The sequence below is a fragment of the Pantoea sp. genome (assembly GCF_028283705.1).
Taxonomy (GTDB): domain Bacteria; phylum Pseudomonadota; class Gammaproteobacteria; order Enterobacterales; family Enterobacteriaceae; genus Pantoea.
This window is the reverse complement of the sequence record NZ_JAPWKD010000005.1, coordinates 1-57,033: the sequence shown is the minus strand read 5'-3', so window position 1 is coordinate 57,033 and position 57,033 is coordinate 1. Positions and strand designations below refer to the sequence as shown.

The window sequence follows — 57,033 nt, the reverse complement described above, 5'->3', positions numbered from 1 at the left end:
TACGCAGGCGTCGGCGATATCATCAAAGTTACCATCAAGGAAGCAATTCCGCGTGGTAAGGTGAAAAAAGGTGATGTCCTGAAGGCGGTAGTGGTGCGCACCAAGAAGGGTGTTCGTCGCCCGGACGGTTCTGTCATTCGCTTCGATGGCAACTCTTGCGTTATTTTAAACAATAACTCAGAGCAGCCTATCGGAACGCGTATTTTTGGGCCGGTAACTCGTGAACTTCGTACTGAAAAGTTCATGAAAATTATCTCTCTGGCACCAGAAGTACTCTAAGGAGCGAACAATGGCAGCGAAAATCCGTCGTAACGACGAAGTTATCGTGTTGACCGGTAAAGATAAAGGTAAACGCGGTAAAGTAAAGAATGTCCTGACTTCTGGTAAGGTCATCGTTGAAGGTATCAACCTGGTTAAGAAACACTCAAAGCCGGTTCCGGCTCTGAACCAACCGGGTGGCATCGTTGAAAAAGAAGCTGCTATTCAGGTTTCTAACGTTGCAATCTTCAATGCGGCAACCGGCAAGGCTGACCGTGTAGGCTTTAGATTCGAAGAAGGCAAAAAAGTCCGTTTCTTCAAGTCTAATAGCGAAACTATCAAGTAATTTGGAGTAGTACGATGGCGAAACTGCATGATTACTACAAAGACGAAGTAGTCCAGAAACTCATGACTGAGTTCGGCTACAATTCTGTCATGCAAGTCCCTCGGGTCGAGAAGATCACCCTGAACATGGGTGTTGGTGAAGCGATCGCTGACAAGAAACTGCTGGATAACGCAGCAGCTGACCTGGCAGCAATCTCCGGTCAAAAACCGCTGATCACCAAAGCACGCAAATCAGTTGCAGGCTTCAAAATCCGTCAGGGCTATCCGATCGGCTGTAAAGTAACTCTGCGCGGCGAGCGCATGTGGGAGTTCTTTGAGCGCCTGATCACTATTGCTGTACCGCGTATCCGTGACTTCCGTGGCTTGTCCGCGAAGTCTTTCGACGGTCGTGGTAACTACAGCATGGGCGTTCGTGAGCAGATCATCTTCCCAGAAATCGACTACGACAAAGTCGATCGCGTTCGTGGTTTGGATATTACCATTACCACTACTGCGAAATCTGATGATGAAGGCCGTGCTCTGCTGGCTGCCTTTGACTTCCCGTTCCGCAAGTAAGGTAGGGTTACTTCATGGCTAAGCAATCTATGAAAGCACGCGAAGTTAAGCGTGTGAAATTAGCAGACAAGTTCTTCGCAAAACGCGCTGAACTGAAAGCGATCATTTCTGATGTGAACGCTTCTGACGAAGATCGTTGGGATGCCGTTCTCAAGCTGCAGAGTCTGCCGCGTGATTCCAGCCCTTCACGTCAGCGTAACCGCTGCCGTCAAACAGGTCGTCCGCACGGTTTCCTGCGGAAGTTTGGGTTGAGCCGTATCAAGGTCCGTGAAGCCGCAATGCGCGGTGAAATCCCGGGTCTGAAAAAGGCAAGCTGGTAATTGTCACCATTTGAATCACGGGAGTAACACAGATGAGCATGCAAGATCCGATCGCGGATATGCTGACCCGTATCCGTAACGGTCAGGCCGCGAACAAAGTTGCGGTCTCTATGCCTTCCTCCAAGCTGAAAGTGGCGATTGCCAACGTGCTGAAGGAAGAAGGCTATATTCAAGATTTTAAAATCGAAGGCGACATCAAGCCGGAACTGGAACTGACTCTTAAGTATTTCCAGGGTAAAGCTGTTGTAGAAAACATTCAGCGTGTTAGCCGTCCAGGTCTGCGCATCTATAAGAAAAAAGATGAGCTGCCAAAAGTAATGGCTGGTCTGGGCATCGCTGTAATTTCTACATCTAAAGGTGTTATGACTGATCGTGCAGCGCGCCAGGCTGGTCTTGGTGGCGAAATTATCTGCTACGTAGCGTAATCGGAGGAAAACATGTCTCGTGTTGCAAAAGCACCTGTCGTTGTTCCTGCCGGCGTAGAGGTAAAACTCAACGGTCAGGAAGTTTCGATCAAAGGTAAAAACGGCGAGCTGACTCGTACTATCAACCAAGCTGTTGAAGTTAAACAAGCAGACAACACCCTGACTTTCGCTCCGCGCGAAGGTTATGCGGATGGTTGGGCACAGGCAGGTACTGCCCGTGCGCTGCTGAACGGCATGGTTATTGGTGTTACCGAAGGCTTCACCAAGAAGCTGCAATTGGTCGGTGTTGGTTATCGTGCAGCTGTAAAAGGCAACTCTGTGAGTCTGGCCCTGGGCTTCTCTCACCCTGTTGACCATGCACTGCCGGCTGGCATCACTGCCGAATGCCCAACTCAGACTGAAATCGTGCTGAAAGGCGCTGATAAGCAGCTGATTGGTCAGGTTGCAGCTGATCTGCGCGCCTACCGTCGTCCTGAGCCTTACAAAGGCAAGGGTGTTCGTTACGCCGACGAAGTCGTGCGTACCAAAGAGGCTAAGAAGAAGTAAGGTAACACTATGGATAAGAAATCTGCTCGTATCCGTCGTGCGACCCGTGCACGTCGCAAGCTCAAAGAGCTGGGTGCTACTCGCCTGGTGGTACATCGTACCCCGCGTCATATTTACGCACAGGTGATCGCCCCGAACGGTTCCGAAGTTCTGGTTGCTGCTTCTACTGTAGAAAAAGCTATCGCTGAACAACTGAAGTATACCGGTAACAAAGACGCCGCTGCAGCTGTAGGTAAAGCTCTGGCTGAGCGCGCAATCGAAAAAGGCATCAAAGATGTTTCTTTCGACCGTTCCGGTTTCCAATATCATGGTCGCGTCCAGGCACTAGCAGATGCTGCTCGTGAAGCTGGCCTTCAGTTCTAAGGTAGAGGTCTAAGATGGCACACATCGAGAAACAAGCTGGCGAACTGCAGGAAAAACTGATCGCGGTAAACCGTGTTTCTAAAACTGTTAAAGGTGGTCGTATTTTCTCCTTCACAGCTCTGACTGTGGTAGGTGATGGTAACGGTCGCGTCGGTTTTGGTTACGGTAAAGCGCGCGAAGTTCCAGCAGCGATCCAGAAAGCGATGGAAAAAGCCCGTCGCAATATGATTAACGTCGCGCTGACTCACGGCACCCTGCAGCACCCGGTTAAAGGTGCGCACACGGGTTCTCGTGTGTTCATGCAGCCGGCTTCTGAAGGTACCGGTATCATCGCCGGTGGTGCAATGCGCGCCGTTCTGGAAGTCGCTGGAGTTCATAACGTTCTGGCTAAAGCCTATGGTTCCACTAACCCGATCAACGTGGTTCGTGCAACTATCGACGGCCTGGGCAATATGAAGTCTCCGGAAATGGTCGCTGCCAAGCGTGGTAAATCCGTTGAAGAAATTCTGGGGTAATCACCATGGCGAAGACTATTAAAATTACACAAACCCGTAGCTCAATCGGCCGCCTGCCTAAGCACAAAGCCACTCTGGTTGGCCTGGGTCTGCGTCGTATTGGTCACACCGTAGAGCGTGAAGACACGCCGGCTGTACGCGGTATGATCAACGCGATTTCCTACATGCTGAAAGTGGAGGAGTAAGAGATGCGTTTAAACACTCTGTCTCCGGCCGAAGGGTCTAAACACGCTTCTAAGCGTTTGGGTCGTGGTATCGGTTCTGGCCTCGGTAAAACCGGTGGTCGTGGTCACAAAGGTCAGAAGTCTCGTTCTGGCGGTGGCGTACGTCGCGGTTTCGAGGGTGGTCAGATGCCTCTGTACCGTCGTCTGCCGAAATTCGGTTTCACCTCTCGCAAAGCAATGGTCACTGCAGAAGTTCGTCTGTCTGACCTGGCGAAAGTTGAAGGCGGTATCGTTGACCTGAACACGCTGAAAGCAGCAAACATTGTCGGTGTTCAGATTGAATTTGCGAAAGTGATTCTGTCTGGTGAAGTTTCTACACCGGTAACGGTTCGCGGTCTGCGTGTCACCAAAGGTGCTCGTGCTGCAATCGAAGCTGCTGGCGGTAAAATCGAGGAATAAGTAGCAGATGGCAAAGCAACCGGGATTAGATTTTCAAAGTGCCAAAGGTGGCTTTGGTGAACTGAAGCGCAGACTGTTGTTTGTTATCGGTGCACTGATTGTCTTCCGTATTGGCTCTTTTATTCCAATCCCCGGTATCGATGCCACTGTACTTGCCAAACTGCTTGAGCAACAGCGTGGCACCATCATTGAAATGTTCAACATGTTCTCTGGTGGTGCTCTCAGTCGTGCCTCAATCTTTGCACTGGGTATTATGCCGTATATTTCGGCCTCTATTATTATCCAGTTGCTGACGGTGGTTCATCCGGCGTTAGCGGAGATTAAGAAAGAAGGGGAGGCTGGCCGTCGTAAGATTAGCCAGTATACCCGTTATGGCACGCTGGTTTTGGCCGTATTCCAGTCGATCGGTATTGCTACCGGTCTGCCGAATATGCCTGGAATGCAGGGTCTGGTAATTAATCCAGGCTTTGCGTTCTACTTTACCGCTGTTGTAAGTCTGGTTACCGGAACAATGTTCCTGATGTGGCTGGGCGAACAGATTACTGAGCGTGGTATCGGTAACGGTATCTCGATCATTATCTTTGCTGGTATTGTTGCGGGTCTCCCGCCGGCCATTGGCCATACCATCGAGCAAGCGCGGCAAGGCGACCTGCACTTCCTTCTGTTGCTGTTGGTTGCAGTTCTCGTATTTGCAGTGACCTTCTTCGTTGTTTTCGTAGAACGTGGTCAACGCCGAATTGTGGTGAACTACGCTAAGCGTCAGCAAGGTCGTCGAGTTTATGCTGCACAGAGCACACATTTACCGTTGAAAGTGAATATGGCAGGGGTTATCCCGGCAATCTTCGCTTCCAGCATTATCCTGTTCCCGGCGACGATAGCATCCTGGTTCGGGGGCGGTACCGGTTGGAACTGGCTGACAACAATTTCGCTGTATTTGCAGCCAGGACAGCCGCTTTATGTGCTACTCTATGCGACTGCAATCATCTTCTTCTGTTTCTTCTACACGGCGTTGGTTTTCAACCCGCGTGAAACAGCAGATAACCTGAAGAAGTCTGGTGCATTCGTACCGGGAATTCGTCCGGGAGAGCAAACGGCGAAGTACATCGATAAAGTAATGACACGTCTGACCTTAATCGGCGCACTGTATATTACTTTTATCTGCCTGATCCCGGAGTTCATGCGTGATGCCATGAAGGTTCCCTTCTACTTTGGCGGTACTTCACTGCTCATCGTAGTGGTTGTCATCATGGACTTTATGGCTCAAGTGCAAACTCTGATGATGTCGAGTCAGTACGAGTCTGCATTGAAGAAAGCTAACCTGAAAGGCTATGGCCGTTAATTCAGGCGCTTGAGAAGTTACGGAGAGTAAAAATGAAAGTTCGTGCTTCCGTCAAGAAATTATGTCGTAACTGCAAAATCATCCGTCGCGACGGCGTCGTACGTGTGATTTGCAGCGCCGAGCCTAAGCATAAACAGCGCCAGGGCTGATTTTCTCACATATTTTTCTTGCAAAGTCGGGTTGAGCTGGCTAGATTAGCCAGCCAATCTTTTGTATGTCGATGCGTTTCCATTTGAGTATCCTGAAAACGGGCTTTTCAGCATGGTTCGCATTTATTTAATTATAGGAGTGCATAGTGGCCCGTATAGCAGGCATTAACATTCCTGATCAAAAACATACCGTTATCGCATTAACTTCGATTTTCGGTATCGGCAAAACCCGTTCTAAAGCCATTCTGTGCTGAAACGGGCATCGCTGAAAATGTTAAGATCAGTGAGCTGTCTGAAGAACAAATTGATCAGCTGCGTGATGCAGTTGCTAAATTCGTTGTAGAAGGTGATCTGCGCCGTGAAATCACCCTGAGCATCAAGCGTCTGATGGACCTTGGTTGCTACCGTGGTTTGCGCCATCGTCGTGGTCTGCCAGTACGCGGTCAGCGTACCAAGACCAACGCACGTACCCGTAAGGGTCCGCGTAAACCGATCAAGAAATAATCGGGGTGAGTAAATAATGGCAAAGGCACCAGTTCGTGCACGTAAACGTGTAAGAAAGCAAGTCTCAGATGGCGTGGCTCACGTCCATGCTTCTTTTAACAACACCATCGTTACCATTACTGATCGTCAGGGTAACGCACTGGGTTGGGCAACCGCCGGTGGTTCCGGTTTCCGCGGTTCACGTAAATCTACTCCGTTTGCTGCTCAGGTCGCTGCAGAGCGCTGTGCAGAAGCCGTGAAAGATTACGGTATTAAGAACCTGGAAGTTATGGTTAAGGGTCCGGGTCCGGGTCGCGAATCTACTATTCGTGCTCTGAACGCCGCTGGTTTCCGCATCACTAACATTACTGATGTGACTCCGATCCCTCACAACGGTTGTCGTCCGCCGAAAAAACGTCGCGTATAACGCCTCGTTTTTAGGATAGTTGGAGAAAGAAAATGGCAAGATATTTGGGTCCTAAGCTCAAGCTGAGCCGTCGTGAGGGCACTGACTTATTCCTTAAGTCTGGTGTTCGCGCGATCGATTCCAAGTGCAAAATTGAACAAGCCCCTGGTCAGCATGGTGCGCGTAAACCGCGTCTGTCTGATTACGGCGGTCAGTTACGTGAAAAGCAAAAAGTTCGTCGTATCTACGGCGTGCTGGAGCGTCAGTTCCGTAACTACTATAAAGAAGCAGCGCGTCTGAAAGGCAACACCGGTGAAAACCTGTTAGCTCTGCTGGAAGGTCGTCTGGATAACGTAGTTTACCGTATGGGTTTTGGTGCCACTCGTGCAGAAGCACGTCAGCTGGTGAGCCACAAATCTATCCTGGTGAACGGCCGCGTTGTTAACATCGCTTCTTATCAGGTATCTCCGAATGATGTCGTAAGCATCCGTGAGAAAGCCAAAAAGCAATCTCGCGTGAAGGCCGCTCTGGAGCTGGCTGAGCAGCGTGAAAAGCCAACCTGGCTGGAAGTTGATGCGACTAAGATGGAAGGTGTGTTCAAGCGTATTCCTGAGCGTACTGATCTGTCTGCGGACATTAACGAACACCTGATCGTCGAGCTTTACTCTAAGTAAAGCTTAGTACCAAAGAGAGGACACAATGCAGGGTTCTGTGACAGAGTTTCTAAAACCGCGCCTGGTAGATATCGAGCAAGTGAGTTCGACGCACGCCAAGGTGACCCTTGAGCCGTTAGAGCGTGGCTTTGGCCATACTCTTGGTAACGCACTGCGCCGTATTCTGCTTTCTTCCATGCCGGGTTGCGCGGTGACCGAGGTTGAGATTGATGGCGTGCTCCACGAGTACTCCACCAAAGAGGGCGTACAGGAAGATATCCTGGAAATCCTGCTTAACCTGAAAGGGCTGGCGGTAAGAGTTCAGGGTAAAGATGAAGTCATCCTGACCCTGAATAAATCTGGCATTGGCCCTGTGACTGCAGCCGACATTACCCACGACGGTGATGTCGAAATCGTCAAGCCGCAGCATGTGATCTGCCATCTGACCGATGAAAACGCATCTATTAGCATGCGTATCAAAGTTCAGCGTGGTCGTGGTTATGTGCCGGCTTCTGCCCGAATTCATTCGGAAGAAGATGAGCGCCCAATCGGCCGTCTGTTAGTTGACGCATGCTACAGCCCTGTAGACCGTATCGCCTACAATGTTGAAGCAGCGCGTGTTGAACAGCGTACCGACCTGGACAAGCTGGTCATCGAAATGGAAACCAACGGCACAATCGATCCTGAAGAGGCGATTCGTCGTGCGGCAACCATCCTGGCAGAACAACTGGAAGCTTTCGTTGACTTACGTGATGTACGTCAGCCGGAAGTGAAAGAAGAGAAACCAGAATTCGATCCGATCCTGCTGCGCCCTGTTGACGATCTGGAATTGACTGTCCGCTCTGCTAACTGCCTTAAGGCAGAAGCTATCCACTACATCGGTGATCTGGTACAGCGTACCGAGGTTGAGCTGCTTAAAACGCCTAACCTGGGTAAAAAATCTCTTACCGAGATTAAAGACGTGCTGGCCTCACGTGGTCTGTCTCTGGGCATGCGCCTGGAAAACTGGCCGCCGGCAAGCATTGCTGATGAATAACCGGATCACAGGTTAAGGTTTCACTGAGAAGGATAAGGTCATGCGCCATCGTAAGAGTGGTCGTCAACTGAACCGTAACAGCAGCCATCGTCAGGCTATGTTCCGCAACATGGCTGGTTCTCTGGTTCGTCATGAGATCATTAAGACGACTCTGCCGAAAGCCAAAGAGCTGCGTCGCGTAGTTGAGCCGCTGATTACTCTTGCCAAGACCGACAGCGTAGCTAATCGTCGTCTGGCATTCGCCCGCACTCGTGATAACGAGATCGTGGCAAAACTGTTTAACGAGCTGGGCCCGCGTTTTGCGAGCCGTGCCGGTGGTTACACTCGTATTCTGAAGTGTGGCTTCCGTGCTGGTGACAACGCTCCGATGGCATACATCGAGCTGGTTGATCGTCCAGAAGCTCAAGCAGAAGCTGCTGCAGAGTAATTTGCAGTAACGTAAAAGACCCGCTTCGGCGGGTTTTTTATTGCCTGTCGTTTCTTCCCATTTCGCCCCCTTCCGCTATGCTGATGGCTGTTATCCCGATCAGGAGCGACTCATGTGGTTAATTGACCAGCTTGCCGAGCAGCACATTCTAGCTGCTCAGGAAAAAGGTGAACTCAGCAATTTGCCTGGTGAGGGAGCGCCGTTGCAACTCGATGATGAAAGTGGTGTACCTGAAGAACTGCGTACCGGGTATCGGCTGTTAAAAAATGCCGGATTTTTACCGCCAGAATTGGAAATGCGACGTGAAGCCCTGCAAGTTCAGGATCTGCTTCGGGAATTGGATCCTGACGATCATCAGGCGCATGAACTATCGAAACGGTTGAGTTTACTGGAGCTCAAATTACGTCAGGCGGGAATGAGTACCACGTTCCTGCGCGGCGACTATAGCGATGCGATTAAACACCGACTGATGCAGGAGAAATAACATGTACCGTATCGGCCAACTCGCCAAAATGGCAGATGTCACACCTGACACCATTCGTTTTTATGAAAAGCAACACATGATGGATCATGAAGTCAGAACCGAAGGGGGTTTTCGCTTATATAGTGATGACGACCTGCAACGTCTGCGTTTCATCCGTTATGGACGTCAGCTGGGGTTTAGCCTCGATTCTATTCGTGGATTATTATCGATCCGCATCGATCCCGAACATCATACCTGTCAGGAATCTAAAGCTATTGTGGCGAAGCGTCTTGATGAGGTCAGCTCAATGATCGCTGAGTTGCAAACGATCCAGCGTTCGTTGCAACGATTGGCTGAAACCTGCTGCGGCGATTTGCATAGCAGCGCCTGTTGCTCAATCCTTGAAGCCCTGGAGAAGGGAGAAGAACCTCATCCGGAAAATTGCTGTAGTAGAGATTGAATTTGTGGTGCAAAGGCCTATAGTTGCGCAATCACTAACAGGAGGAAATATGAGCCGCTATCAGCACCAAAAAGGTCAGATCAAAGACAACGCTATTGAAGCTCTATTGCACGATCCGCTATTTCGTCAGCGTGTTGAGCAAAATCAGAAAGGGAAAGGTAGTTATCGTCGCAAAGACAAACATGCGAAACGAGGCAACTGGGAGGCCAGTGGTAAGCAAAGCGGTTTACCACTGGCCTTCTGGTTTTAATCATAAAAAAACCGCCTGGTCAGGCGGTTCCTTAGAATCAGATTTTGTTATTTTGTTGCTTGAGCAGGTCACGAATTTCCGTCAGTAACAATTCTTCGTTGGTAGGTTTCGGATCCGGTTTTTCCACTTCTTTCTTTTTATATAATTTATTCATGAGTTTGATGGCGATGAAAATGGCAAGTGCCACGATAACGAAATCAAAAATACTCTGAATAAAGACACCGTATTCCATCACCACGGGTGCTACTGCGCCTTCTGCGGGTTTGAGTACCCATTTGAATTGCTTAAAATCGACCCCGCCGATCAGCAAGCCTAAAGGCGGCATGATGATATTAGCCACCAGTGATGAAACAATCTTACCGAAAGCGGCACCGATAATCACACCAACTGCGAGGTCAACTACGTTGCCACGCATCGCAAAATCACGAAACTCTTTGAAAAAACTCATTGTTATCTCCTTGTCCTGGCCAATGCCTAAAGTTTAACAAACCTTTCTACATTTGCCATTACAACAAGGGATTAAGTTGGATTATCACGGCGGGCAACGGATTGCCCGCAGCGATTACAGGAAGAAGGGGCTTGGCTGGAAGAGCCGTTCGACATCGGGCACAAACTTCTTGTCGGTCAGGAACATAATCACATGATCCCCCTGTTCGACGCGAACGTTGTCATTGGCGATGATAACTTCATCACCACGCACTACGGCACCGATGATAGTACCGGGCGGCAATTTAATATCTTCAATCAGGCGTCCCACTACGCGTGAAGTTGTTTCTTCACCGTGCGCGATCGCTTCGATCGCTTCAGCGATACCACGGCGTAATGATGAGACACCTACAATGTCAGCTTTACGTACATGTCCCAGGAGCGCCGAAATGGTCGCCTGCTGCGGCGAAATGGCAATATCGATCACGCTGCCCTGAACCAGATCAACATAGGCGCGGCGCTGGATCAACACCATGACTTTTTTTGCCCCCATTTTCTTCGCCAGCATGGCGGACATGATGTTGGCTTCATCGTCATTGGTAACAGCAATAAACAGATCGATTTGATCGACATGTTCTTCAGCCAGCAACTCCTGATCGGAGGCATCACCGTAGAATACAATGGTATCCTGCAATTGCTCGGCCAGTTCTGCAGCACGTTGCGGATTTCGCTCGATCAACTTCACGCTGTACTGTTTTTCCAGACGCTGTGCCAGGCCAAAGCCAATATTCCCGCCGCCAACCAGCATGATGCGTTTGTAGGGTTTTTCCAGACGCTGCATCTCGCTCATCACCGCACGAATATGCTGGCTTGCTGCAATAAAGAAGACTTCATCACCTGCTTCAACGATGGTTGAACCCTGCGGACGAATCGGACGATCCTGGCGGAAGATGGCGGCAACACGGGTATCTATATGCGGCATGTGTTCGCGCAAAATGGAAAGCGGATTACCTACCAGTGGCCCACCATAATAGGCTTTGACCACAGCCAGACTCACTTTCCCTTCAGCAAAATTCACCACTTGCAGCGCGCCGGGATATTGGATCAGGCGATAAATATTGTCGATCACCAGCTGTTCTGGCGAAATCAAATGATCGATTGGCACCGCTTCGGGTACAAATAGCTTTTCGGCATCACGCAGATAATCGGCTGCACGAATACGGGCAATACGGTTTGGCGTATTGAAAAGCGAATAAGCGATCTGACAAGCGATCATATTGGTTTCGTCCGAGCTGGTCACCGCAACCAACATATCGGCATCCTCGGCCCCTGCTTCGCGCAGAATGCGTGGATGAGATCCATGACCATGCACCACGCGCAGATCAAATTTGTCCTGCAACTGACGCAAACGGGTGGGATCGCTATCCACCACGGTAATGTCGTTGTTTTCACCCACCAGGTTTTCTGCGAGGGTTCCGCCGACCTGTCCGGCACCGAGGATAATAATTTTCATCGCGATGAGCTCTTGTCAGAATGCGCCGTATTATTTTTTCATCAACTTAGCGTAGAAGAAACCATCTCCGCCATCTGTGCTGGGAAATACCTGCCAGCCATTTTCCTGGCCCTGAGGCAATGCCTCAGCTATTGCATCGGGATGGGCAGCCAGGAATGTGCTGATTTGCTGATGGTTTTCTTCCGGCAGGATCGAACAGGTGGCGTAAAGCAGTGTGCCCCCACTTTTCAGCCGTGACCATACCGCTGCGAGAATTTCACGTTGCAGGCTGGCCAGTTCGGCGATATCCCGATCGCGTCGCAGCCATTTAATATCGGGGTGGCGACGAATCACGCCGGTTGCCGAACAGGGGGCATCCAACAGAATACGGTCAAATTGCTTATCGCCACACCATTGTGCCGGAGTACGGCCGTCTCCCTGGCGCACATCCGCCTGCATGCCGAGGCGTTGCAGATTGTCCTTTACGCGTACCAGACGTTGTTCATCAATATCGACGGCTAACACCTGCGCCTGTGGTGCGATTTCAAGGATATGGGTGGTTTTTCCGCCTGGTGCCGCACAAAGGTCGAGAATGGTTTCGCCATTTTGCGGCTCAAGCAACAAGGCACAGCGTTGTGCGGATAAATCCTGAACCGTTACCCAGCCCTGATCGAAACCGGGCAACTGCCCGACTGGAGCTGGAGCTTCCAGACGTAGTGAATCAGGGGCATCCCCCGGGAAAGCATTCTTTTCTGCCTGCTCAAGCAATGCCAGCCATGCGTCACGAGAATGATGTTGACGGTTGACGCGCAGCCACATTGGCGGGCGCTGATTATTCGCTTCAACAATCTGCTCCCACTGCTCAGGCCATGCGGTTTGCAAACGTTTAAGCAACCAGCCGGGATGCAAATAGCGCTGCGTACCCTGATCCACTTCCGCTACCAGCGTTTCCTGCTGACGCTGGAACTGGCGCAATACACCATTGAGCAAACCTTTCAGGTTAGCGCGCTTCAGCACTTCAGCACCGGCCACGGTTTCCGCCAGTGCAGCATGGGGCGGTATGCGGGTATAAAGCAACTGATACAGTCCGACCATAATCAGATAATGGAGAACACGCTGCTTACCGGTTAAGGGGCGCTCCATTAGCTTGCCAATTAACGCTTCAAGCTGTGGCAAGGTACGCATCACCCCAAAGCAGAGCTCCTGCAATAACGCAGCGTCTTTATCGGACAGCGCTTTTTGCGCACCAGGCAGAATAGCGCTAAGCGACTCGCCTTTATCCACTACGCGTTCAATTAATTGCGCGGCCAGGCTACGCAGGTTTGTCGTTTTTTTCATGCGATTCATTCATCAAACAAAAAGCCCGGTGTTAACCGGGCTATGGGATCAGGCCAGAATACTGCCAGGAGTGAACCATTCACGGCGTGAGTTAAGCAAATCCTGTGCGGACATGGCTTTTTTACCGGCAGGCTGTAGCGAAAGCAAATTCAGAACACCATCAGCCGTCGCAATCTGAATGCCCTGCTTATCGGCATGAAGTATTTCACCGGGCTGTTTTGCCTGATGCGGTAACACACTGGCTTGCCAGACTTTCACGGGTTGATCATCTACTATGAAATAGCTCATTGGCCAAGGGTTGAATGCGCGAATACAGCGTTCAAGTTGTGCGGCAGAAAGCGTCCAGTCGAGGCGGGCTTCTTCTTTGCTCAGCTTCTCGGCGTAGCTGACCAGCGCTTCGTCCTGTTTTTCCGGTTGTAAGCTGCCGTTTGCCAGTTGCTCCAGCGTCTTCAGCATTCCTACAGGGCCGAGTTGCGCTAATTTGTCATACAGCGTGGCACTGGTGTCATGTTCGGTAATCGGGCAGGCGAGTTTATACAGCATGTCACCGGTATCCAGGCCCACATCCATCTGCATAATGGTTACGCCGGTTTCGGCATCGCCAGCCCAGAGCGAACGTTGAATTGGGGCGGCGCCACGCCAGCGCGGCAGCAGAGAACCGTGAACATTGATACAACCCAGACGCGGCATATCCAGCACGGCTTTTGGCAGAATCAGCCCATAGGCCACCACCACCATTACATCAGCTTGCAGGTCAGCGACCAGATGCTGGTTCTCTGCTGGTTTTAATGATTTCGGCTGAAAAACCGGAACGTCATGAGCCTGTGCCAGAACTTTTACCGGGCTGGGTGTGAGTTTGTTGCCACGGCCGGCAGGGCGATCGGGCTGCGTAAAGACGCCAACCACCTGATGCTCAGAAGCAAGCAACGCGTCAAGATGACGCGCTGCAAAGTCAGGTGTACCGGCAAAAATGATTTTTAGCGGTGCAGACACAGTTTAACCTTCTATTTGCACTCAGGATGCGCGTGCATTCTGGCGTGCCAGTTTTTCCAGTTTCTGTTTAATGCGCTGACGTTTCAGCGGGGACAGATAATCAATAAAGAGTTTGCCATCGAGATGGTCGATTTCGTGCTGAATGCAGATCGCCAGCAAGCCATCAGTTTCCAGCTCGAAAGTGTTACCGTCACGATCTTGCGCACGCACTTTTACCCACTCAGCGCGCGGCACAAAAGCACGTTGTTCCGGGATGGAGAGACAGCCTTCTTCGATGCCGGTTTCGCCACCTTTTTCCAGCAACTCTGGGTTAATCAACACCAGGCGATCTTCGCGGCTTTCCGACACATCAATCACGATAATGCGCTGATGAATATCAACCTGAGTCGCTGCAAGGCCAATGCCTTCTTCAGCGTACATCGTTTCAAACATGTCATCGACGATGCGTTGCACGCCAGCATCAACGGTTTTCACCGGTGCTGCGATTTTGCGAAGACGGTCATCAGGGTAATGTAATACCTGCAAAACTGACATAAATTTCCAGATCTGTATGCGTTAAAGAAAAGATTACTACCTCATATTGTAGACTTTTTGGGGCCTGATTGACAGCATTGCACCGCATGATGGCACCGGCTGAACAGGGAGTGAGGCGTGGACAAAATTGAGTGGAAGCTCAGGCTGGCAAATGTGAAAGGACTCAGTGGGCAGCAGATCCGCCATCTGGCGGAAAGGCTGCAAACTACCGGGCATATGGATGATGATTTGATGACGTCGCAGCGACTGAGTGAAACGCAGCGAAAACAATTTCATACGCTATGCTCACGGCAGCTTTTACGCACTCGCCAGTGGCTGGAGAATCCACAACATCAGCTGCTTTCGGTGCTGGACAGCGATTTTCCCCCTGCGCTGGCTGAGATCAGTCGTTTTCCTTCGCTATTGTATGTAATGGGGAATGTCGCAGCGTTACATACGCCACAACTCGCGGTGGTTGGGAGCCGTCATTGCTCTCATTATGGAAGCGAGTGGGGAAGCTATTTCGCACAGCAACTGGCGGCGAATGGATTGACCATCACCAGCGGTCTGGCGCGGGGGATTGATGGCATTGCTCATCGGGCGGCGCTGAATGCATCTGGTAAAACCATTGCAGTGCTGGGCTGCGGGCTGAAACATATCTATCCAAAAAGTCATCAACAGCTGGCACAGGATATCGTGAACAATGGCGGTGCTCTGGTTTCGGAGTTTCCTCTGGAAATGGCTCCGTATGCGGTAAATTTCCCGCGTCGCAATCGTATTATCAGCGGGCTAAGTCTCGGAGTGCTGGTAGTAGAAGCCTCATTCAAAAGCGGTTCACTGGTGACGGCGCGTTATGCACTGGAACAAAACCGTAATGTCTATGCCTTGCCCGGTGCATTAGGTAACGCAGGCAGTGAAGGGACGCACTGGTTAATCCAGCAGGGCGCGTTGCTGGTTGTGCATCCTGATAATATTCTCGAAGACCTGCGTTCCACGCTGCATTGGCTACCTGCAACAACCTCAGAAACAATATATTCACAAGACAGTGACGATGTTCCATTGCCATTTGCAGACGTGTTGGCTAACGTAGGTGATGAGGTTACACCTGTTGACGTCGTCGCTGAACGTGCCGGCCAACCTGTGCCAGTTATCTCAGCCCAGTTGCTGGAGCTGGAGTTAGCAGGATGGATCGCAGCTGTACCCGGCGGCTATGTCCGATTGAGGAGGGCATGCCATGTTCGACGTACTTATGTACTTGTTTGAGACCTATATCCACAACGAAGCCGAAATGCGCGTTGATCAGGATAAATTGACCGATGATTTAACGGATGCCGGTTTTCATCGTGAAGATATCTACAATGCGTTGAATTGGCTTGAGAGACTGGCGGATTATCAGGAAGGTTTAGTTGCGCCAGTGTTGCTGGCGAACGATCCGCTCTCAATGCGAATCTACACGGAGGAAGAGAGCCTGCGTCTGGATGCCGAATGTCGTGGTTTTATTCTGTTCCTGGAACAAATCCAGGTGCTGAATATGGAAACTCGCGAAATGGTTATCGAACGTGTGATGGCCCTTGATACCCTCGAATTCGATCTGGAAGATCTCAAATGGGTGGTGCTGATGGTGTTGTTTAACATCCCAGGATGCGAAAATGCTTATCAGCAAATGGAAGAACTGTTATTCGACGTCAATGAAGGTATGCTGCATTAATTTGCGCTTGATGCATCGGGTTATATGAGTAAATCAGCACTATTTACCGTGCGTAAACATGATCCCTGCCCCGCTTGCGGGGCAGATTTAGTGATACGTGCCGGCAAACATGGTCCATTTCTTGGCTGTGCCAACTTTCCTGCCTGCGAGTATATCCGCCCGCTGAAAAACCAGGGCGATGGCCATATCGTTAAAGTCCTGGAAGGCCATGCCTGTCCGCAATGCGGCGCTGATAAAGTGCTTCGTCAGGGACGCTTTGGCATGTTTGTTGGCTGCAGCCACTATCCAGAATGTGATTATACTGAAACGATTGATAAGCCTGACGAGACGGCTATCGCCTGTCCACAGTGCCAAAGCGGGAAGCTGGTTCAGCGCCGTTCGCGCTATGGTAAGACATTCCACTCCTGCGATCGTTATCCGGACTGCCAGTTTGCGCTGAATGCGACGCCTGTTGAGGGTGTCTGCCCGCACTGCCAGTTCCCTCTATTAATTGAAAAGAAAACCGCGCAGGGCAAGAAACGTTTCTGCGCCAGTAAGCGCTGCGGTAAACCCGTTGTGCAGGACAATGAATTACCATGACGCAAAATCACTCTTCAGCGGAAAATCTGGATTTCTGTATTCAACAGTTGCAGCAACATGCGGTGATCGCCTATCCCACAGAGGCGGTCTTTGGTCTGGGATGTGACCCGGACAGCGAAAGGGCTGTAATGTCATTACTGGCGCTGAAACAGCGGCCAGTCGAAAAAGGGTTGATCCTGATTGCGGCCGATTATGCTCAGCTGGAACCCTACGTTGCCGATCAGGAGCTTTCCGTGGTGCAGCGTGAACGTATGTTTGCCTGCTGGCCGGGGCCGGTCACGTTTGTCGTACCGGCATCACCGCATACGCCACGGTGGCTGAGTGGACGTTTTGACTCACTGGCGATTCGCGTTAGCGACCATCCTGATGTGCAGGCGCTGTGTCAGCGCTTCGGTAAACCGCTGGTTTCAACCAGTGCCAATCTTTCAGGCGAGACGCCATGTCGCACCGTTGCCGAAGTCGCTCAGCAATTTGGTGCTGAGTTTCCGGTATTAGCGGGTGAAACGGGCGGACGTCTTAATCCTTCTGAAATCCGCGACGTTATCAGCGGCGAACTTATCCGTCAGGGCTAATTTATGGAAAACTTTGCCGTTTTTGGTAACCCGATTGAACATAGTAAGTCACCTTTTATCCATCGTTTATTCGCAGAGCAAACGGGAATTGAACACCATTATGGTCGCGTATGCGCACCACTGGATGGTTTCCCGCAGGCGATCAGCGAGTTCTTTTCGGCGGGTGGGAAAGGGGCCAATGTGACGTTGCCCTTCAAAGAGCAGGCGTGGGAGTTTGCTGATGAACTCAGCGAGCGTGCTGCGCTCTCTGGGGCGGTCAATACGTTAAAGAAGGATGCGCAGGGGCAGATCCTGGGCGACAACACGGATGGCATCGGCTTACTGAGCGATCTTGAGCGGCTTAAAATGATCCGCCCCGGCGATCGGGTATTGCTGGTGGGAGCAGGGGGAGCCGCACGCGGCGTGATTTTGCCACTGCTCTCATTAGGGTGTGCGCTGACAGTGACGAATCGTACGGTTGAAAAGGCGGAGCTGCTTGCGGATATTTTCCAGCATAGTGGGGCCATTCATGCCTGCAGTTTTACTTCTCTGGCCGGCCAGTCGTTTGATCTGATAATCAATGCCACTTCCAGCGGTGTGAAAGGCGATGTGCCGCCACTGCCCATTTCATTGATTTCTCAACATACGCGCTGTTATGACATGTTTTACCAGCCGGGTCTGACGCCGTTTTTACTTTGGTGCCAGCAACAGGGAAGTCAACAACTCGCCGATGGATTGGGTATGCTGGTGGGGCAGGCAGCGCATGCTTTTCAGTTATGGCATGGTGTGATGCCTGAGATCACGCCCGTCATTGCGCAATTAAAGCAGGTAATGCAGCCGTGAATCAGGCGATTCAGTTTCCTGATCGGGAAGATTGGGATCAAAACCGACAAGCGGTATGTTTTCCGGCGATGGTGAATGGCATGGGGCTGATGTGCGCGATCTCTCTTCAGGCATTGCATGACAGATTCGGTGAGGGAGAAGCGATGGCGCTGTTTAGCGCTCATCGCTGGGATCTGGAAGACGAGGCCGAGCAACTTATCCGTAATGATGAAGTTGATCATCAGGGCTGGGTCTGGCTTTCCTGAGCGAGATAATCATTTTTCCAGCCAACATAGTTGTTTGCTGAGTAACGAAGGCCCTCTATCTCGGCTTCATTAAGCGGGCGAATTTGTTTCACCGGGCTGCCTAAATACAGGTAGCCACTTTCCAGACGCTTGCCGGGTGGGACGAGGCTACCTGCACCAATCATCACATCCTCTTCTACTATTACGCCATCCAGCAGAATCGATCCCATGCCAACCAGGACGCGATCGCCAATGGTGCAGCCATGTAGCATAGCTTTGTGGCCCACCGTAACATCTTCGCCAATCACCAGAGGGTAACCCGCCGGATTGCTGGCTGACTTATGCGTCACATGGAGGACACTGCCATCCTGGATATTGGTTCGTGCGCCAATCATCACCTGATTCACGTCACCGCGAATAGCAACCAGTGGCCAGATACTGACATCGTCTCCTAATACAACATCGCCAACCACAACACTGCTTTTATCGATCATGACGCGATCGCCAGTTTGCGGGTAGCTGCTTTTATAGGGACGTAAGGCTGTGGACATGATCTTTCTCCTTTTACTCATTTATGCCTAGCCTGAGCGCGATCGGTGCGTCAGACAAGCTAATTATTGAGCGGATCGTTCGTGATCCCAGCAGAAAGGATGAAAACTCACCAGTTGAATCAAAAGATCGAAAAAAGGGGTTGTGCAAAAAAATCGGATCCCTATAATGCGCCTCCACTGACACGGCAAAGCGGCAACGCAGACGGTCAGAAAGGGACGAAGTGATTCATCCCGCCGGAGAAAATCGCTGAAAAAAGTGATTGACTCTGAAGGAGGAAAGCGTAATATACGCCACCTCGCGACAGACGGTTAACCCGCTGCTCGCACTGCTCTTTAACAATTTATCAGACAATCTGTGTGGGCACTCGCAGGATTGATATCAAAAGTCTACGGACTTAAAAAATATCAAGTCTCAAGAGTGAACACGTAATTCATTACGAAGTTTAATTCTTTGAGCATCAAACTTAAATTGAAGAGTTTGATCATGGCTCAGATTGAACGCTGGCGGCAGGCCTAACACATGCAAGTCGAACGGTAGCACAGAGGAGCTTGCTCCTTGGGTGACGAGTGGCGGACGGGTGAGTAATGTCTGGGGATCTGCCCGATGGAGGGGGATAACTACTGGAAACGGTAGCTAATACCGCATAACGTCGCAAGACCAAAGTGGGGGACCTTCGGGCCTCACACCATCGGATGAACCCAGATGGGATTAGCTAGTAGGTGGGGTAACGGCTCACCTAGGCGACGATCCCTAGCTGGTCTGAGAGGATGACCAGCCACACTGGAACTGAGACACGGTCCAGACTCCTACGGGAGGCAGCAGTGGGGAATATTGCACAATGGGCGCAAGCCTGATGCAGCCATGCCGCGTGTATGAAGAAGGCCTTCGGGTTGTAAAGTACTTTCAGCGGGGAGGAAGGGTGTGAAGTGAATAGCTTCATGCATTGACGTTACCCGCAGAAGAAGCACCGGCTAACTCCGTGCCAGCAGCCGCGGTAATACGGAGGGTGCAAGCGTTAATCGGAATTACTGGGCGTAAAGCGCACGCAGGCGGTCTGTCAAGTCGGATGTGAAATCCCCGGGCTTAACCTGGGAACTGCATTCGAAACTGGCAGGCTGGAGTCTCGTAGAGGGGGGTAGAATTCCAGGTGTAGCGGTGAAATGCGTAGAGATCTGGAGGAATACCGGTGGCGAAGGCGGCCCCCTGGACGAAGACTGACGCTCAGGTGCGAAAGCGTGGGGAGCAAACAGGATTAGATACCCTGGTAGTCCACGCCGTAAACGATGTCGACTTGGAGGTTGTGCCCTTGAGGCGTGGCTTCCGGAGCTAACGCGTTAAGTCGACCGCCTGGGGAGTACGGCCGCAAGGTTAAAACTCAAATGAATTGACGGGGGCCCGCACAAGCGGTGGAGCATGTGGTTTAATTCGATGCAACGCGAAGAACCTTACCTGGCCTTGACATCCACGGAATTTGGCAGAGATGCCTTAGTGCCTTCGGGAACCGTGAGACAGGTGCTGCATGGCTGTCGTCAGCTCGTGTTGTGAAATGTTGGGTTAAGTCCCGCAACGAGCGCAACCCTTATCCTTTGTTGCCAGCGATTCGGTCGGGAACTCAAAGGAGACTGCCGGTGATAAACCGGAGGAAGGTGGGGATGACGTCAAGTCATCATGGCCCTTACGGCCAGGGCTACACACGTGCTACAATGGCGCATACAAAGAGAAGCGACCTCGCGAGAGCAAGCGGACCTCATAAAGTGCGTCGTAGTCCGGATTGGAGTCTGCAACTCGACTCCATGAAGTCGGAATCGCTAGTAATCGTAGATCAGAATGCTACGGTGAATACGTTCCCGGGCCTTGTACACACCGCCCGTCACACCATGGGAGTGGGTTGCAAAAGAAGTAGGTAGCTTAACCTTCGGGAGGGCGCTTACCACTTTGTGATTCATGACTGGGGTGAAGTCGTAACAAGGTAACCGTAGGGGAACCTGCGGTTGGATCACCTCCTTACCTGAAGATACCTTCCTTCGAAGTGCTCACACAGATTGTCTGATGAAAACGTAATGAGCAAGACGGCTGCGAAGTCGTGACACATTCGTGTCCCCTTCGTCTAGCGGTTAGGACTCCGCCCTTTCACGGCGGCAACAGGGGTTCGAATCCCCTAGGGGACGCCACTTGCTTGGTGACAGGTGAAAGGTGTCGCTGCTCAGTATCTCAAAACTGGCTTACGAGTCACGTTTGAGATATTTGCTCTTTAACAATCCGGAACAAGCTGAAAATTTGAAACGACGCGTTGTTTCATTTCTCCGTAATAAGAAATGAAAGCGGCGCGTTCGAGTCTCTCAAAAGCTTGCGATTCATAAGCGTTGCAAAACGCCTGTGGGTTGTGAGGTTAAGCGACTAAGCGTACACGGTGGATGCCCTGGCAGTCAGAGGCGATGAAGGACGTGCTAATCTGCGAAAAGCGCCGGCAAGGTGATATGAACCGCAACAGCCGGCGATGTCCGAATGGGGAAACCCAGTGCACTTGTGCACTATCGTTAACTGAATACATAGGTTAACGAGGCGAACCGGGGGAACTGAAACATCTAAGTACCCCGAGGAAAAGAAATCAACCGAGATTCCCCCAGTAGCGGCGAGCGAACGGGGAACAGCCCAGGACCTGAATCAGTTTGTGTGTTAGTGGAAGCGTCTGGAAAGTCGCGCGATACAGGGTGACAGCCCCGTACACGAAAATGCACGGACTGTGAGTCCGACGAGTAGGGCGGGACACGTGGTATCCTGTCTGAATATGGGGGGACCATCCTCCAAGGCTAAATACTCCTGACTGACCGATAGTGAACCAGTACCGTGAGGGAAAGGCGAAAAGAACCCCGGCGAGGGGAGTGAAACAGAACCTGAAACCGTGTACGTACAAGCAGTGGGAGCACCCTTTGGGGTGTGACTGCGTACCTTTTGTATAATGGGTCAGCGACTTATATTCTGTAGCAAGGTTAACCGCATAGGGGAGCCGAAGGGAAACCGAGTCTTAACCGGGCGTTAAGTTGCAGGGTATAGACCCGAAACCCGGTGATCTAGCCATGGGCAGGTTGAAGGTTGGGTAACACTAACTGGAGGACCGAACCGACTAATGTTGAAAAATTAGCGGATGACCTGTGGCTGGGGGTGAAAGGCCAATCAAACCGGGAGATAGCTGGTTCTCCCCGAAAGCTATTTAGGTAGCGCCTCGTGAACTCATCTCCGGGGGTAGAGCACTGTTTCGGCTAGGGGGCCATCCCGGCTTACCAACCCGATGCAAACTGCGAATACCGGAGAATGTTATCACGGGAGACACACGGCGGGTGCTAACGTCCGTCGTGAAGAGGGAAACAACCCAGACCGCCAGCTAAGGTCCCAAAGTCATGGTTAAGTGGGAAACGATGTGGGAAGGCACAGACAGCCAGGATGTTGGCTTAGAAGCAGCCATCATTTAAAGAAAGCGTAATAGCTCACTGGTCGAGTCGGCCTGCGCGGAAGATGTAACGGGGCTAAACCATGCACCGAAGCTGCGGCAGCGACACAATGTGTTGTTGGGTAGGGGAGCGTTCTGTAAGCCGCTGAAGGTGGACTGTGAGGTCTGCTGGAGGTATCAGAAGTGCGAATGCTGACATAAGTAACGATAAAGCGGGTGAAAAGCCCGCTCGCCGGAAGACCAAGGGTTCCTGTCCAACGTTAATCGGGGCAGGGTGAGTCGACCCCTAAGGCGAGGCTGAAAAGCGTAGTCGATGGGAAACAGGTTAATATTCCTGTACTTGGTGTTACTGCGAAGGGGGGACGGAGAAGGCTAGGTTATCCGGGCGACGGTTGTCCCGGTTTAAGCGTGTAGGCTTGCATTCCAGGCAAATCCGGAATGCTTTAAGGCTGAGGCGTGATGACGAGCCACTACGGTGGTGAAGTAACTGATGCCCTGCTTCCAGGAAAAGCCTCTAAGCTCCAGGTAACACGAAATCGTACCCCAAACCGACACAGGTGGTCAGGTAGAGAATACCAAGGCGCTTGAGAGAACTCGGGTGAAGGAACTAGGCAAAATGGTGCCGTAACTTCGGGAGAAGGCACGCTGGCATTAGGTGAAGGGACTTGCTCCCGGAGCTGAAGCCAGTCGAAGATACCAGCTGGCTGCAACTGTTTATTAAAAACACAGCACTGTGCAAACACGAAAGTGGACGTATACGGTGTGACGCCTGCCCGGTGCCGGAAGGTTAATTGATGGGGTTATCCGTAAGGAGAAGCTCTTGATCGAAGCCCCGGTAAACGGCGGCCGTAACTATAACGGTCCTAAGGTAGCGAAATTCCTTGTCGGGTAAGTTCCGACCTGCACGAATGGCGTAATGATGGCCAGGCTGTCTCCACCCGAGACTCAGTGAAATTGAAATCGCTGTGAAGATGCAGTGTACCCGCGGCAAGACGGAAAGACCCCGTGAACCTTTACTATAGCTTGACACTGAACATTGAGCCTTGATGTGTAGGATAGGTGGGAGGCTTTGAAGCGTGGACGCCAGTCTGCGTGGAGCCGGCCTTGAAATACCACCCTTTAATGTTTGATGTTCTAACGTAGGCCCGTAATCCGGGCTGCGGACAGTGTCTGGTGGGTAGTTTGACTGGGGCGGTCTCCTCCCAAAGCGTAACGGAGGAGCACGAAGGTTGGCTAATCCTGGTCGGACATCAGGAGGTTAGTGCAATGGCATAAGCCAGCTTGACTGCGAGAGTGACGGCTCGAGCAGGTGCGAAAGCAGGTCATAGTGATCCGGTGGTTCTGAATGGAAGGGCCATCGCTCAACGGATAAAAGGTACTCCGGGGATAACAGGCTGATACCGCCCAAGAGTTCATATCGACGGCGGTGTTTGGCACCTCGATGTCGGCTCATCACATCCTGGGGCTGAAGTAGGTCCCAAGGGTACGGCTGTTCGCCGTTTAAAGTGGTACGCGAGCTGGGTTTAGAACGTCGTGAGACAGTTCGGTCCCTATCTGCCGTGGGCGCTGGAGAATTGAGGGGGGTTGCTCCTAGTACGAGAGGACCGGAGTGAACGCACCACTGGTGTTCGGGTTGTCATGCCAATGGCATTGCCCGGTAGCTAAGTGCGGAAAAGATAAGTGCTGAAAGCATCTAAGCACGAAACTTGCCCCGAGATGAGTTCTCCCTGACCCCTTGAGGGTCCTGAAGGGACGTTGAAGACGACGACGTTGATAGGCCGGATGTGTAAGTGCAGCGATGCATTGAGCTAACCGGTACTAATGACCCGTGAGGCTTAACCTTACAACGCCAGAGGCGTTTTGGTTGAGAGACCAGAGAAGATTTTCAGCTTGATTCATCCGGATAGATTCGTGCGGCCTGAGAGGGCGGTGCGGATAAACAGAATTTGCCTGGCGGCTGTAGCGCGGTGGTCCCACCTGACCCCATGCCGAACTCAGAAGTGAAACGCCGTAGCGCCGATGGTAGTGTGGGGTCTCCCCATGCGAGAGTAGGGAACTGCCAGGCATCAATCAAGTGAAGAAGCCCTGAACGAAAGTTCAGGGCTTTTTTACGTCTGAAAATCAGAAAAAAGCACGGTGCCGTAGCGGCGCGATTCATCGCGCAGTTTCTATCGTACCAGGCCTTAAACATTCACGATAAATAAAGAAGAGACATAAAAAACCCCCTGCCAGAGCAGAGGGTTGATTGCAGTGGACCGGCCAGGGAACTGTCTTAGTGAATAACCTGCGACAGGAAGGCACGGGTACGTTCTGACTTCGGATTGGCAAAGAACTCCTGCGGTGGGGCTTGTTCAACGATCTCACCACGGTCCATAAAGATAACCCGGTCCGCGACTGTGCGCGCAAAGCCCATCTCATGGGTTACACACAACATCGTCATGCCATCTTCCGCCAGACCAATCATGGTATCGAGCACTTCTTTAACCATTTCAGGGTCAAGGGCTGAAGTAGGTTCATCAAACAGCATGATTTTGGGTTTCATACACAGCGAACGTGCAATTGCCACGCGCTGTTGCTGGCCACCGGATAGCTGACCGGGAAATTTATGTGCATGCTCGGCAATACGGACGCGTTGCAGATAATGCATCGCCAGTTCTTCCGCCTCTTTCTTTGGCATCTTACGCACCCAGATAGGTGCCAGCGTGCAGTTTTGCAACACAGTCAAATGCGGGAAAAGGTTGAAGTGCTGGAACACCATGCCAACTTCAGTTCGTACACGTTCAATATTGCGTACATCATCATTCAAATGAATGCCATCAACGACGATTCGCCCCTGCTGATGCTCTTCCAGGTGGTTGATGCAACGGATAGTGGTGGATTTGCCCGAGCCTGATGGTCCGCAAAGAACGATACGTTCGCGCGGTTTCACCTGCAGGTTAATGTCCTTTAATACATGGAACTGGCCGTACCATTTATTCACATTTTCGAGCGTAATCATCATTTGGTCAGCAGAATTAGTCATAGATTGTGTCATGTAAAACCTCAGTGCGATTTACGCCCGGTGTGAAAGCGCTTCTCCAGATACTGGCTATAGCGCGACATGCTAAAACAGAAAATCCAGTAGACAAGGGCAGCAAAAACATAGCCTTCCGTCGACATCCCAAGCCATGTGGGGTCAACGGTGGCCTGCTGCACGCTACTGAAAAGATCGAACAGGCCGATGATGATCACCAGACTGGTATCTTTAAACAAAGCGATGATAGTGTTAACCAGGCCGGGAATGGTGAGTTTGAGTGCCTGAGGCAAAATCACCAGAATCTGTGTTTTCCAGTAACCCAGCGCCAGCGACTCAGCAGCTTCATACTGTCCCTTTGGCAGAGCCTGTAAGCCACCGCGCACCACTTCCGCGACATAAGCTGACTGGAACAGAATCACACCGACCAGCGCACGCACCAGCTTATCGATGGTCGTCCCTTCGGCCATAAACAGCGGCAGCATCACCGATGACATAAACAACACGGTAATCAGCGGTACACCACGCCAGAATTCAATAAAAATCACCGACAGGGTTCGTACCACAGGCATCTTTGAACGGCGTCCCAATGCCAGCAAAATCCCCAATGGCAAGGCACCGGCGATGCCGACCGACGCGATAATCAGCGTCAGTGTCAAACCGCCCCACTGGCGGGTTTCAACGCGATCCAGGCCCAAATAGCCGCCATACATCAGGAACCAGACGATGATGGGATAGGCTACTGCCCAGCAGGCGATATAACGGCCACGATGCGGAATCGATTTGATAAACATCGGGATGATGGAAAGCAGGCCAATCACCAGCGCCAGGTTGATGCGCCAGCGCAGTTCATGCGGATACAGCCCATACATAAACTGGCCAAAGCGCGCATGGATAAACACCCAGCAGGCACCTTCTTTAGTACAGTCGGCGCGAGTTGAGCCGAACCAGTTAGCCTGGAAAACCAGCCAGTTAAGTGCAGGTGGAATCACGCTCCAGATAATCCAGAAGCAGAGCAGTGTCAGCAGGGTATTGAACCAACTGGAGAACAGGTTTTTGCGCGCCCAACCCCAGGCTTTGCTGACAGGGTTGGTTGGCACCGGCGGTGTTTCGTGTGTGGTAACAGACATAATAATCCCGTTCTCTTAACGCTCAACCAGCGCAATTTTGCGGTTGTAGAGGTTCATCAGCAGTGAAATGACCAAACTGATGATCAGGTAGACCGCCATGGTGATCGCGATGGTCTCGATAGCCTGGCCTGTCTGATTCAGCACTGTTCCGGCAAACAGCGAAACCATATCCGGATAGCCGATAGCCGCTGCCAGTGAAGAGTTTTTCACGATGTTGAGATACTGGCTGGTCAGAGGCGGAATGATCACACGCATGGCTTGCGGGATGATCACCTGACGCATGGTCACAGGATTCGGCAAGCCGAGCGAACGTGCCGCTTCATTCTGACCGTGTGGCACCGACTGGATACCCGAGCGAATCACTTCAGCGATAAACGAAGAGGTGTAGATCGACAGGGCCAGCGTCAGTGAAGCCAGCTCAGGGATCATCACGAATCCGCCACGGAAGTTAAATCCACGCAATTCCGGCACATCCCAGTGTGTGGCGGCACCGAACAGCGCGTGGGCGAGCAGGGGAAAAGCAATGACCATCGCAGTGGCGATCGGCCAGGTGCGGCGCAACTGGCCAGTCTTCAACTGGTGTTTACGGTTAAAACGAAATAATCCGACGCTAACGACTATTGCCAGAAGCAACGCGATTACAAACGGCCAGGTACCAGGGGCATAGGTGGGCCAGGGAATGTAAAGCCCACGGTTACTGACAAATGCCAGATCAAATGCGTTCAACGCCTGGCGTGGGCCAGGTAAATTACGCAGCACCGCGAAATACCAGAAGAAGATTTGCAACAACGGTGGAATGTTGCGGAACGTCTCGATGTAAATGGTGGAGATCCTGCGCAGGAGCCAGTTATCAGACAGGCGGGCAAGGCCGATAAAGAATCCGAGGATAGAGGCGAAAACAATACAGAGCGCGGAAACCAGCAGGGTATTGGTTAACCCCACCATAAACACGCGCGCGTAGGTATCACCTTCTGAGTAATCAATCAGATGCTGGACGATGCCGAAACCGGCACTGCGCTCCAGGAAGCCAAAGCCGGATGTGATGCCACGATTAGCCAGGTTGATCACCGTATTGTGGATGAGATATCCCACAACAGCGAACACGGCCACAATCGCGACTATCTGGTAAAGCCAGGCGCGAACCGTAGGATTACCGAACGAAAAATCCCTTTTTACGGTTGGGCGTTGTGACATGTTGAAACCTCAGTGAATAAAACGCATTGGGCACCGCAGGGTGCGGTGCCCGACTGGAAGGCAGAATTAACGTACCGGCGGAGCGTACTGGATGCCGCCCTGATTCCAGAGCGCATTCTGACCACGCGCGATTTTCAGAGCACTGTCTTTACCGACGTTGCGGTCAAAGCTTTCCTGGTAGTTACCTACCTGTTTAATGATGTTGAACGCCCATTTGTTGTCGAGCTTCAGATCCTTACCGAAGTCGCCTTCAGCACCCAGCAGGTGAGCCATGTCCGGGTTGGACGGTTTGGCGGCCAGTTGATCGACGTTCTTCGAGTTGATGCCCATCTCTTCAGCGTTCAGCATCGCGTACAGTGACCATTTCACAATAGTGAACCAGTCATCATCGCCACGACGTACCACCGGACCCAGCGGCTCTTTAGAGATCACTTCCGGCAGAACGATGAATTCGTCCGGTTTGCCCAGCTTGATGCGCAGTGCGTACAGCTGAGACTGGTCAGAGGCCAGGGTATCGCAGCGACCACTGTCCAGCGCCTTAGCGGATTCGTCAGAACGGTCAAAGGTCACCGGGGTGTATTGCATATTGTTGGCTTTGAAGTAATCCGCCACGTTCAGTTCGGTATCGGTACCCGCCTGGATACATACCGTGGCACCATCCAGCTCTTTCGCGCTTTTAAGACCGGCTTTTTTATGGGTCAGGAAGCCGATACCGTCGTAATAGTTCACACCCGCGAACAGGAAGCCCATGCCGCCATCGCGTGAAGAAGTCCAGGTGGTGTTGCGAGACAGAATGTCCACTTCACCAGATTGCAACGCAGTAAAACGCTCTTTTGCCGTCAGCGGGGTGTATTTCACTTTATTAGCATCGCCAAATACGGCAGCCGCAGCGGCACGGCAAACGTCAACGTCGATACCGGTGAATTTGCCGCTAGCATCGGCATAGGAAAAGCCGGGCAGGCCATCACTGATACCGCACTGAACAAACCCTTTCTTTTTAATTGCATCCAACGTGGTGCCGGCGTGCGCTTGCTGCGCAACGGCGAACAGAGAAGCTGCAGCGACCAGGGTGGAGAGCATCATCTTTTTCATAAAGCATCCTGTGTGGCGAAATCGTGTTGTGATGTGGGTGCATTGCGCACTTTTATGTGCGCTTTTCCTGTCTGTGGCAGTCAGCCATTCACGACTTTGCAAAGCTAATGCCAGGTTTGCAGAATCCTGAATTCATTGGAAAGATCTCTTCATAAACTGAAGCATTCAGAAAGTTCCGACTACTATCGCGCACCAAAAGGAAGCAATGCGAGTCGCCTCGATCACAAACAGTGCAAAAAGTTTCACTATATGGAAGCAGTGTGAGCGGGGGCGCAGGACAAAATGTATGGGTTTGCAGATTTGCGGTTGGAATGGTTTAGGATCACATCGGCAGCGGCCTGGGCGGCAATCAGGCGAAGAAACGAGGGGGAAATCGGTGCGAAAATGGGGCAGAACAAGGATGGCGTTGCGGGCGAAATATCACTGAAGCAATTGCAACTATCGTTACCATTATGGGGACAACTGTTTCACCCGTTGTTAACGACAAAGACACAAACAAAAACGCCAGCCCGAGGGCTGGCGTTATCGCAGCAACAAACTGAAATCAGTTCATGCCGTATTTTTTCAGCTTCTTACGCAGAGTACCACGGTTGATACCCATCATCAGGGCTGCACGGGTCTGGTTGCCACGGGTGTACTGCATCACCATGTCCAACAGTGGCTGCTCGACTTCAGCCAGTACCAGCTCATACAGGTCACTCACATCCTGACCATTCAGTTGAGCAAAATAGTTCTTCAGTGCCTGTTTAACCGAATCACGCAGAGGCTTTTGCGTCACCTGATCCTGTGAGTTAACGGTAGAAACGGTCAGTACGTCAGAATTTACGCGTTGTTCGAACATAGTTCTTTCAGCTCTTTATTTCGTTTACGCAAGATTTTCGAAGTATGCCTCCAACGCCTCCAGCTGTTCGCTGGCATCCTCAATGGCGTTGAATGTGCGCCGAAACTGGTCATCAGGGGCATTTTCCTGCAAATACCAGGAAACGTGTTTTCGGGCAATACGGTATCCCTTGCGCTGACCGTAAAAGTCGTGCAGCTCCCGTATATGTCCAATCAGCATATGCTTCACTTCAGCCAACGGCTTCGGTGCCAGCAGCTCCCCTGTGTCCAGATAATGCTGGATTTCCCGGAAGATCCACGGTCTTCCCTGAGCAGCGCGACCGATCATCAGAGCATCGGCTCCTGTATAATCGAGCACTGCTCTGGCTTTATGCGGGTCAGTAATGTCACCATTCGCGATAACCGGAATGGTAACGCTCTGCTTAACTGTCCGAATGCTGTCGTATTCAGCTTGTCCTTCAAACAAACAGGCGCGAGTGCGTCCATGAATGGTGAGGGCCTGAATGCCACAGCGTTCAGCCAATTGGGCAATCTCTACACAATTACGATTTTCTTTATCCCAGCCAGTACGAATCTTCAGCGTAACGGGCACATCAACTGCATTAACCACTGCGGAGAGAATAGACTCAACCAGTTGCGGATGTTGCAGCAGTGCAGAACCCGCCATCTTACGATTCACCTTCTTCGCCGGGCAGCCCATGTTGATGTCAATGACCTGTGCGCCTGACGCCACATTAATGCGCGCGGCAGCCGCCATTTCATCGGGATCACATCCGGCAATTTGCACGGCACGAATGCCAGGTTCGTCACTATGCACCATGCGCAAACGGGATTTGTCACTGGCCCAAACTTCCGGGTTTGATGACAACATCTCGGAGACCGTCATACCAGCGCCGTTCTCGTAACACAAGGTGCGAAATGGCTTGTCGGTAACCCCGGCCATAGGCGCAGCGATGAGTCGATTTCGAAGCTGATGATGTCCAATGCGCATGAAAAAGAAGTGACCCTAACTGTTCGCAAGGCGGCGTATATTACGCATTTTTTCGCGAAGATGAAAGGCCAAACTTTGAACAATTCGCAGGGAAAGATCAAGGAATTGAGACCGATCGGCGTCAGCTATAAGAAATACCTATATTATTCAGTGAATTAAAAAAATACGCTGAAATTGTGTACAAAAGTTTTTCTGAAAATTTGAGCTAAATCACAACATAAAAAACGCCACATCGCCTGATTGGCAAGAGATGTGGCGGGGTGGTAACAATGAACTGCGCTAATTATGCGGGATTAGCGGCGCACGCCGGTAATCCGGCACCACTCTTCTTTTTCGGCTACCGGGTCCAATACAAAGCGTTCGGTATAGGCTTCACAAACGCTTTCCGCCTGACTGGCCAGCACGCCTGATAACCCCAGATGTCCACCGGATTTTGGCAGAACGCTGATTAACGGTGCCAGTTCGCGCAGTGGGCCGGCAAGAATGTTGGCGACCACCACATCCGCCTGCAGGTTTTCCGGCTGCTGGTGGGGGAGATAGAGTGCCAGACGATCAGCCACGCCATTACGTTCGGCGTTATCACGGCTGGCCTGAATCGCCTGCGGGTCGATATCGATACCAATCGCCTGTGCAGCCCCCAGTTTCAGGGCGGCAATCGCCAGAATGCCGGAGCCACAGCCGAAATCGATGACTGTCTTACCCTGTAAATCAAGGCCATCCAGCCAGCTCAGACACAGCGAGGTAGTCGGGTGGGTGCCAGTGCCAAAGGCGAGGCCCGGATCGAGCATCACGTTGACAGCGTTGGGATCCGGGACTTCGCGCCAGCTCGGGCAGATCCATAAACGCTCACCGAAACGCATCGGGTGGAAATTATCCATCCATTCGCGCTCCCAGTCTTTATCCTCAATCTGCTCGATCTTATGACGGAAACCGCTGCCAAGCAGAGGATGCTGACTCAGCTCCGCGACAACATCGTCCATCTCGGTTTCGGCATCAAACAGGCCGATAACATCCGTATCGCCCCACAGCAGTGTCTCACCCGGCAGTGGCTCATAAACCGGATTATCGTGGGTGTCCTGGAAGGTCACAGACACGGCACCGCTTTCCATCAGTGCATCGCTCAGTGTTTCCGCGTGCTCACCGGTGCTGTTAATTTTGATTTGAATCCATGGCATAGCGTTTCTCTTTATTCCAGGGCAGCGTCTTGTGCGTCAGGTGAGCTGCCAAATAGGTTACCTGCCAGAAAGGCCAGCAGGCTAAGGATCAATGATGGAACGATAGGGTGGAAACCCCACAGTTCGAGTTTCAGGCTGGCGAGCAGCGTATAGCAACCGGCACCGACGACCATCCCGCTGATGGCACCAGCGGCGTTTGCGCGCTCCCAGTACAACCCGAGTACCAGTGGCCACAGGAACACTGCCTCAAGGCCACCAAAAGCCAGCAGGTTCAGCCAGATGATCATATCCGGCGGGTTCCAGGCGGCCAGCAGCAACAATAATCCCAGCACAAAAGTGATGGTGCCGGAGAGCATGCGCAGGCGCGCCTCATTCTCGCTATGCTGCGGCGCGATACGCAAATAGAGATCTTTGATCAGGGTAGCGGAGGATTGCAGCAACTGCGCGTTAATTGTCGACATGATCGCTGCCATAGGCGCAGCCAGAAAAACGCCTGCGGCCATCGGGGGCAGTACGGTGATCATCAGCGTGGGAATCACTTGATCGGGGATGGTCAGGTCCGGGAGTATCGCGCGACCCAGAGCACCTGCCAGATGCATTCCCAGCATCAGAATCACTACCACAATGGTGCCAATAATGATGCCACGATGCATCGCCTTACTGTCTTTATACGAGATACAACGTACGGCGGTATGCGGCAGGCCAATCACGCCAAAACACACCAGTACGGCAAAAGAGCTGAGGAAGGTTGGCGTAATCACATTGCCAACGCCTTCTGGCGAAACCAGCTGTGGATCGATGGCGCGCAATTTAGTGACTGCGGTTTCCAGCCCGCCAGCCTGATGGATCACTGCAAACAGCAGCAGGAAGGTGCCGACCAGCATCACCAGGCCCTGCATCGCATCATTCAGCACGCTGGCGCGGAAGCCACCAAGCGCGGTGTAAAGTGCGATGGTGCCGCCAAAAATCAGCAGTCCGGTATCGTAGGGAATACCCGCCGCCGTTTCCAGCAATCGCGCACCGCCAATGAACTGCACGGTCATCGCGCCAATAAAAGCCACCAGCAGGCTCAGGCTGGCCAGCCAGATCAGCAGTGGGCTGCGGTAGCGGCCATACAGCATGTCATTCAGGGTTACCGCATTGTAACGGCGTGCCAGAATAGCGAATTTTTTCCCCAGCACCCCGAGTGATAACCACACGGCAGGGACCTGAATCATGGCGAGCAGCACCCAGCCTAGCCCATATTTATATGCTGCACCCGGGCCTCCAATAAACGAGCTGGCACTGATATAGGTCGCGGTGATGGTCATCGCCAGCACAAAGCCACCCATCGAGCGGCTGCCGAGAAAATATTCTGTCAGGAAATTTCCCTGGCGTTGCTTGCGCATGGCAAATACTGACAGCGCGGCAATCAGTACCAGATAGGCCAACAGGGGAAGAATGATTTCACTTTCATCTTTGTCCTCCAGTGACATGTCGCGGAAAACCATCCGTACCATCATCCAGCACAACCCAATAAACAACACCGGAGCAAACAGGCAGGAGAGTTCAAACCAGCGTGGCAGGCCGGTTATGCCTGTCGCATTCCCCCCCAGCCAGGCGGAAAGCCCCCACACAGCGAGATACGCCAGCGCCAGATAAAACGCCCAGCGCGCCTCTTTATTCGCTTGCACAAAACGCCAATCCATCATGCAACCTCAAAGGCAACAAAAATGAAAAAGGCCGGTTTAACCGGCCTCAAAGGAACTCTGCGTTGCAGGGATTACTCTTGCATGCCGAGTTTTTTCTCCAGGTAGTGGATATTGGTGCCACCCTGCTGGAAGTTTTCGTCGGACATGATTTTCATCTGCAGTTCGACGTTGGTCTTGATACCGTCAATGATCAGTTCCGCCAGCGCATTTTTCATGCGGGCGATGGCCACATCACGGTTTTCACCGTAAGTGATCAGCTTGCCGATCATGGAATCGTAGTATGGCGGTACGGTGTATCCGGCATAAATATGCGATTCCCAGCGGACACCAAAGCCACCCGGTGCGTGGAAACGCGTGATCTTACCCGGGCTTGGCAGGAAGGTGTTGGGATCTTCGGCGTTGATACGGCATTCCACCGCATGGCCGCGAATCATCACATCCTCTTGGCGGATAGACAGTGGCTGGCCGGCTGCAATACGCAGCTGCTCTTTGATCAGGTCTACGCCAGTGATCATCTCGGTGACCGGATGTTCTACCTGAATACGGGTGTTCATCTCGATAAAGTAGAACTCACCGTTTTCGAACAGGAACTCAAAGGTACCTGCGCCGCGGTAGCCGATATCCACACAGGCTTTGGCACAGCGATCGCCGATGAAGCTGCGCAGCTCTGGCGTGATGCCCGGTGCGGGTGCTTCTTCAACCACTTTCTGGTGACGGCGCTGCATGGAGCAGTCGCGTTCTGCCAGATAAATCGCGTTGCCCTGGCCATCAGCCATGACCTGGATTTCGATGTGGCGTGGATTTTCGAGGTATTTCTCCATGTAAACCATATCGTTGTTGAAAGCCGCTTTGGCTTCCGCCTTCGTCATGTTAATGGACTGCTCGAGATCCTTGTCGCTGCGCACCACACGCATACCACGACCACCGCCGCCGCCAGAGGCTTTGATAATGACCGGATAGCCGATGCGTTTGGCGAAGGCACGGTTTTTATCCATGTCTTCAGTCAGTGGGCCATCGGAGCCAGGTACGGTCGGTACACCGGCTTTTTTCATCGCGGTGATTGCCGACACTTTGTCACCCATCAGGCGGATGGTATCCGCTTTCGGGCCGATAAAGATAAAGCCGGAACGCTCAACCTGCTCGGCGAAATCGGCGTTCTCAGACAGGAAGCCATAGCCCGGATGGATCGCGACCGCGCCAGTGATTTCGGCGGCGGAGATCAGAGCCGGGATATTGAGGTAACTTTTGACCGACTGCGCCGGGCCAATGCAGACAGTTTCGTCAGCCAGCAGCACGTGCTTCAGGTCGCGGTCCGCCGTGGAGTGCACTGCCACAGTCTTGATGCCCAGTTCTTTACAGGCACGCAGAATGCGCAACGCGATCTCACCGCGGTTAGCAATGACAATTTTATCCAGCATGGTTCGCCTCGTTATTCGATGACAACCAGCGGCTCGTCAAATTCAACCGGCTGGCCACTTTCCACCAGAATCGCTTTCACAACGCCGGATTTGTCGGCTTCGATCTGGTTCATCATTTTCATCGCTTCAACGATGCACAGGGTGTCGCCGGCGTTAACTTTCTGGCCGACTTCGATAAAGGCTTTCGCGTCCGGGCTTGGGGTGCGATAGAAGGTGCCTACCATCGGTGAACGCACGATGTGGCCGCTGATTTCCGGTTTAGCGGCTTCCGCAACCGGTGCAGCAGCAGCAGGGGCAACCGCAGCAGCCAGAGGGGCTACCTGCGGTGCAGGTGCAGCATAAGCCTGCTGCATCATAGGATAACCGACATTGGCAGGTGAACGGCTGATACGAACGGACTCTTCGCCCTCAGAGATTTCCAGCTCAGCGATGCCAGACTCTTCAACCAGTTCGATCAGTTTCTTAATTTTACGAATATCCATGAGTGTGGTTCCGTACTCTGTTTAATTGGAATGTGTCAGGCGTTTTACGGCCGTTTGTAAAGCCCACGAGTATCCGTCAGCGCCAAGTCCACAGATGACACCGGCAGATACATCGGAAAGATAGGAGTGATGGCGGAACGGTTCGCGTGCATGCACATTGGTCAGATGCACCTCGATAAAGGGAATGTTTACCGCCAGCAGAGCATCACGCAGCGCGACGCTGGTGTGCGTGAATGCCGCTGGATTGATGATGATGTAATCCACATTGCCCTGGGCCTCGTGAATACGATCGATCAACTGAAACTCCGCGTTCGATTGCAAATGACTCAATTTCACATGGTGCTGGTCAGCCTGTTGCGTCAGATCGCTGACAATTTGCGCCAGCGTGGTATGACCATACTTCTCAGGCTCACGCGTTCCCAGCATATTCAGGTTGGGTCCGTTCAAAAGCAGTATGTGAAAGTTATGCGCCATCTTGCTGCTATCTCCTGCAATTATTCAGGCATCGCGTAAAATACCGCGACAATCTTCCTTTGTCACTCTTCCGAGTGAAAAAGAAGACTTCACTTGCAATAAAGCCGGGCATTATATCCGTTTCGTCGCAATTCGCAGCAAAATACTGGTCTTATCTGCGAAGATGATCGGATGCGGCCAGCAGGCCACACCTTTTAACAGAAATCGCAGCAGGAAGACAACCGTGCAGAAATTATCGGGAGAAGAGTTTTCGCAACTTATTGTAACGCCAGCCCAATAGTAGCAGAGCCAGCAACGCATAAATCAGCGGCTGTGGTGACAGGACTTTAACTGACCAAAGATAGTGAATGGGCGCGAGGATCGCCACCAGATAGATACCATTGTGCAGAGTTTGCCAGCGACGTCCCAGTTTACGCTGCGCGCGCTGAAAGGAGGTGATTGCCAGCGCGAACAGCACCAGCCAGCAGATAATACCCAGCGTCAGATAGGGGCGGGATATCAACTCACTGCCGAGCAATCGCAGATTATTGACCCCTAATTCCAGCAGATAATAACTTAGTAGATGCAGACAGGCCCAGGCGAAGCACCACAGACCGAGCATGCGACGGGTGCGAATCAGCAGGGGTTGTTTGGCGAAGCGCGTTAAGGGACTCACCAGCAACGTCGCCAGCAACAGTTTAAGCGCCATTCTGCCGGTAAAATGCTGGATATCTTTGGCCGGATCGGCGCTTAACCAACCCTGATTGGCGGCAAAAAATAGCCACACCAGCGGCAGAAACGCCGCCAGGTGCAGCACCACTTTCAGCCAAGTAATGTGGCGTAATGTCAGACGCACTCAATAATTCTCCCGTAAATCCAGCCCGTGATAGAGCGATGCCACTTCTTTGGCATAGCCGTTAAACAGCAGCGTTGGCTGGCGCTCCACCTTCAGAATGCCCCCCGGACCAATAAAACGCTCTGTCGCCTGCGACCAGCGTGGATGATCGACATGCGGGTTTACATTGGCATAAAAGCCATATTCATTGGCGGCGATTTGATTCCAGGTGGTAGGGGGCTGATCGTGAGTCAGGGTAATTTTGACGATCGATTTAATGCCTTTGAAACCGTATTTCCACGGTACGGTCAGACGGATCGGCGCGCCATTTTGTGGTGGCAGCGCTTTGCCATATACGCCAGTGCTGAGCAGGGTCAGGGGATGCATCGCTTCATCCATGCGTAATCCTTCGACATAGGGATAATCCAGCCCGCCGCCAATAAAGCGATCTTTCTGGCCCGGCATTTGATCCGGGGCATAGAGCGTTTGAAACGCCACAAAACGCGCATTGCTGGTGGGCTCCGCCAGTTTCAGCAGTTTGTTCAGTTCAAATCCCACCCAGGGGATCACCATTGACCAGGCCTCAACACAGCGCATACGGTAGATACGTTGCTCCATCGCAAAACGTTTAAAGATGTCATCCATATCCAGCGTAATGGGTTTTGCCACTTCGCCTTCAATACGCAGCTGCCAGGGATCGGTCTTCAGCGTCCCGGCATTCGCTGCCGGATCGGCCTTATCAAGGCCAAATTCATAGAAGTTATTGTAGCCAGCGACCTTATCAAACGGGGTGAGGGGTAAATCTGCCTGCCAGGCGGGCGGCTTACTGAATTGCAGCGCTTTCCCGGCTGGTGCGGCAGGGCGATCATTCCCTTTAAACCAACTGAGAACATCGGCCTGCGCTATACGCGGGAAGCTGGCTGCGGCAGCACCCAGGCCAAGGGCTTTCAGCACCTGACGACGTTGCATATTGAAGATACTTTCTGGCGTCACATCGGCTTCAGAAAGGAAATGCTTCGGCTTCATGGAATTCTCCGGCTGAATGTTTAAGGCAAGCATGAGCAAACCCGGTAATCTGCGCCAGAAAGAGCCGTAAAATGTGAAATTTCCTGGCTGCGCTTATCTTGAGAATAGGACGAAAAAAATCATGTGAAAGTCAGGACTTCCATGTTTATCGTTATACTCGTCTCTGTATAGGTCGCGATGATGGATGAACACTGTTTCAGGCGGTGATTTATGCTATTTTGCTCAGGTTTGCGCCAGTGAGGCTGGTGCCGCCGGTTCTTTTTCATTCATAACCGCAGTAATACAGGCACAGGGATGCGATTAACCACGAAGTTTTCTGCGTTTATTACATTATTAAGCTTACTGGCGATGTTGCTGATGCTGGTGGGCTGTGCTTTTAGTTTTGTCTGGTTGTCGCAGCAGCGGGTTGAAACCCGCGTACAAACCCTGGCAACCGAAGTGGACAAAGCCTTAATCACCCAATCGCCACAGGATCTGACGCAATGGCTGTCGCGCATTATGCCAGTGATTAATGCCGAACAGCTGGAGCTACACGACGGCGAGCGTACGTTGTTTCGTCTGGCCCGCCATGAAAACCCGATGCTGGAAGATGAGCCAAACCGCTTTATCCAGTTCGATCTGCCGCTGGCGCATTCATCTGGCATGATGCTGCGCGTGGTGGTGCTCGATCCGGCTAAGACCTGGTTTCGCTCCTTCACCGGGGCTTATACGCTGGTGGTCATTTTGACCGTGGTGATGATCATGGCTTCACTGCTGGTGATGACGCATCGCTGGCTGAATAGCCACTGGCGTAATATGGAGCGGCTGGAAGCGCGTTCGGAGCGTATCCTGGCGGGTGACCGCCAGGCCAGGGACAATGAAGAAGTGGAGTGGCCACCTAAGGCCAGTCACGCTATCGATCTTCTGTTGCATGATTTGCTGGAGGCGGGTGAGCAGCGACTGCGCATCGACACCCTGATTCGTACTTTTGCCGCGCAGGATTCGCGCACTGGGTTAAATAATCGTCTGTTCTTCGATAACCAGCTGGCCACCCTGCTGGAAGATCAGGAAGATGTTGGCACCCACGGTGTGGTCATGATGGTGCGCCTGCCCGACCTGGAGACGCAGTATGAAACCCTCGGTCCGGCGCTGGCCGAAGAATACCTGTTTGATCTCATTAATATGTTGTCCACCTTCGTGTTGCGTTATCCCGGCGCGCTGCTGGCGCGTTATTTCCGCAGTGACTTCGCCGTGCTGCTGCCGCACCGAACCCTTAAAGAAGCCAACAATATTGCCGATCAGCTGATCAATGCCGTGGATTCTCTGCCGCCGATGCGCATGGTGGATCGTGATGATCTGATCCATATCGGTATCAGCGCCTGGCGCAGCGGACTCAGCGTGCCACAGGTGATGGAAAACGTGGAAATGGCCACGCGTCGCGCTGCCCTGCAGGGGGGGAACAACTGGTCAATCGGCGAGGGTAACCCGCTGGATATGGGGCGTGGCAGCGTACGCTGGCGAACGCTGCTGGAAAATACCCAGAGCCGCGGTGGCCCCCGTTTGTATCAGAAACCCGCCGTCATGCTGGATGGCAAAGTCCATCATCGGGAGATGCTGGCACGTATCTTTGATGGTGACAAAGAGGTGGTGTCTGCCGAGTTCATGCCACTGGTGCAGCAGTTGGGGATGGCCGATAGCTGGGATCGTCAGATGGTGACCCGTATCGCTGCATTAACCGAGATGTGGCCTGATGAAACCCTGGCGCTGCCGGTGAATATTGATTCGTTATTACAGCGACCTTTTCAGCGCTGGCTGCAAAAATTGCTGCTGCAATGCAGCAAATCGCAAAGAAAACGTTTTTTATTTGAACTTGCCGAAGCGGATGTTTGTCAACACATCAACCGCTTAGTGCCGATTTTCAGGATGCTCAGTGCATTTGGTTGTCGCATCGCTGTCAATCAGGCGGGATTAACGGTGGTGAGCAGCGCTTATATCAAGCAATTTCCGGTGGAATTAATCAAACTGGACCCCGGTCTGGTACGTAATATTGAACGACGCACGGAAAATCAGTTGTTTGTACAAAGCCTGCTGGAGGTGTGTAAGTCCACACCCACTCAGGTTTTCGCTGCCGGTGTACGTACGCGTGCGGAGTGGCAAATGCTGGCTGGATTGGGGGTTGCTGGTGGTCAGGGCGATTTCTTTGCTCCCTCGCTGCCGGTAAACAGTAATGTGAAAAAACATTCACAACGTTATCGAATTTAGCCGTTAATTAGCCGATGGCGGCGCTCATGGTTGTTTTACGCTGTAAACCTGAATGATGCCGGCCAGCAGCTATGCTGGAAATGTTAGATTTTATGTCGAAAATCGCCTGCGCTTGCGGGGCGAAAAGCACTGAAAGCGGCGGCTTTGCGCCATTTTTCCTTAGCGAACCGCAGCATACACTGCTGTAAAAATTAGCTAGCATATTTTTTCACCGAAGCGGAACGTTTTTGCGCCTTGTAGCGGCTTCGCGTGGTTGGTAAAGTAGGCGGATTTTATTTTCCGCCCCCAGCTTGCAGGATTATCCCTTAGTATGTTTAAAAAATTTCGTGGCATGTTTTCCAATGACTTGTCCATTGACCTGGGTACCGCGAATACCCTGATTTATGTAAAAGGACAGGGCATCGTGCTGAACGAGCCTTCCGTGGTTGCCATTCGTCAGGATCGTGCCGGATCCCCAAAGAGCGTTGCCGCCGTTGGTCATGACGCCAAACAGATGCTTGGCCGTACGCCGGGCAATATCGCTGCAATTCGCCCGATGAAAGACGGTGTAATTGCAGACTTCTTTGTCACCGAAAAAATGTTGCAGCACTTTATTAAACAAGTGCACAGCAACAGTTTTATGCGCCCCAGCCCGCGTGTGCTGGTGTGTGTGCCGGTGGGTGCAACCCAGGTTGAGCGTCGTGCTATCCGTGAATCTGCGCAGGGCGCAGGTGCGCGCGAAGTGTTTCTGATTGAAGAACCGATGGCCGCTGCGATCGGTGCCGGTCTGCCGGTATCAGAAGCGACCGGTTCGATGGTGGTGGATATCGGTGGTGGTACCACTGAAGTTGCCGTTATCTCTCTGAACGGTGTGGTTTACTCCTCTTCAGTGCGTATTGGTGGTGACCGCTTCGATGAAGCTATCATTAATTATGTACGCCGTAATTACGGCTCGCTGATCGGTGAAGCAACCGCTGAGCGTATTAAGCATGAGATCGGTTCTGCGTATCCGGGCGATGAAGTCCGTGAAATCGAAGTTCGTGGTCGTAATCTGGCTGAAGGTGTGCCGCGCGGCTTTACGCTGAACTCCAATGAAATTCTGGAAGCGCTGCAGGAACCGCTGACCGGTATCGTGAGTGCGGTGATGGTGGCGCTGGAGCAGTGCCCGCCGGAACTGGCTTCCGACATCTCCGAGCGTGGCATGGTGCTGACCGGTGGTGGCGCACTGCTGCGTAACCTCGATCGCCTGCTGATGGAAGAAACCGGCATTCCGGTGGTCGTGGCCGAAGACCCGCTGACTTGCGTAGCGCGTGGCGGTGGTAAGGCGTTGGAAATGATCGACATGCATGGCGGCGATTTGTTCAGCGAGGAGTAAATCCTCATCGGCTGAGGCCGTGGTCAAATTGCGCAGGGAATGAGCGCCGATGACGACGCTGCGCATGACGGCACGATGCGTCCAGCCCTGGAGGCGCAGGTTTTAGGACCCGCGCTTCTTCCCTGATGTCGAGGAACACGCAGATTTTATGAAGCCGATTTTTAGCAGGGGGCCATCCCTGCAGTTGCGCCTCTTTCTGGCAGTCATTGTGGCCATCGCGATTATTATCGCCGATAGCCGCGTGGCCTCCTTTTCCCAGATTCGCAACTACCTGGACACATCGGTCAGTCCATTTTACTTCCTGGCTAACGGGCCAAGAGAGCTTCTTGACGGCGTTTCCGCCACGCTGGCTTCGCGCCAGCAGCTGGAACTGGAAAACAAAGCACTGCGTCGTGAACTCTTTCTGAAGAACAGCGACCTGCTGATGCTGGGGCAATACAAGCAGGAGAACGCGCGTCTGCGCGAGCTGCTCGGCTCACCGTTACGCCAGGATGAGCACAAGATGGTGACGCAGGTGATCTCCACCGGTACCGATCCCTACACCGATCAGGTGGTTATCGACAAAGGCAGCGTAAACGGCGTTTACGAAGGCCAGCCGGTGATCAGCGATAAAGGTGTCGTGGGGCAGGTGGTGGCGGTAGGCCAGGTGACCAGCCGTGTGCTGTTGATCTGTGACGCCTCCCATGCGTTGCCGATCCAGGTGCTGCGTAATGATATCCGCGTGATTGCGGCCGGTAACGGCTGTAATGAAGATTTGCAACTTGAGCATCTGCCAGGCAATACCGACATTCGTGTGGGTGATGTGCTGGTCACCTCGGGTCTGGGTGGTCGTTTCCCGGAAGGCTATCCGGTTGCCGTGGTGTCATCGGTGAAAGTGGATACGCAGCGTGCGTATACCGTTATCCAGGCACGCCCGACTGCGGGTCTGCAGCGTCTGCGTTATCTGTTGCTGCTGTGGGGAGCGGATCGTAATGGCGATATGCCAATGGCGCCAGATGAAGTGCACCGTGTTGCCAATGAACGTTTAATGCAGATGATGCCACAGGTCTTACCGCCAGCCGGTGAGATGGGGCCGCCCGCGCCCGGCAGTCAGCAAATGGGACCACCCGCGCCTGCCAGCAATGGCAGCAGTTCGCAGGTAACACCGGCGAACACGCGTGGAGGCCAGCCTTGAGTCGATATCGCAGCCAGGGCCGATGGGTTATCTGGCTGTCCTTCCTGATTGCCCTCATCCTGCAAATCATGCCCTGGCCAGAACAGTTCTACATGTTCCGGCCATCATGGCTTTTGTTGATCCTCATCTACTGGGTGCTGGCGTTGCCACATCGGGTTAATGTTGGCACCGGCTTTGTACTGGGTGCCATCATGGATCTGGTGGCTGGTTCAACGCTGGGCGTGCGTGCGCTGGCATTGAGTATCATCGCCTACCTGGTCGCCTTTAAATTCCAGCTTTTCCGTAACTTAGCGTTGTGGCAGCAGGCATTAATGGTTATGGTGCTGTCACTGGCGGTGGATGTTATTGTTTTCTGGGCGGAATTTTTGGTGATTAATGTCTCCTTTCGTCCGGAAATCTTCTGGAGTAGCGTTGTCGACGGCATTCTCTGGCCCTGGCTATTCTTATTAATGAGAAAGATTCGTCGTCAGTTCGCTGTTCAGTAAGGAAAACTATGATAACCCTGTACCTGGCTTCCGGTTCACCGCGTCGACGTGAGCTGTTGACGCAGCTTGGCCTGCAATTTGAACGTCTGGTCACCCATGTGGAAGAACAACGTCTGCCAGCGGAAGCCGCTGAGGTTTATGTACGTCGTCTGGCAATCGATAAAGCGCTTGCCGGGGTGGCTGTGGCCCCGCAGGATTTGCCAGTGCTGGGTGCTGATACCATCGTGGTACTTAATGGTGAAGTGCTGGAAAAACCGGCCGATGCGGCTCACGCGACCCGCATGCTGAGTAAGCTATCCGGGCAGACACATCAGGTGATGACCGCAGTGGCGCTGGCCGACCCCCGGCAGCAACTGGATTGTCTGGTGGTCACAGACGTGACCTTCCGCAAGATCACGGCGGAAGAAATTGCGCACTATATCGCCAGTGGCGAACCGATGGATAAAGCCGGCGCTTACGGGATACAGGGCATGGGCGGGAACTTCGTGCGCAAAATTAATGGAAGCTATCACGCAGTGGTGGGATTACCGCTGGTTGAGACCGGTGAGTTGCTCAGCAATTTTCAGTCACTGCGTGCGCTAAGGGGACAAGATGACGGCTGAACTGCTGGTAAATGTGACACCCTCGGAGACACGCGTCGCCTATATTGATGGCGGCATTTTGCAGGAAATCCACATCGAGCGCGAAGCGCGCCGCGGCATTGTAGGCAACATCTACAAAGGACGCGTCAGTCGCGTGCTGCCGGGTATGCAGGCGGCATTTGTTGACATTGGCCTCGACAAAGCGGCTTTTCTGCACGCTTCTGACATCATGCCGCACACCGAATGTGTCGCGGGTGATGAACAAAAGAATTTCAACGTGCGCGATATTGCCGAGCTGGTACGCCAGGGGCAGGATTTAATGGTGCAGGTGGTGAAAGATCCCCTCGGCACCAAAGGCGCACGCCTCACCACTGACATCACGCTGCCGTCGCGTTATCTGGTGTTTATGCCGGGTGCCTCGCACGTTGGCGTCTCCCAGCGTATCGAAAGTGAAGCCGAGCGCGAACGTCTGAAAGCGGTGGTTGCCGCCTACTGCGACGATCTTGGTGGTTTTATTATTCGCACTGCCGCCGAAGGGATTGGCGAAGAAGAGCTGGCGCAGGATGCCGCATTTCTCAAGCGTCTGTGGACCAAAGTCAGTGAACGTAAGAAGCGCAACCTGACGCGTTGCCTGCTTTATGGCGAACTGGCGCTGGCACAGCGTGTGTTGCGTGATTTTGCCGGCGCGGCGCTGGATCGCATCCGGGTGGATTCCCGCCTGACCTGCGATCTGCTGGTGGAATTTACCGGCGAATACATCCCGGAGATGGCCAGTAAGCTGGAGTTATACAGCGGTAAACAGCCGATTTTCGATCTCTACGACGTGGAAAACGAGATTCAGCGTTCGCTCGATCGCAAAGTTGAACTGAAGTCTGGCGGTTATCTGATCATCGATCAGACTGAAGCGATGACCACCATCGATATCAATACCGGTGCGTTTGTTGGCCATCGCAATCTGGACGAAACCATTTTCAACACCAATATCGAAGCCACTCAGGCGATTGCCCGCCAGCTTCGGCTGCGTAATCTGGGTGGCATCATCATTATCGATTTTATCGACATGAGTAATGATGACCACCGCCGCCGTGTGTTGCATTCGCTGGAAAGCGCGCTCAGCAAAGATCGGGTGAAAACCGGGATCAATGGTTTCTCGGCGCTTGGGCTGGTGGAAATGACGCGTAAACGCACGCGCGAAAGCATCGAGCATGTGTTGTGTGCCGATTGCCCGGTATGTAAAGGACGCGGCACGCTGAAGACGGTGGAAACCGTCTGCTATGAAATCATGCGTGAGATTGTGCGTGTGCACCATGCCTACGATTCTGACCGCTTCCTGGTGTACGTCTCTCCGGCGGTGGGGGAAGCGCTGAAAAGTGATGAGTCCCACGCGTTAGCCGAAGTGGAGATATTTGTGGGCAAACAGGTGAAAGTCCATGTTGAACCGCTTTACACTCAGGAGCAGTTTGACGTGGTGATGATGTAATTTTTCTTGTTTATGCTGGCCTTGCACGACGTTTTGTCATGGAACCGGGCTAAAAATAGCCCCTTTTTTGGGGTAATATGCGTTTTCGACCCGATTGTTCCGCATTGATAACGGTCAGGGCTTGAGAGGTATTGATCCGTAATCCGGCGGAAAACAAGGAGAGGTGTGTGAGGCGGTTGCCGAGGATTTTGTTACTGCTACTCGCCACAATCATCGTTATTGTGGCGCTGCTGGTCAGCGGGTTGCGCCTCGTCATGCCGCATCTCAACAGCTACCGCAGCGACATTTTGCAGGTCATCTCCCGCACCACAGGCGTGCCGGTGCAGGCCAGCGAGCTGCAGGGTAGCTGGGAAAATTTCGGCCCCACGTTGCAGGTGCGCGATCTGCATATTGCCATGCAAGACGCCGGGCAGTTGAGCATTGGTCGCGTCAATCTGGCACTCAATATCTGGCAGTCACTTTTTCAGTGGCGCTGGCAGTTTCGCGATCTCACCTTCTGGCAGATGCACGTCGAACTCAATCGTCAGTTGCTCACCAGCGATGAACAGAAAAACAGTTTCAAGCCGACGCAGATCAACGAACTCTTTCTGCGTCAGTTCGATCATTTCGACCTGCGTGATAGCAGCATCCGTTTTCTGACCCCTTCCGGGCAACACGCCGAGCTGGCGATCCCCCGTCTCACCTGGCTGAATGAAAAAACACGTCATCGCGCTGAAGGTGAAGTGAGCCTGTCGAGCTTTACCGGCCAGCATGGCGTGGTGCAGGTTCGTCTCGATCTTAATGACAACAACGGCCTGCTCGATACCGGGCGTATCTGGATGCAGGCGGATGATGTCGATGTGCGTCCGTGGATCGGTCGCTGGCTGCGCGATAACACCAGCCTCGAAAGCGCGCGTTTCAGCCTCGCCGCATGGGTAAATCTGCGTGATGGCGATGTTTATGCCGGTGATTTGCTGCTGCGGCAGGGCGGTGCACGCTGGCGTGGCGAACAGGGTGATCATCAGTTGCAGGTGGATGGTTTAACCGCCCACCTGTCCCGTTTCCAGAATGGCTGGATGGTGTCCGTGCCGCAAACTCGTCTCAGCACCGATGGGGTTGCCTGGCAACCGGGGCATTTCTCGCTGCTATGGAAACCCGAAGATCAACAATTGCTGGGTGCCAGCAGTGCGCCGGAAATCCGCGTGCGCGCCACCCAGTTGGATCTGCAACGTCTTGCGCCACTGATACCGCTGTTCTCGCCACTCTCGCCAACGCTGTTCGACAATTGGCGCGCACTACAACCGCAGGGCTACATCGATGCGCTGGCGCTGGATATCCCCTTACAGCAACCCGAACAAACCCGCTTGCAGGCCCAATGGCGTGATTTAAGCTGGCAGCACTGGGAACTGTTGCCGGGCATCAGCAAACTGAGTGGTAACGCCAGTGGCAGCCTCAGCAATGGTCAGCTGGATGTGGCGATGGGGCAGGCCGAGGTTCCTTACGGTGATATGTTCCAGGCACCGTTACAAATCCAGCAAATCACCGGCAAGCTCAACTGGCGGCATGATGATAATGGCCTGACGCTGGATGGCCATCAGCTGGATGTGAAGGCGCGTTCGCTCTGGGCGCGCGGCGATTTCCTCTATCAGCAGAACCTCGGCAAAGCGCCACGGCTGGATATTCTGGCGGGGATTCGCGTGACCGATGCGGGCGATGCCTGGCGTTATTTCCCGGAACCGCTGATGGGCCATGGCCTGACGGACTATCTCAGCAACGCGATTAAAGGTGGGCAGGTTGATAACGCCACGCTGCTGTTTGCCGGTGATCCGACGCTGTTTCCCTTCCGCCACAACGACGGCATGTTTGAAGTCTGGGTGCCGCTGCGTCATGCCACCTATCAATTCCAACCCGGCTGGCCAGCGATTAACAATCTCGACATCGATCTCGATTTTGTCAACGACGGTCTGTGGATGAAAGCCAATCAGGCGAAGCTGGGAGAGGTGGATGCGCGCAATATCAGCGCGGTAATCCCGGATTACCTGAAAGAGAAGCTGATCATTGATGGCGACCTGAGTGGTGAAGGTAAGCAGATTGGGGATTACTTCGAACTCACCCCCCTCAAGCCATCGCTGGGGGCAGCGCTGCAACAGCTACAGATCAAAGGCAATGTTCGTGGTCAGCTCAACCTCGATATTCCGCTGAATGGTGAACTGGTTCATGCCAGCGGCAACGTGGTGATGAACAATAATAGCCTGCATATCAAGCCGCTGAACACCACACTGAACAACCTCACCGGGCGTTTCCGTTATAACAACGGCAATCTGCAGAGTGAAGAGATGCAGGCAAACTGGTTCGGACAGCCGGTTGGCGTCAGCTTCAGCACCCAGGAGAACCCGGATAACTTTGGCGTCAATGTGAAGTTGCTGGGTGACTGGCAGCTGGCGAAGTTAAAGGTGCTGCCGTCGACCCTCACCAGCCAGCTGAGTGGCAATCTGCCCTGGCAGGGCAATGTCGATATCACCCTGCCGAATAAAGGTGGCGCAAGCTACAAAATAGATTTGCAAGGCGATGGCAAAGAAGTAAGCAGTCGCTTACCGGCTCCGCTGGATAAGAGCGCAGGTTCCGCGCTGCCGATTACCATTGCTGCCAGCGGTGACCTGCGCGGATTTGATCTCAGCGGTAGTGTGCTGGGGCATCATCGTTTTAACAGCCGCTGGCTGCTGGAGCCACAGCTGCGGGTCGATCGCGGTATCTGGCTGAACGATGCCAAAACGACGCCGAAACTGCCTGAAAATCGCGGCATGGTGCTGAATTTACCTGAGATGGACGGTGAGGCCTGGATGGGGCTGCTGGCTGGATCGGGCGGCTCGCGCAATGCGCAGGGCGAAACCAGTATTGGCGGCGCGCTACTGCCGGGGGATGTTACGTTGCATACCCCGGCGCTGCGGCTGGCAGGCCAGCAATGGCATGATCTCAGTGCTACCGTGACCCAGGGGCCGACCGGGAATACCGATGTGCAGCTCGACAGCCGTGAAGCGCGTGGCAGTCTGAAAACTGCACAGAATGCGCCCTGGCAGATCGCCCTCAGCTATCTTTACTACAACCCGGAATGGGCGGAGAGCAAGGATGGCACAGCATCACCGTTCGGTAGCGATACCAACATCAATTTCACCAACTGGCCAGCGCTGCAACTGAGCTGCCAGGAGTGCTGGCTACGCGGGCAGAAGTTTGGCCATATGCAGGCGTTGCTGCAACCCCATGGTGATACGTTAGCACTCACTAACGGTTCGGTGGATACCGGCAGCTCGAAGCTGAGCGTCAACGGGGAATGGGTCAATAAACCCGGTGAGCAGCGCACCTCGCTGAAAGGAACGCTGAGCGGTAACAACATCAACGACGCTACTAACTGGTTTGGTGTGAACACGCCGCTGCGCGATGCACCGTTTAAAATCGATTATGATTTACACTGGCGCTCCGCACCCTGGCAGCCCTCTGAGCCAACCTTAAGCGGTACGCTGAAATCACATTTCGGCAAAGGCCAGATTGCGGATGTCAGTACCGGTCGTGCTGGTCAGCTGCTGCGGCTGATGAGCTTTGACGCCCTGCTGCGTAAGTTGCGTTTCGATTTCAGTGATACCTTCGGCCAGGGCTTCTTTTTCGATTCAATTAATGGCACGGCGTGGATTGAAAACGGCGTGATGCATACCGATAACCTGTTGGTTGATGGTCTCGAAGCGGATATCGCCATGCAGGGTAAAGTTGACCTTGTGAAACGCGAGATCGATATGGAAGCCGTAGTGGCACCGGAAATTTCGGCTTCGGTAGGCGTGGCGACCGCTTTTGTGATCAACCCGGTGGTCGGTGCCGCGGTTTTCGCCGCCAGTAAGGTGCTGGGGCCCGTGTGGAACAAAATCTCGCTGCTGCGCTATCACATCAGCGGACCACTGGATAAGCCGGAAATCAATGAAGTGCTGCGCAAACCGCGTGAAAACGACAAGAAGTGAATTTGACGCCGTCGGGGAATTACCGCAGGCTATGAAGTATCCGAGCAAATACTGAGTGAGAAACGATGACTCTGAATCTGGTAAGTGAGCAGTTGCTAACTGCGAACAGCATTAATCAGCAGGACCTTTTTTCCCTGTTAGGGCAGCTTTCAGAACGTCGTCTGGATTATGCCGATCTCTATTTTCAGTCCAGCTTCCATGAATCCTGGGTGCTGGAAGACAAAATCATCAAAGATGGCTCTTACCATATCGACCAGGGCGTTGGCGTTCGCGCGGTAAGCGGTGAGAAAACCGGTTTTGCCTATGCAGACCAAATCACCCTGAACGCGTTGCGTCAGTCGGCTGAAGCCGCACGCAGCATCGTGCGTGAGCAAGGTAATGGCAAAGCCCATACCTTATCGGCGGTGATCAACCGTTCACTGTACGCAGCGGTGAACCCACTGGACAGCCTGACGCGTGAAGACAAAATCGCTTTGCTGCATCGTGTTGATAAGGTGGCGCGCGCCGCTGACCCACGTGTGCAGGAAGTGAACGCCAGTCTGACCGGGGTTTACGAGCAGGTGCTGGTGGCGGCTACCGATGGCACACTGGCTGCCGATGTACGTCCGTTGGTGCGTCTGTCTATCAGCGTACAGGTGGAAGACCGGGGCAAGCGTGAGCGCGGCTCCAGCGGCGGCGGTGCCCGTACCGGTTATGACTTCTTCCTGGCCGATGAAAGCGGCGATGTGCGCGCGGATGCCTGGGCGCGTGAAGCGGTCCGTATGGCACTGGTTAATCTGTCAGCCGTTGCGGCACCGGCGGGGACACTGCCCGTGGTGCTGGGTGCTGGCTGGCCTGGTGTGTTGCTGCATGAAGCGGTCGGTCACGGTCTGGAAGGCGACTTTAACCGTCGTGCGACCTCGGTGTTCAGCGGCAAAATAGGGCAGCTGGTGGCGTCTGAGCTGTGTACCGTAGTGGATGATGGCACCATCGAAGGTCTGCGTGGTTCGCTGGCGGTGGACGATGAAGGTGTACCGGGTCAGTACAACGTATTGATCGAAAACGGGGTGCTGAAAGGCTACATGCAGGACAAACTCAATGCGCGTCTGATGGGCGTCAATCCTACCGGGAATGGCCGTCGTGAATCCTATGCTCACCTGCCAATGCCGCGTATGACCAACACCTATATGCTGGCAGGCAAATCCACGCCGCAGGACATCATTGAAAGTGTGGAATATGGTCTGTACGCCCCGAACTTTGGCGGCGGCCAGGTGGATATCACCTCCGGTAAGTTTGTGTTCTCAACCTCGGAAGCCTATCTGATTGAGAACGGTAAAGTGAGCAAACCGGTGAAAGGTGCCACGCTGATTGGCTCCGGTATCGAAGCCATGCAGCAAATTTCGATGGTGGGCAACGATCTGGCGCTGGATAAAGGCGTTGGCGTCTGCGGTAAAGAAGGACAGAGCGTACCGGTTGGCGTGGGTCAGCCGACGCTGAAGCTGGACAAGCTTACTGTCGGCGGAACCGCCTGATCATCCTGCAACAACCCGCCATCCGGCGGGTTGTTAACTTTTACGGTGCTGCTGATACTGGCGCGCCACCCGTTTAAAATACTCGGTCAGATAATCAATACACACCTGCACTTTCAGCGGCAGCTTATCCTTTTCGGTATATAACGCGTACACCGGTCGCGGTGCCGACTGATACTGCGGAAACACAATATCGATCTCGCCGGTGTTAATCTCGTTAATCACCCACATCAGTGGCACATAAGCGATGCCACATCCGGCTTTCAGCCAGCGAATCAGCGTCAGCGAATCATTGGTGACGAAGCGCCCCTGCGGCGTCAGACGTGTTACCAATCCTTCCGGTGCAATCAGTTCAAAGGTGTTATCTGGCCGTACGCTGTATTCCAGCCACGAAAGATTATCGATTTCGCTCGGTTTTTCCGGCACTCCCTGCTGTGCCAGATAACTTTTCGCCGCGCACACCACCATCGGCATGGCCCCCAGCCGACGCGAGAACAGGCTGGAGTCCTGCAACTCACCCACGCGTATCACCAGGTCCAGTCCATTGGCGATGAGATCCGGTGCCGGGATGCCGGTGACTAAATTGACGCTCAACCCCGGATATTCGCGTAGCATGTCGCCGGTCATATCGGCGAGGACATTTTGCGCCATTGTAGAGGAGCTGCCGATGCGTAAAATACCAATCGGCGTGTTGTTGAAGGCATACAGCTGCTCGTGCACCTGCATCGCCTCTGCCAGCATGCGGCGGCAGCCCTGATAATAGATTCTGCCCGCTTCGGTCAGCCCAATGCTGCGGGTGCTGCGATTCAGCAGTTTGACCTGTAGCTCATCTTCCAGTTTCGCGACTATCTGGCTGATAGACGAAACGCTAAGATGAAGCTGACGTGCCGCGGCGGTAAAGGAACCTAATTCAACCACTTTGGCGAAGATGGACATGCCTTTAAGTCGTTCCATTGTTTACTCTGGCTAAAAAGTGATTTAGCTCACAATATGTAGAAAACGTATAGTCAAGCGCGTTACTATACGCACGCTGGGTCTTTTCACCGCACCTGAACATGGCAGCAAATCTGTCCGTGTTTGTCAGATGATACGCTATGATTAGCTCAAACGGCCTGAATGTTGCCATCAGTCTACCCGTCATCCCACTATCATCAACCCGTCGTGTTTTGTGGCGTACGGGCAGGTATCGGTGCAATCCGGCAAGGTCGAACTAAGGAACCGTAATGAGTGTGCTTCCGGTATTTGTCGTATTTGGGTTGTCTTTCCCGCCCATCTTCATTGAACTGATTGTTTCGCTGGCGCTGTTCTGGCTGGTGAAACGCGTGCTGACGCCAAGTGGATTGTATGATCTGGTCTGGCATCCGGCACTTTTTAACACAGCGTTGTACTGCTGTGTGTTTTACCTTGTATCCCGTCTATTCGTCTGAGGTTTTAAGTGAAAGCGCTAATAAGAAAAATCGCGCGCTACGCGATTACTCTCCTGCTGGTTGTCATCGCTATCGTGATCATCTTCCGCGCCTGGGTGTTCTACACCGAATCCCCGTGGACGCGTGATGCAAAATTCTCCGCCGATGTCGTGGCGATCTCTCCGGATGTCACCGGTTTGATCACCGATGTGCCGGTCCATGATAACCAACTGGTGAAGAAGGGCGACACGCTGTTCGTGGTTGATCGTCCGCGTTACCAGATGGCGCTGGATCAGGCCCAGGCCGACGTTGAGTATTACCAGGCGGTGGCTAACGAAAAACGTCGTGAAGCTGCACGCCGTAATCAGCTCGGCACCAGTGCGATGTCGCGTGAGGCTATCGATCAGGCGAACAACGACCTGACCACCACCGAGCATCAACTGGCGAAAGCCATCGCGACGCGCGATCTGGCGGTGATCGATCTTGATCGCACCACCATCAAAGCACCGTCTGACGGCTGGGTCACCAACCTCAATGTGTATGAAGGCGAGTTCATCACGCGTGGCTCCGTTGCCGTCGCGCTGGTGCAACAGCATTCATTCTATGTGATGGCTTATATGGAAGAGACCAAGCTGGATGGCGTACGTCCGGGCTTCCGTGCCGAAATCACGCCGCTGGGTAGCAACACCGTGCTGCGCGGCACCGTCGATAGCATCGCGGCGGGTGTCACCAACAGCAGCAGCAGCGTCGATAGCAAAGGTATGGCTACGGTCGATTCCAATCTGGAATGGGTGCGTCTGGCGCAGCGTGTACCGGTACGTATTCATCTTGATGATCAGCCAGGTAATCGCTTCCCGGCGGGTACCACTGCGACCGTGGTGATCACCGGTGATAAAGATCGCCAGACGAAAGTCTCACCAATGACCCAGTTTTTCAATCGCCTGCGTGAGTTTGGTTAAGAGGGCGATATGATTGAGTTCCTGCGTTTCCCGGTGAAGCTGACGTTTGCGCTGGTCGCCGCGCTGATGATTGGCTTTCACTTCAATCTGGAAACGCCGCGTTGGGCAGTGATGACTGCCGGGATTGTGGCGGGTGGCACCGCCTTTGCCGCCGGGGGGGATCCCTACTCCGGCGCGCTGCGTTACCGCGGCATTCTGCGTATTATCGGCACCTTCATCGGCTGTATTGCGGCTCTGACCATTATGATCGCGACAGTACGTGCGCCCGTAGTGATGCTGCTGTTGTGCTGCCTGTGGGCCGGGCTTTGCGTCTGGCTCTCTTCGCTGATCAAAGTCGAAAATTCCTATGCCCTCGGTCTGGCTGGCTACACTGCGCTGATTATTGTCGTCACCGCCGATGCCAGCGGGGGGCTGACGCTGGCACCGCAGTTCGCGGTGGAACGTTGCAGCGAAATTGTACTGGGTATTCTCTGCGCCATTCTGGCGGACATGATTTTCTCACCGCGATCGATTAAAAAAGTCATCGACCAGGAAGTGGATGCGTTGCTGGTGGCACAGTACAAATTGCTGCAACTGTGCGTTGCTCACGGTGATAAAGACGAAGTCGATAGAGCCTGGAGCGCGCTGGTACGCCGTACCACCGCATTGAACAGCATGCGCAGCCAACTGATGATGGAATCATCGCGCTGGCAGAACAGCAACCGCCGTTTGCAGATGCTGAACACGCTGTCGTTAACGTTGATTACCCAGGCGGCCGAAACCTTCCTGATCCAGAATTCACATGCGGATTATATTCCGCCGCAATATCGCCTGTTGATCGAGAAAGAAGTCAGCAGTGTTGATGATGTCCACAAGCGTATGAAGATTATGCGTCGGGTGATTGGTGTCAGCAGTAAAACCTCGCCACTGACGCTGGCCAGTTGGGTTGGGGCCGCGACTGAATATCTGCTGTTGATTAATGGTGTGAAAAGTAACAGCCGTATCACCACGCTGGAAGAGGGCATCCTTGAACGTGAAGTGGTGATTCAGGCCCGCTCTGCCGAAACCCATCATGCGATGATTAACGGCGTGCGCACTTTCGTCGCTACCGCGCTTGGCTCGCTGTTCTGGCTCTATACCGGCTGGACTTCCGGTAGCGGTTGTATGGTGATGCTGGCGGTAATCACCGCACTGGCGATGCGTATGCCAAACCCGTTGATGATGGCGAAAGACTTTTTGTACGGTATGACTGTCGCGGTACCACTGGGTGCGCTGTACTTTATCTACATTATGCCTGCCACTCAGCAAAGCATGTTGCTGCTGTGTATTGCCATTGGTTTGCTGGGCTTTATTGGCGGCATCTTCGTGCAGCGCCGTCAAATCGGCACGCTCGGGGCGCTGATCGGTACGATTAACGTGCTGGTGCTCGATAACCCGATGAAGTTTGAGTTCAACGTGTTTCTCGATAACGCACTTGGTCAGGTCATTGGCTGTTTTGTGGCGATGATGGTGATTCTGCTGATTCGCGACAAATCGAAAGAACGTACCGGACGTAAGCTGCTCAACCGCTTTATGTATGCGGCCGTGTCGGCCATGACCACTAACCAGGCACGTCGCCGGGAAAACCATCTGCCCGCGCTCTATCAGCAATTGTTCCTGCTGCTCAACCTGTTCCCGGGTGATATTAATAAATACCGTATCGCCCTGACGCTGATTATCGGTCATCAACGATTACGCAATGCGGGAATTCCCCATCAATGCTGATTTGTCGGCTTACCACCGTCAGCTGCGAGCCACTGCGGACGAGGGTTATTTCGACGCGCAGTGATGATAAACGGCGCGTTTATTTTGAGCGGTGTGCAGGAGCTGGAAATTTACCAGGAAAAACTCCAGCAATATGCCGGCACCAGGCAATAACGGCAAGGCGAGCCGGTGAAACCGTTTAGCCGCTATGCTGAGTAAGTACCGCAACACATTGATTCAAATCTAAAATGAGCCGCCGCGTTTATCTTTCTGCCTGTTATTTCGAAACCTCCGGATAATGCCATCTATACTTTCCTGACAGGATGCAAACTGATGCAGGAGAAGCAAGGGATGTCATCGCGGCCGTTGCGGGAACTGCCTTGACCTTTTTTATGTGCCATTTGAGGGTCTCCTGCTGAATTAGACGTTGATCTTGGTCACCTTCACGCGGCTGAGCTTCTGCCGGTGGCCGACGGTGCGGTGGTAACCCTCACGGCGGCGGTATTTGTAGGCGGTGACCTTCGGGGCCTTGATCTCTTCGACCAGCTCCAGGGTGACGGAGGCGCCGGAGACGAGGGGCTTGCCGATCTTCACGTCGGAGCCGTTGGCGACCAGAAGGACGTCGCTCAGAGTGATCTTGTTGTCCTTGGCTTCAAGGAGTTCGACGTCGGGGTTTCCCCCTCCGCGACTTTATACTGTTTTCCACCGGTGCGAATGACTGCGATCATAAAAATTTAAAGAATTCGAGCGGGTTAGCCTGCCCGATTTGCCAGGGATGGCAAAGGAGAATTTACGAAAAAACCCGTCGGAAGGGGTCAAAGTCCCAACCGAAGAGTTTGATGCCGCCGAAATCCCGATCCTGCCCCTGCGGGTTCTCGGTCGGGATCAGCTCGGGCTTGGTCGGATTCGGGGTCAGGAAACGCTGGCCGATGCCGTATTGGGGCGGGGCCAGGGAGATGAGGATGGGGCCCTTTTGGGAAAGCTCATACAGGACGCCGGAGGGACGGGGGGCGAAGCGGCCGTCCCAGACGATGAAGGATGCTTGCCGCCGGGGATCTGCTTGGTCATCTGGCTGTCCAGATTATTCGGGCTGGTGAACTGGGTGGTGCCGTGGTTGTTGGCGGTCTGCGCGAGGGCCGCAGAAATCCCCAGTAACCCAAGAACGGCCAAGCAGAACAGGTCTCTTCATGGAGTGGTGGCCAGATGGAGGGATCAGGGCCGTGGTTGGAAGGAAGGAATGAGAATTTTGGGAGCTTATTGTGTGTGTGTGTGTGTGTGTGTGTGTGTGTGTGTGTGTGTGTGTGTGTGTGTGTGTGTGTGTGTGTGTGTGTGTGTGTGTGTGTGTGTGTGTGTGTGTGTGTGTGTGTGTGTGTGTGTGTGTGTGTGTGTGTGTGTGTGTGTGTGTGTGTGTGTGTGTGTGTGTGTGTGTGTGTGTGTGTGTGTGTGTGTGTGTGTGTGTGTGTGTGTGTGTGTGTGTGTGTGTGTGTGTGTGTGTGTGTGTGTGTGTGTGTGTGTGTGTGTGTGTGTGTGTGTGTGTGTGTGTGTGTGTGTGTGTGTGTGTGTGTGTGTGTGTGTGTGTGTGTGTGTGTGTGTGTGTGTGTGTGTGTGTGTGTGTGTGTGTGTGTGTGTGTGTGTGTGTGTGTGTGTGTGTGTGTGTGTGTGTGTGTGTGTGTGTGTGTGTGTGTGTGTGTGTGTGGGTGTGTGTGTGTGTGTGTGTGTGTGTGTGTGTGTGTGTGTGTGTGTGTGTGTGTGTGTGTGTGTGTGTGTGTGTGTGTGTGTGTGTGTGTGTGTGTGTGTGTGTGTGTGTGTGTGTGTGTGTGTGTGTGTGTGTGTGTGTGTGTGTGTGTGTGTGTGTGTGTGTGTGTGTGTGTGTGTGTGTGTGTGTGTGTGTGTGTGTGTGTGTGGTGTGTGTGTGTGTGTGTGTGTGTGTGTGTGTGTGGGGGGGGTGGGGGGGGGGGGGGGGGGGGGGGGGGGGGGGGGGGGGGGGGGGGGGGGGGGGGGGGGGGGGGTGTGTGTGTGTGTGTGTGTGTGTGTGTGTGTGTGTGTGTGTGTGTGTGTGTGTGTGTGTGTGTGTGCCCAACCCCTGCCCGCGCGCGCGCGCGGCGGCGGCGGCGGCGGCGGCGGCGGCGGCGCGCGCGCGCGGCGTGCGCGCCGCGCGCGCGCGCGCGGCGGCGGCGGCGGCGCGCGCGCGCGCGCGCGCTCGCGCGCGCGCGCCCGGCGGCGCGCGCGCGCGCGCGCGCGCCCCCCGCGCGCGCGGCGCGCGCGCGCGCCCGCGCGCGCGCGTGCGCGCGCGCGCGCGCGCGCGCGGCGCGCGCGCGCGCGCGGGCGGGCGCGGGGGGGGGGGGGGGGGGGGGGGGGCGGCGCGCGCGCGCGCGGCGCGCGGGGGGGGCGGGGGGGGGGGGGGGGGGGGGGGGGGGGGGGGGGGGGGGGGGGGGGGGGGGGGGGGGGGGGGCGCGCGCGGTCGATACGCGTCGCGGCCGCGAACGCGCGGGGGGGGGGGGGGGGGGGGGGGGGGGT

55 protein-coding genes, 1 tRNA gene, 3 rRNA genes and 3 pseudogenes (1 of these 62 only partly in view) are annotated in these 57,033 nt (G+C 53.5%); 41 read left to right on the top strand and 21 right to left on the bottom strand.

Annotation, left to right across the window (positions count from 1 at the left end):
• The 20 genes and pseudogenes from rplN to PW844_RS03565 form a co-directional block, all read left to right on the top strand.
• Positions 1-279: the 3' portion of a 50S ribosomal protein L14 gene (gene rplN / locus PW844_RS03660; protein ID WP_013510765.1), read on the top strand. It extends 93 nt beyond the left edge of the window; the window shows 279 of its 372 coding nt (coding positions 94-372); the start codon falls outside the window, past its left edge; it ends in the stop codon at positions 277-279.
• A gap of 10 nt (positions 280-289) precedes the next feature.
• Positions 290-604: a 50S ribosomal protein L24 gene (rplX, locus tag PW844_RS03655; protein WP_084877324.1), complete on the top strand. Its 315-nt coding sequence runs from the start codon at positions 290-292 to the stop codon at positions 602-604.
• 14 nt (positions 605-618) lie between these two features.
• Positions 619-1,158, top strand: coding sequence for a 50S ribosomal protein L5 (gene rplE / locus PW844_RS03650; protein ID WP_013510763.1), 540 nt, complete (start codon positions 619-621; stop codon positions 1,156-1,158).
• A 14-nt stretch (positions 1,159-1,172) separates the two neighbouring features.
• Positions 1,173-1,478, top strand: a complete 306-nt coding sequence (gene rpsN / locus PW844_RS03645) for a 30S ribosomal protein S14 (RefSeq protein ID WP_006120592.1) — start codon at positions 1,173-1,175, stop codon at positions 1,476-1,478.
• A gap of 32 nt (positions 1,479-1,510) precedes the next feature.
• The gene (rpsH, locus tag PW844_RS03640; protein WP_013510762.1) at positions 1,511-1,903 is read left to right on the top strand and encodes a 30S ribosomal protein S8; all 393 of its coding nucleotides are present in this window, start codon (positions 1,511-1,513) and stop codon (positions 1,901-1,903) included.
• 12 nt (positions 1,904-1,915) lie between these two features.
• The gene (rplF, locus tag PW844_RS03635; RefSeq protein WP_084877321.1) at positions 1,916-2,449 is read left to right on the top strand and encodes a 50S ribosomal protein L6; all 534 of its coding nucleotides are present in this window, start codon (positions 1,916-1,918) and stop codon (positions 2,447-2,449) included.
• 9 nt (positions 2,450-2,458) lie between these two features.
• Positions 2,459-2,812, top strand: a complete 354-nt coding sequence (gene rplR, locus PW844_RS03630; RefSeq protein ID WP_013510760.1) for a 50S ribosomal protein L18 — start codon at positions 2,459-2,461, stop codon at positions 2,810-2,812.
• 14 nt (positions 2,813-2,826) lie between these two features.
• Positions 2,827-3,327: a 30S ribosomal protein S5 gene (gene rpsE / locus PW844_RS03625; RefSeq protein ID WP_013510759.1), complete on the top strand. Its 501-nt coding sequence runs from the start codon at positions 2,827-2,829 to the stop codon at positions 3,325-3,327.
• A 5-nt stretch (positions 3,328-3,332) separates the two neighbouring features.
• Complete coding sequence (rpmD, locus tag PW844_RS03620; protein WP_013510758.1) at positions 3,333-3,512, top strand: 50S ribosomal protein L30; 180 nt, start codon at positions 3,333-3,335, stop codon at positions 3,510-3,512.
• Positions 3,513-3,515: 3 nt separating this feature from the next.
• Entirely contained in the window at positions 3,516-3,950 is a 435-nt protein-coding gene (gene rplO, locus PW844_RS03615; protein ID WP_299447422.1) for a 50S ribosomal protein L15, read from the top strand.
• 7 nt (positions 3,951-3,957) lie between these two features.
• On the top strand, positions 3,958-5,289 hold the full coding sequence (gene secY / locus PW844_RS03610; protein WP_013510756.1) for a preprotein translocase subunit SecY: 1,332 nt from the start codon (positions 3,958-3,960) through the stop codon (positions 5,287-5,289).
• 32 nt (positions 5,290-5,321) lie between these two features.
• Entirely contained in the window at positions 5,322-5,438 is a 117-nt protein-coding gene (gene rpmJ, locus PW844_RS03605) for a 50S ribosomal protein L36 (RefSeq protein ID WP_004160566.1), read from the top strand.
• Positions 5,439-5,584: 146 nt separating this feature from the next.
• A pseudogene (rpsM, locus tag PW844_RS03600) lies at positions 5,585-5,942 on the top strand (30S ribosomal protein S13).
• 16 nt (positions 5,943-5,958) lie between these two features.
• Positions 5,959-6,348 (top strand): 30S ribosomal protein S11, encoded by a 390-nt coding sequence (gene rpsK / locus PW844_RS03595; protein WP_004160563.1) that lies wholly within the window; start codon positions 5,959-5,961, stop codon positions 6,346-6,348.
• Between the two features lie 32 nt (positions 6,349-6,380).
• Positions 6,381-7,001 (top strand): 30S ribosomal protein S4, encoded by a 621-nt coding sequence (gene rpsD / locus PW844_RS03590; protein ID WP_013510754.1) that lies wholly within the window; start codon positions 6,381-6,383, stop codon positions 6,999-7,001.
• Between the two features lie 25 nt (positions 7,002-7,026).
• Positions 7,027-8,016: a DNA-directed RNA polymerase subunit alpha gene (gene rpoA / locus PW844_RS03585; RefSeq protein ID WP_007891688.1), complete on the top strand. Its 990-nt coding sequence runs from the start codon at positions 7,027-7,029 to the stop codon at positions 8,014-8,016.
• Between the two features lie 40 nt (positions 8,017-8,056).
• Complete coding sequence (rplQ, locus tag PW844_RS03580) at positions 8,057-8,443, top strand: 50S ribosomal protein L17 (RefSeq protein WP_003850180.1); 387 nt, start codon at positions 8,057-8,059, stop codon at positions 8,441-8,443.
• A 112-nt stretch (positions 8,444-8,555) separates the two neighbouring features.
• A complete protein-coding gene (locus tag PW844_RS03575; RefSeq protein ID WP_299447406.1) occupies positions 8,556-8,927 on the top strand; it encodes a DUF1992 domain-containing protein in 372 nt (123 codons plus the stop codon).
• Between the two features lies 1 nt (position 8,928).
• On the top strand, positions 8,929-9,366 hold the full coding sequence (zntR, locus tag PW844_RS03570; protein WP_299447403.1) for a Zn(2+)-responsive transcriptional regulator: 438 nt from the start codon (positions 8,929-8,931) through the stop codon (positions 9,364-9,366).
• A 49-nt stretch (positions 9,367-9,415) separates the two neighbouring features.
• Positions 9,416-9,616, top strand: a complete 201-nt coding sequence (locus PW844_RS03565) for an alternative ribosome-rescue factor A (RefSeq protein WP_299447400.1) — start codon at positions 9,416-9,418, stop codon at positions 9,614-9,616.
• A gap of 37 nt (positions 9,617-9,653) precedes the next feature.
• On the opposite strand, the gene mscL is transcribed toward PW844_RS03565, so the two are convergent.
• The 5 genes from mscL to def form a co-directional block, all read right to left on the bottom strand.
• Complete coding sequence (gene mscL, locus PW844_RS03560; protein WP_299447397.1) at positions 9,654-10,064, bottom strand: large-conductance mechanosensitive channel protein MscL; 411 nt, start codon at positions 10,062-10,064, stop codon at positions 9,654-9,656.
• A 114-nt stretch (positions 10,065-10,178) separates the two neighbouring features.
• Entirely contained in the window at positions 10,179-11,555 is a 1,377-nt protein-coding gene (gene trkA / locus PW844_RS03555) for a Trk system potassium transporter TrkA (RefSeq protein WP_084877300.1), read from the bottom strand.
• A 30-nt stretch (positions 11,556-11,585) separates the two neighbouring features.
• Entirely contained in the window at positions 11,586-12,872 is a 1,287-nt protein-coding gene (rsmB, locus tag PW844_RS03550) for a 16S rRNA (cytosine(967)-C(5))-methyltransferase RsmB (protein WP_299447392.1), read from the bottom strand.
• A gap of 48 nt (positions 12,873-12,920) precedes the next feature.
• Entirely contained in the window at positions 12,921-13,865 is a 945-nt protein-coding gene (fmt, locus tag PW844_RS03545) for a methionyl-tRNA formyltransferase (protein ID WP_299447389.1), read from the bottom strand.
• 21 nt (positions 13,866-13,886) lie between these two features.
• Complete coding sequence (def, locus tag PW844_RS03540; protein ID WP_299447387.1) at positions 13,887-14,399, bottom strand: peptide deformylase; 513 nt, start codon at positions 14,397-14,399, stop codon at positions 13,887-13,889.
• Positions 14,400-14,516: 117 nt separating this feature from the next.
• On the opposite strand from def, the gene dprA reads away from it, so the two are divergent.
• From dprA to PW844_RS03510, 6 genes are read left to right on the top strand one after another with little or no spacing between them, the layout of a single operon-like run.
• The gene (gene dprA, locus PW844_RS03535; RefSeq protein WP_299447384.1) at positions 14,517-15,641 is read left to right on the top strand and encodes a DNA-protecting protein DprA; all 1,125 of its coding nucleotides are present in this window, start codon (positions 14,517-14,519) and stop codon (positions 15,639-15,641) included.
• Positions 15,613-16,086 (top strand): DUF494 family protein Smg, encoded by a 474-nt coding sequence (gene smg / locus PW844_RS03530; RefSeq protein ID WP_084877288.1) that lies wholly within the window; start codon positions 15,613-15,615, stop codon positions 16,084-16,086. The genes dprA and smg overlap by 29 nt, the downstream gene beginning before the upstream one ends.
• Before the next feature lie 24 nt (positions 16,087-16,110).
• On the top strand, positions 16,111-16,665 hold the full coding sequence (locus PW844_RS03525; protein WP_299447378.1) for a topoisomerase DNA-binding C4 zinc finger domain-containing protein: 555 nt from the start codon (positions 16,111-16,113) through the stop codon (positions 16,663-16,665).
• The gene (tsaC, locus tag PW844_RS03520; RefSeq protein ID WP_299447374.1) at positions 16,662-17,237 is read left to right on the top strand and encodes an L-threonylcarbamoyladenylate synthase type 1 TsaC; all 576 of its coding nucleotides are present in this window, start codon (positions 16,662-16,664) and stop codon (positions 17,235-17,237) included. Before PW844_RS03525 ends, tsaC begins: the two co-directional genes overlap by 4 nt.
• A 3-nt stretch (positions 17,238-17,240) precedes the next feature.
• Complete coding sequence (gene aroE / locus PW844_RS03515) at positions 17,241-18,059, top strand: shikimate dehydrogenase (protein ID WP_299447371.1); 819 nt, start codon at positions 17,241-17,243, stop codon at positions 18,057-18,059.
• The gene (locus PW844_RS03510; RefSeq protein WP_299447329.1) at positions 18,056-18,304 is read left to right on the top strand and encodes a DUF1488 domain-containing protein; all 249 of its coding nucleotides are present in this window, start codon (positions 18,056-18,058) and stop codon (positions 18,302-18,304) included. The genes aroE and PW844_RS03510 overlap by 4 nt, the downstream gene beginning before the upstream one ends.
• Here PW844_RS03510 and PW844_RS03505 read toward each other — a convergent pair.
• A complete protein-coding gene (locus PW844_RS03505) occupies positions 18,280-18,834 on the bottom strand; it encodes a gamma carbonic anhydrase family protein (protein ID WP_084877274.1) in 555 nt (184 codons plus the stop codon). The two genes, PW844_RS03510 and PW844_RS03505, sit on opposite strands and share 25 nt — an antisense overlap.
• A 466-nt stretch (positions 18,835-19,300) precedes the next feature.
• Here PW844_RS03505 and PW844_RS03500 point away from each other — a divergent pair.
• From PW844_RS03500 to rrf, 4 genes are all read left to right on the top strand, one after another.
• Positions 19,301-20,842, top strand: a 16S ribosomal RNA gene (locus PW844_RS03500).
• An 89-nt stretch (positions 20,843-20,931) separates the two neighbouring features.
• A tRNA-Glu gene (locus PW844_RS03495) sits at positions 20,932-21,006 on the top strand.
• 216 nt (positions 21,007-21,222) lie between these two features.
• Positions 21,223-24,126 (top strand): 23S ribosomal RNA (locus PW844_RS03490).
• A gap of 106 nt (positions 24,127-24,232) precedes the next feature.
• Positions 24,233-24,348 (top strand): 5S ribosomal RNA (rrf, locus tag PW844_RS03485).
• Together the 16S, 23S and 5S rRNA genes with 1 tRNA gene alongside form the textbook arrangement of a ribosomal RNA operon.
• 207 nt (positions 24,349-24,555) lie before the next feature.
• Here the strand turns inward: rrf and PW844_RS03480 are convergent.
• From PW844_RS03480 to msrP, 13 genes are all read right to left on the bottom strand, one after another.
• Entirely contained in the window at positions 24,556-25,317 is a 762-nt protein-coding gene (locus tag PW844_RS03480) for an amino acid ABC transporter ATP-binding protein (RefSeq protein WP_084877269.1), read from the bottom strand.
• Positions 25,318-25,325: 8 nt separating this feature from the next.
• Positions 25,326-26,426, bottom strand: a complete 1,101-nt coding sequence (locus PW844_RS03475; protein ID WP_299447325.1) for an amino acid ABC transporter permease — start codon at positions 26,424-26,426, stop codon at positions 25,326-25,328.
• A 15-nt stretch (positions 26,427-26,441) separates the two neighbouring features.
• Positions 26,442-27,620: an amino acid ABC transporter permease gene (locus PW844_RS03470; protein WP_299447322.1), complete on the bottom strand. Its 1,179-nt coding sequence runs from the start codon at positions 27,618-27,620 to the stop codon at positions 26,442-26,444.
• A gap of 66 nt (positions 27,621-27,686) precedes the next feature.
• A complete protein-coding gene (locus tag PW844_RS03465; protein WP_084877260.1) occupies positions 27,687-28,712 on the bottom strand; it encodes an amino acid ABC transporter substrate-binding protein in 1,026 nt (341 codons plus the stop codon).
• A 544-nt stretch (positions 28,713-29,256) separates the two neighbouring features.
• Positions 29,257-29,553 (bottom strand): DNA-binding transcriptional regulator Fis, encoded by a 297-nt coding sequence (gene fis, locus PW844_RS03460; protein ID WP_003855228.1) that lies wholly within the window; start codon positions 29,551-29,553, stop codon positions 29,257-29,259.
• Between the two features lie 24 nt (positions 29,554-29,577).
• Complete coding sequence (dusB, locus tag PW844_RS03455) at positions 29,578-30,543, bottom strand: tRNA dihydrouridine synthase DusB (RefSeq protein ID WP_084877254.1); 966 nt, start codon at positions 30,541-30,543, stop codon at positions 29,578-29,580.
• Between the two features lie 293 nt (positions 30,544-30,836).
• Positions 30,837-31,718, bottom strand: a complete 882-nt coding sequence (gene prmA, locus PW844_RS03450; RefSeq protein WP_084877252.1) for a 50S ribosomal protein L11 methyltransferase — start codon at positions 31,716-31,718, stop codon at positions 30,837-30,839.
• Between the two features lie 11 nt (positions 31,719-31,729).
• Positions 31,730-33,409, bottom strand: a complete 1,680-nt coding sequence (gene panF / locus PW844_RS03445) for a sodium/pantothenate symporter (protein ID WP_299447300.1) — start codon at positions 33,407-33,409, stop codon at positions 31,730-31,732.
• Between the two features lie 71 nt (positions 33,410-33,480).
• Positions 33,481-34,827, bottom strand: a complete 1,347-nt coding sequence (gene accC / locus PW844_RS03440; protein WP_084877243.1) for an acetyl-CoA carboxylase biotin carboxylase subunit — start codon at positions 34,825-34,827, stop codon at positions 33,481-33,483.
• Between the two features lie 11 nt (positions 34,828-34,838).
• Positions 34,839-35,309 (bottom strand): acetyl-CoA carboxylase biotin carboxyl carrier protein, encoded by a 471-nt coding sequence (accB, locus tag PW844_RS03435; RefSeq protein ID WP_299447294.1) that lies wholly within the window; start codon positions 35,307-35,309, stop codon positions 34,839-34,841.
• A gap of 21 nt (positions 35,310-35,330) precedes the next feature.
• Entirely contained in the window at positions 35,331-35,783 is a 453-nt protein-coding gene (aroQ, locus tag PW844_RS03430; protein ID WP_299447291.1) for a type II 3-dehydroquinate dehydratase, read from the bottom strand.
• 232 nt (positions 35,784-36,015) lie between these two features.
• Positions 36,016-36,618 carry a protein-methionine-sulfoxide reductase heme-binding subunit MsrQ gene (msrQ, locus tag PW844_RS03425; protein WP_299447288.1) on the bottom strand — a complete coding sequence of 201 codons (603 nt, stop codon included), beginning with the start codon at positions 36,616-36,618 and terminating at the stop codon, positions 36,016-36,018.
• Complete coding sequence (gene msrP / locus PW844_RS03420; protein WP_084877232.1) at positions 36,619-37,623, bottom strand: protein-methionine-sulfoxide reductase catalytic subunit MsrP; 1,005 nt, start codon at positions 37,621-37,623, stop codon at positions 36,619-36,621.
• A gap of 294 nt (positions 37,624-37,917) precedes the next feature.
• On the opposite strand from msrP, the gene csrD reads away from it, so the two are divergent.
• The 8 genes from csrD (at position 37,918) to tldD (ending at position 50,432) form a co-directional block, all read left to right on the top strand.
• Positions 37,918-39,864: an RNase E specificity factor CsrD gene (gene csrD / locus PW844_RS03415; RefSeq protein WP_299447283.1), complete on the top strand. Its 1,947-nt coding sequence runs from the start codon at positions 37,918-37,920 to the stop codon at positions 39,862-39,864.
• Between the two features lie 310 nt (positions 39,865-40,174).
• Positions 40,175-41,218 carry a rod shape-determining protein MreB gene (gene mreB / locus PW844_RS03410; RefSeq protein ID WP_003855260.1) on the top strand — a complete coding sequence of 348 codons (1,044 nt, stop codon included), beginning with the start codon at positions 40,175-40,177 and terminating at the stop codon, positions 41,216-41,218.
• Positions 41,219-41,366: 148 nt separating this feature from the next.
• A complete protein-coding gene (gene mreC, locus PW844_RS03405) occupies positions 41,367-42,392 on the top strand; it encodes a rod shape-determining protein MreC (RefSeq protein WP_299447272.1) in 1,026 nt (341 codons plus the stop codon).
• Positions 42,389-42,877, top strand: coding sequence for a rod shape-determining protein MreD (mreD, locus tag PW844_RS03400; RefSeq protein ID WP_084877224.1), 489 nt, complete (start codon positions 42,389-42,391; stop codon positions 42,875-42,877). Before mreC ends, mreD begins: the two co-directional genes overlap by 4 nt.
• Positions 42,878-42,885: 8 nt before the next feature.
• Entirely contained in the window at positions 42,886-43,479 is a 594-nt protein-coding gene (locus PW844_RS03395) for a nucleoside triphosphate pyrophosphatase (RefSeq protein WP_299447265.1), read from the top strand.
• Positions 43,469-44,938, top strand: coding sequence for a ribonuclease G (gene rng / locus PW844_RS03390; protein WP_299447262.1), 1,470 nt, complete (start codon positions 43,469-43,471; stop codon positions 44,936-44,938). The genes PW844_RS03395 and rng overlap by 11 nt, the downstream gene beginning before the upstream one ends.
• Positions 44,939-45,105: 167 nt before the next feature.
• Complete coding sequence (yhdP, locus tag PW844_RS03385) at positions 45,106-48,921, top strand: AsmA2 domain-containing protein YhdP (protein ID WP_299447259.1); 3,816 nt, start codon at positions 45,106-45,108, stop codon at positions 48,919-48,921.
• Positions 48,922-48,986: 65 nt separating this feature from the next.
• Positions 48,987-50,432 carry a metalloprotease TldD gene (tldD, locus tag PW844_RS03380; RefSeq protein ID WP_299447256.1) on the top strand — a complete coding sequence of 482 codons (1,446 nt, stop codon included), beginning with the start codon at positions 48,987-48,989 and terminating at the stop codon, positions 50,430-50,432.
• Positions 50,433-50,465: 33 nt separating this feature from the next.
• On the opposite strand, the gene aaeR is transcribed toward tldD, so the two are convergent.
• Entirely contained in the window at positions 50,466-51,383 is a 918-nt protein-coding gene (gene aaeR, locus PW844_RS03375; RefSeq protein ID WP_299447253.1) for an HTH-type transcriptional activator AaeR, read from the bottom strand.
• A gap of 269 nt (positions 51,384-51,652) precedes the next feature.
• Between aaeR and aaeX the strand changes: the two genes are divergently transcribed.
• From aaeX to aaeB, 3 genes and pseudogenes are all read left to right on the top strand, one after another.
• On the top strand, positions 51,653-51,856 hold the full coding sequence (gene aaeX / locus PW844_RS03370) for a p-hydroxybenzoic acid efflux pump operon protein AaeX (protein ID WP_013510717.1): 204 nt from the start codon (positions 51,653-51,655) through the stop codon (positions 51,854-51,856).
• Between the two features lie 8 nt (positions 51,857-51,864).
• Positions 51,865-52,794, top strand: a complete 930-nt coding sequence (gene aaeA / locus PW844_RS03365) for a p-hydroxybenzoic acid efflux pump subunit AaeA (RefSeq protein ID WP_299447247.1) — start codon at positions 51,865-51,867, stop codon at positions 52,792-52,794.
• Positions 52,795-52,803: 9 nt separating this feature from the next.
• A pseudogene (aaeB, locus tag PW844_RS03360) lies at positions 52,804-54,763 on the top strand (p-hydroxybenzoic acid efflux pump subunit AaeB).
• Between the two features lie 173 nt (positions 54,764-54,936).
• Here the strand turns inward: aaeB and rplU are convergent.
• A pseudogene (gene rplU / locus PW844_RS03355) lies at positions 54,937-55,244 on the bottom strand (50S ribosomal protein L21).
• Between the last annotated feature and the right edge of the window lie 1,789 nt (positions 55,245-57,033).

Bases quoted from the DNA above. Each gene is read 5' to 3' on its own strand.
- rplX (WP_084877324.1), top strand. From the start codon at position 290: ATGGCAGCGAAAATCCGTCGTAACGACGAAGTTATCGTGTTGACCGGT.
- rplE (WP_013510763.1), top strand. From the start codon at position 619: ATGGCGAAACTGCATGATTACTACAAAGACGAAGTAGTCCAGAAACTC.
- rpsN (WP_006120592.1), top strand. From the start codon at position 1,173: ATGGCTAAGCAATCTATGAAAGCACGCGAAGTTAAGCGTGTGAAATTA.
- rpsH (WP_013510762.1), top strand. From the start codon at position 1,511: ATGAGCATGCAAGATCCGATCGCGGATATGCTGACCCGTATCCGTAAC.
- rplF (WP_084877321.1), top strand. From the start codon at position 1,916: ATGTCTCGTGTTGCAAAAGCACCTGTCGTTGTTCCTGCCGGCGTAGAG.
- rplR (WP_013510760.1), top strand. From the start codon at position 2,459: ATGGATAAGAAATCTGCTCGTATCCGTCGTGCGACCCGTGCACGTCGC.
- rpsE (WP_013510759.1), top strand. From the start codon at position 2,827: ATGGCACACATCGAGAAACAAGCTGGCGAACTGCAGGAAAAACTGATC.
- rpmD (WP_013510758.1), top strand. From the start codon at position 3,333: ATGGCGAAGACTATTAAAATTACACAAACCCGTAGCTCAATCGGCCGC.
- rplO (WP_299447422.1), top strand. From the start codon at position 3,516: ATGCGTTTAAACACTCTGTCTCCGGCCGAAGGGTCTAAACACGCTTCT.
- secY (WP_013510756.1), top strand. From the start codon at position 3,958: ATGGCAAAGCAACCGGGATTAGATTTTCAAAGTGCCAAAGGTGGCTTT.
- rpmJ (WP_004160566.1), top strand. From the start codon at position 5,322: ATGAAAGTTCGTGCTTCCGTCAAGAAATTATGTCGTAACTGCAAAATC.
- rpsK (WP_004160563.1), top strand. From the start codon at position 5,959: ATGGCAAAGGCACCAGTTCGTGCACGTAAACGTGTAAGAAAGCAAGTC.
- rpsD (WP_013510754.1), top strand. From the start codon at position 6,381: ATGGCAAGATATTTGGGTCCTAAGCTCAAGCTGAGCCGTCGTGAGGGC.
- rpoA (WP_007891688.1), top strand. From the start codon at position 7,027: ATGCAGGGTTCTGTGACAGAGTTTCTAAAACCGCGCCTGGTAGATATC.
- rplQ (WP_003850180.1), top strand. From the start codon at position 8,057: ATGCGCCATCGTAAGAGTGGTCGTCAACTGAACCGTAACAGCAGCCAT.
- PW844_RS03575 (WP_299447406.1), top strand. From the start codon at position 8,556: ATGTGGTTAATTGACCAGCTTGCCGAGCAGCACATTCTAGCTGCTCAG.
- zntR (WP_299447403.1), top strand. From the start codon at position 8,929: ATGTACCGTATCGGCCAACTCGCCAAAATGGCAGATGTCACACCTGAC.
- PW844_RS03565 (WP_299447400.1), top strand. From the start codon at position 9,416: ATGAGCCGCTATCAGCACCAAAAAGGTCAGATCAAAGACAACGCTATT.
- mscL (WP_299447397.1), bottom strand. From the start codon at position 10,064: ATGAGTTTTTTCAAAGAGTTTCGTGATTTTGCGATGCGTGGCAACGTA.
- trkA (WP_084877300.1), bottom strand. From the start codon at position 11,555: ATGAAAATTATTATCCTCGGTGCCGGACAGGTCGGCGGAACCCTCGCA.
- rsmB (WP_299447392.1), bottom strand. From the start codon at position 12,872: ATGAAAAAAACGACAAACCTGCGTAGCCTGGCCGCGCAATTAATTGAA.
- def (WP_299447387.1), bottom strand. From the start codon at position 14,399: ATGTCAGTTTTGCAGGTATTACATTACCCTGATGACCGTCTTCGCAAA.
- smg (WP_084877288.1), top strand. From the start codon at position 15,613: ATGTTCGACGTACTTATGTACTTGTTTGAGACCTATATCCACAACGAA.
- PW844_RS03525 (WP_299447378.1), top strand. From the start codon at position 16,111: ATGAGTAAATCAGCACTATTTACCGTGCGTAAACATGATCCCTGCCCC.
- tsaC (WP_299447374.1), top strand. From the start codon at position 16,662: ATGACGCAAAATCACTCTTCAGCGGAAAATCTGGATTTCTGTATTCAA.
- aroE (WP_299447371.1), top strand. From the start codon at position 17,241: ATGGAAAACTTTGCCGTTTTTGGTAACCCGATTGAACATAGTAAGTCA.
- PW844_RS03505 (WP_084877274.1), bottom strand. From the start codon at position 18,834: ATGTCCACAGCCTTACGTCCCTATAAAAGCAGCTACCCGCAAACTGGC.
- PW844_RS03480 (WP_084877269.1), bottom strand. From the start codon at position 25,317: ATGACACAATCTATGACTAATTCTGCTGACCAAATGATGATTACGCTC.
- PW844_RS03475 (WP_299447325.1), bottom strand. From the start codon at position 26,426: ATGTCTGTTACCACACACGAAACACCGCCGGTGCCAACCAACCCTGTC.
- PW844_RS03470 (WP_299447322.1), bottom strand. From the start codon at position 27,620: ATGTCACAACGCCCAACCGTAAAAAGGGATTTTTCGTTCGGTAATCCT.
- PW844_RS03465 (WP_084877260.1), bottom strand. From the start codon at position 28,712: ATGAAAAAGATGATGCTCTCCACCCTGGTCGCTGCAGCTTCTCTGTTC.
- fis (WP_003855228.1), bottom strand. From the start codon at position 29,553: ATGTTCGAACAACGCGTAAATTCTGACGTACTGACCGTTTCTACCGTT.
- dusB (WP_084877254.1), bottom strand. From the start codon at position 30,543: ATGCGCATTGGACATCATCAGCTTCGAAATCGACTCATCGCTGCGCCT.
- prmA (WP_084877252.1), bottom strand. From the start codon at position 31,718: ATGCCATGGATTCAAATCAAAATTAACAGCACCGGTGAGCACGCGGAA.
- panF (WP_299447300.1), bottom strand. From the start codon at position 33,409: ATGATGGATTGGCGTTTTGTGCAAGCGAATAAAGAGGCGCGCTGGGCG.
- accC (WP_084877243.1), bottom strand. From the start codon at position 34,827: ATGCTGGATAAAATTGTCATTGCTAACCGCGGTGAGATCGCGTTGCGC.
- accB (WP_299447294.1), bottom strand. From the start codon at position 35,309: ATGGATATTCGTAAAATTAAGAAACTGATCGAACTGGTTGAAGAGTCT.
- aroQ (WP_299447291.1), bottom strand. From the start codon at position 35,783: ATGGCGCATAACTTTCACATACTGCTTTTGAACGGACCCAACCTGAAT.
- msrP (WP_084877232.1), bottom strand. From the start codon at position 37,623: ATGAAGCCGAAGCATTTCCTTTCTGAAGCCGATGTGACGCCAGAAAGT.
- csrD (WP_299447283.1), top strand. From the start codon at position 37,918: ATGCGATTAACCACGAAGTTTTCTGCGTTTATTACATTATTAAGCTTA.
- mreB (WP_003855260.1), top strand. From the start codon at position 40,175: ATGTTTAAAAAATTTCGTGGCATGTTTTCCAATGACTTGTCCATTGAC.
- mreC (WP_299447272.1), top strand. From the start codon at position 41,367: ATGAAGCCGATTTTTAGCAGGGGGCCATCCCTGCAGTTGCGCCTCTTT.
- PW844_RS03395 (WP_299447265.1), top strand. From the start codon at position 42,886: ATGATAACCCTGTACCTGGCTTCCGGTTCACCGCGTCGACGTGAGCTG.
- rng (WP_299447262.1), top strand. From the start codon at position 43,469: ATGACGGCTGAACTGCTGGTAAATGTGACACCCTCGGAGACACGCGTC.
- tldD (WP_299447256.1), top strand. From the start codon at position 48,987: ATGACTCTGAATCTGGTAAGTGAGCAGTTGCTAACTGCGAACAGCATT.
- aaeR (WP_299447253.1), bottom strand. From the start codon at position 51,383: ATGGAACGACTTAAAGGCATGTCCATCTTCGCCAAAGTGGTTGAATTA.
- aaeX (WP_013510717.1), top strand. From the start codon at position 51,653: ATGAGTGTGCTTCCGGTATTTGTCGTATTTGGGTTGTCTTTCCCGCCC.